This window comes from Ruegeria sp. HKCCA5426 (assembly GCF_013034585.1).
Classification (GTDB): Bacteria; Pseudomonadota; Alphaproteobacteria; order Rhodobacterales; family Rhodobacteraceae; genus Ruegeria.
Genome location: NZ_WQGH01000002.1, coordinates 397,167 through 454,837 on the forward strand (window position 1 = coordinate 397,167; position 57,671 = coordinate 454,837).

At 58.5% G+C, this 57,671-nt stretch carries 54 protein-coding genes and 1 pseudogene (1 of these 55 only partly in view); 21 read left to right on the plus strand and 34 right to left on the minus strand.

All coding sequences use genetic code 11. The features are described from left to right. The 3 genes in view from ruvB to ruvC are tightly spaced (at most 4 nt apart) and all read right to left on the minus strand, a layout consistent with a single transcriptional unit that may run on beyond the window. A protein-coding gene (gene ruvB, locus GOV87_RS04510) for a Holliday junction branch migration DNA helicase RuvB (protein ID WP_170386244.1) crosses the window boundary here: on the minus strand, positions 1-437 show its 5' portion. The gene continues 583 nt to the left of window position 1, outside the view; only the first 437 of its 1,020 coding nucleotides appear in the window; it begins with the start codon at positions 435-437; its stop codon lies off the left edge, out of view. A gap of 4 nt (positions 438-441) precedes the next feature. Beyond that, the gene (gene ruvA / locus GOV87_RS04515) at positions 442-1,113 is read right to left on the minus strand and encodes a Holliday junction branch migration protein RuvA (RefSeq protein ID WP_171210967.1); all 672 of its coding nucleotides are present in this window, start codon (positions 1,111-1,113) and stop codon (positions 442-444) included. Beyond that, positions 1,110-1,607, minus strand: coding sequence for a crossover junction endodeoxyribonuclease RuvC (gene ruvC / locus GOV87_RS04520; RefSeq protein WP_171121828.1), 498 nt, complete (start codon positions 1,605-1,607; stop codon positions 1,110-1,112). Before ruvC ends, ruvA begins: the two co-directional genes overlap by 4 nt. 334 nt (positions 1,608-1,941) lie before the next feature. On the opposite strand from ruvC, the gene GOV87_RS04525 reads away from it, so the two are divergent. Further along, on the plus strand, positions 1,942-2,154 hold the full coding sequence (locus GOV87_RS04525; RefSeq protein ID WP_171210968.1) for a DUF1127 domain-containing protein: 213 nt from the start codon (positions 1,942-1,944) through the stop codon (positions 2,152-2,154). Positions 2,155-2,264: 110 nt separating this feature from the next. Here GOV87_RS04525 and GOV87_RS04530 read toward each other — a convergent pair whose 3' ends face one another. From GOV87_RS04530 to GOV87_RS04545, 4 genes are all read right to left on the minus strand, one after another. Further along, positions 2,265-2,621, minus strand: coding sequence for a hypothetical protein (locus GOV87_RS04530; RefSeq protein WP_254447307.1), 357 nt, complete (start codon positions 2,619-2,621; stop codon positions 2,265-2,267). Positions 2,622-2,713: 92 nt separating this feature from the next. Then, a complete protein-coding gene (locus tag GOV87_RS04535; RefSeq protein WP_171125725.1) occupies positions 2,714-3,586 on the minus strand; it encodes a 50S ribosomal protein L11 methyltransferase in 873 nt (290 codons plus the stop codon). Between the two features lie 64 nt (positions 3,587-3,650). Beyond that, on the minus strand, positions 3,651-4,883 hold the full coding sequence (locus tag GOV87_RS04540) for an MFS transporter (RefSeq protein WP_171210970.1): 1,233 nt from the start codon (positions 4,881-4,883) through the stop codon (positions 3,651-3,653). A gap of 73 nt (positions 4,884-4,956) precedes the next feature. Then, positions 4,957-7,182, minus strand: coding sequence for a primosomal protein N' (locus GOV87_RS04545; protein ID WP_171211062.1), 2,226 nt, complete (start codon positions 7,180-7,182; stop codon positions 4,957-4,959). Between the two features lie 59 nt (positions 7,183-7,241). Between GOV87_RS04545 and fsa the strand changes: the two genes are divergently transcribed. The 4 genes from fsa (at position 7,242) to GOV87_RS04565 (ending at position 10,501) form a co-directional block, all read left to right on the plus strand. Further along, complete coding sequence (gene fsa / locus GOV87_RS04550; RefSeq protein ID WP_170332816.1) at positions 7,242-7,895, plus strand: fructose-6-phosphate aldolase; 654 nt, start codon at positions 7,242-7,244, stop codon at positions 7,893-7,895. Between the two features lie 197 nt (positions 7,896-8,092). After that, positions 8,093-8,800, plus strand: coding sequence for a DUF484 family protein (locus tag GOV87_RS04555; protein WP_171121823.1), 708 nt, complete (start codon positions 8,093-8,095; stop codon positions 8,798-8,800). Continuing rightward, entirely contained in the window at positions 8,797-9,717 is a 921-nt protein-coding gene (locus tag GOV87_RS04560) for a tyrosine recombinase XerC (protein WP_171125727.1), read from the plus strand. The genes GOV87_RS04555 and GOV87_RS04560 overlap by 4 nt, the downstream gene beginning before the upstream one ends. 70 nt (positions 9,718-9,787) lie before the next feature. Then, entirely contained in the window at positions 9,788-10,501 is a 714-nt protein-coding gene (locus GOV87_RS04565) for a phosphatidylcholine/phosphatidylserine synthase (RefSeq protein ID WP_171121821.1), read from the plus strand. Here the strand turns inward: GOV87_RS04565 and GOV87_RS04570 are convergent. The 7 genes from GOV87_RS04570 to GOV87_RS04600 form a co-directional block, all read right to left on the minus strand. Next, positions 10,486-10,953: a hypothetical protein gene (locus GOV87_RS04570; RefSeq protein WP_170386204.1), complete on the minus strand. Its 468-nt coding sequence runs from the start codon at positions 10,951-10,953 to the stop codon at positions 10,486-10,488. The two genes, GOV87_RS04565 and GOV87_RS04570, sit on opposite strands and share 16 nt — an antisense overlap. 75 nt (positions 10,954-11,028) lie before the next feature. Beyond that, a complete protein-coding gene (locus tag GOV87_RS04575; RefSeq protein ID WP_171210971.1) occupies positions 11,029-11,484 on the minus strand; it encodes a methylated-DNA--[protein]-cysteine S-methyltransferase in 456 nt (151 codons plus the stop codon). A gap of 117 nt (positions 11,485-11,601) precedes the next feature. Further along, positions 11,602-14,505, minus strand: a complete 2,904-nt coding sequence (gene ileS, locus GOV87_RS04580) for an isoleucine--tRNA ligase (protein ID WP_171210972.1) — start codon at positions 14,503-14,505, stop codon at positions 11,602-11,604. A gap of 238 nt (positions 14,506-14,743) precedes the next feature. Beyond that, positions 14,744-15,454: a VIT1/CCC1 transporter family protein gene (locus GOV87_RS04585; RefSeq protein WP_171210974.1), complete on the minus strand. Its 711-nt coding sequence runs from the start codon at positions 15,452-15,454 to the stop codon at positions 14,744-14,746. A gap of 54 nt (positions 15,455-15,508) precedes the next feature. Further along, complete coding sequence (locus GOV87_RS04590) at positions 15,509-16,498, minus strand: YcjF family protein (protein WP_171210975.1); 990 nt, start codon at positions 16,496-16,498, stop codon at positions 15,509-15,511. Next, positions 16,491-16,946 carry a GNAT family N-acetyltransferase gene (locus GOV87_RS04595; protein ID WP_171121816.1) on the minus strand — a complete coding sequence of 152 codons (456 nt, stop codon included), beginning with the start codon at positions 16,944-16,946 and terminating at the stop codon, positions 16,491-16,493. Before GOV87_RS04595 ends, GOV87_RS04590 begins: the two co-directional genes overlap by 8 nt. Next, complete coding sequence (locus GOV87_RS04600; protein ID WP_171210976.1) at positions 16,943-18,355, minus strand: YcjX family protein; 1,413 nt, start codon at positions 18,353-18,355, stop codon at positions 16,943-16,945. The genes GOV87_RS04595 and GOV87_RS04600 overlap by 4 nt, the downstream gene beginning before the upstream one ends. Positions 18,356-18,462: 107 nt before the next feature. Between GOV87_RS04600 and truA the strand changes: the two genes are divergently transcribed. Continuing rightward, the gene (truA, locus tag GOV87_RS04605; protein WP_171210977.1) at positions 18,463-19,227 is read left to right on the plus strand and encodes a tRNA pseudouridine(38-40) synthase TruA; all 765 of its coding nucleotides are present in this window, start codon (positions 18,463-18,465) and stop codon (positions 19,225-19,227) included. A 5-nt stretch (positions 19,228-19,232) separates the two neighbouring features. Here the strand turns inward: truA and GOV87_RS04610 are convergent, their stop codons facing one another. From GOV87_RS04610 to GOV87_RS04620, 3 genes are read right to left on the minus strand one after another with little or no spacing between them, the layout of a single operon-like run. After that, positions 19,233-20,177: a nickel/cobalt transporter gene (locus GOV87_RS04610; protein ID WP_171210978.1), complete on the minus strand. Its 945-nt coding sequence runs from the start codon at positions 20,175-20,177 to the stop codon at positions 19,233-19,235. Beyond that, complete coding sequence (locus GOV87_RS04615) at positions 20,162-20,878, minus strand: DUF1007 family protein (RefSeq protein WP_371813458.1); 717 nt, start codon at positions 20,876-20,878, stop codon at positions 20,162-20,164. The genes GOV87_RS04610 and GOV87_RS04615 overlap by 16 nt, the downstream gene beginning before the upstream one ends. Positions 20,879-20,881: 3 nt before the next feature. After that, positions 20,882-21,688, minus strand: coding sequence for a thioesterase family protein (locus GOV87_RS04620; RefSeq protein ID WP_171210979.1), 807 nt, complete (start codon positions 21,686-21,688; stop codon positions 20,882-20,884). A gap of 241 nt (positions 21,689-21,929) precedes the next feature. Between GOV87_RS04620 and GOV87_RS04625 the strand changes: the two genes are divergently transcribed. Then, positions 21,930-22,865 (plus strand): glyoxylate/hydroxypyruvate reductase A, encoded by a 936-nt coding sequence (locus tag GOV87_RS04625; protein ID WP_171210980.1) that lies wholly within the window; start codon positions 21,930-21,932, stop codon positions 22,863-22,865. Positions 22,866-22,872: 7 nt separating this feature from the next. Here GOV87_RS04625 and GOV87_RS04630 read toward each other — a convergent pair whose 3' ends face one another. Continuing rightward, entirely contained in the window at positions 22,873-23,262 is a 390-nt protein-coding gene (locus GOV87_RS04630; protein WP_254447308.1) for a hypothetical protein, read from the minus strand. 140 nt (positions 23,263-23,402) lie between these two features. Between GOV87_RS04630 and GOV87_RS04635 the strand changes: the two genes are divergently transcribed. The 3 genes from GOV87_RS04635 to GOV87_RS04645 all read left to right on the plus strand — a co-directional run bounded on the left by GOV87_RS04635 (position 23,403) and on the right by GOV87_RS04645 (position 25,690). Further along, positions 23,403-24,236, plus strand: coding sequence for a bifunctional allantoicase/(S)-ureidoglycine aminohydrolase (locus tag GOV87_RS04635; protein ID WP_171125749.1), 834 nt, complete (start codon positions 23,403-23,405; stop codon positions 24,234-24,236). An 89-nt stretch (positions 24,237-24,325) separates the two neighbouring features. Continuing rightward, positions 24,326-24,649 (plus strand): hypothetical protein, encoded by a 324-nt coding sequence (locus GOV87_RS04640; RefSeq protein ID WP_171121807.1) that lies wholly within the window; start codon positions 24,326-24,328, stop codon positions 24,647-24,649. A gap of 54 nt (positions 24,650-24,703) precedes the next feature. Further along, positions 24,704-25,690 carry a type I glyceraldehyde-3-phosphate dehydrogenase gene (locus tag GOV87_RS04645; RefSeq protein WP_171210981.1) on the plus strand — a complete coding sequence of 329 codons (987 nt, stop codon included), beginning with the start codon at positions 24,704-24,706 and terminating at the stop codon, positions 25,688-25,690. 36 nt (positions 25,691-25,726) lie between these two features. On the opposite strand, the gene GOV87_RS04650 is transcribed toward GOV87_RS04645, so the two are convergent. The 3 genes from GOV87_RS04650 to puuE form a co-directional block, all read right to left on the minus strand. After that, entirely contained in the window at positions 25,727-27,154 is a 1,428-nt protein-coding gene (locus tag GOV87_RS04650) for a nucleobase:cation symporter-2 family protein (protein ID WP_171121805.1), read from the minus strand. 62 nt (positions 27,155-27,216) lie between these two features. Beyond that, a complete protein-coding gene (locus GOV87_RS04655; RefSeq protein ID WP_171210982.1) occupies positions 27,217-27,699 on the minus strand; it encodes an ureidoglycolate lyase in 483 nt (160 codons plus the stop codon). After that, positions 27,696-29,114: an allantoinase PuuE gene (gene puuE / locus GOV87_RS04660; protein WP_171210983.1), complete on the minus strand. Its 1,419-nt coding sequence runs from the start codon at positions 29,112-29,114 to the stop codon at positions 27,696-27,698. Before puuE ends, GOV87_RS04655 begins: the two co-directional genes overlap by 4 nt. Before the next feature lie 209 nt (positions 29,115-29,323). Between puuE and uraH the strand changes: the two genes are divergently transcribed. Further along, positions 29,324-29,680: a hydroxyisourate hydrolase gene (uraH, locus tag GOV87_RS04665; protein WP_171121802.1), complete on the plus strand. Its 357-nt coding sequence runs from the start codon at positions 29,324-29,326 to the stop codon at positions 29,678-29,680. Positions 29,681-29,684: 4 nt separating this feature from the next. On the opposite strand, the gene GOV87_RS04670 is transcribed toward uraH, so the two are convergent. Next, positions 29,685-30,599 (minus strand): LysR family transcriptional regulator, encoded by a 915-nt coding sequence (locus tag GOV87_RS04670; protein WP_171210984.1) that lies wholly within the window; start codon positions 30,597-30,599, stop codon positions 29,685-29,687. A 96-nt stretch (positions 30,600-30,695) separates the two neighbouring features. On the opposite strand from GOV87_RS04670, the gene GOV87_RS04675 reads away from it, so the two are divergent. The 3 genes from GOV87_RS04675 to GOV87_RS04685 all read left to right on the plus strand — a co-directional run bounded on the left by GOV87_RS04675 (position 30,696) and on the right by GOV87_RS04685 (position 37,959). Continuing rightward, a complete protein-coding gene (locus GOV87_RS04675) occupies positions 30,696-31,919 on the plus strand; it encodes a urate hydroxylase PuuD (RefSeq protein ID WP_171210985.1) in 1,224 nt (407 codons plus the stop codon). Between the two features lie 158 nt (positions 31,920-32,077). Continuing rightward, a complete protein-coding gene (locus GOV87_RS04680) occupies positions 32,078-33,883 on the plus strand; it encodes an autotransporter assembly complex family protein (protein ID WP_171210986.1) in 1,806 nt (601 codons plus the stop codon). Further along, on the plus strand, positions 33,880-37,959 hold the full coding sequence (locus tag GOV87_RS04685; protein WP_254447309.1) for a translocation/assembly module TamB domain-containing protein: 4,080 nt from the start codon (positions 33,880-33,882) through the stop codon (positions 37,957-37,959). Before GOV87_RS04680 ends, GOV87_RS04685 begins: the two co-directional genes overlap by 4 nt. On the opposite strand, the gene GOV87_RS04690 is transcribed toward GOV87_RS04685, so the two are convergent. The 7 genes and pseudogenes from GOV87_RS04690 to ychF all read right to left on the minus strand — a co-directional run bounded on the left by GOV87_RS04690 (position 37,956) and on the right by ychF (position 46,562). Next, entirely contained in the window at positions 37,956-38,468 is a 513-nt protein-coding gene (locus GOV87_RS04690) for a thioesterase family protein (RefSeq protein WP_171121798.1), read from the minus strand. The two genes, GOV87_RS04685 and GOV87_RS04690, sit on opposite strands and share 4 nt — an antisense overlap. Continuing rightward, complete coding sequence (locus GOV87_RS04695) at positions 38,461-39,249, minus strand: cyclase family protein (RefSeq protein ID WP_171210987.1); 789 nt, start codon at positions 39,247-39,249, stop codon at positions 38,461-38,463. Before GOV87_RS04695 ends, GOV87_RS04690 begins: the two co-directional genes overlap by 8 nt. A 95-nt stretch (positions 39,250-39,344) precedes the next feature. Beyond that, positions 39,345-42,128 (minus strand): formate dehydrogenase subunit alpha, encoded by a 2,784-nt coding sequence (fdhF, locus tag GOV87_RS04700; protein ID WP_171210988.1) that lies wholly within the window; start codon positions 42,126-42,128, stop codon positions 39,345-39,347. Positions 42,129-42,142: 14 nt separating this feature from the next. Continuing rightward, positions 42,143-43,846 carry an NAD(P)H-dependent oxidoreductase subunit E gene (locus tag GOV87_RS04705; protein WP_171210989.1) on the minus strand — a complete coding sequence of 568 codons (1,704 nt, stop codon included), beginning with the start codon at positions 43,844-43,846 and terminating at the stop codon, positions 42,143-42,145. 85 nt (positions 43,847-43,931) lie between these two features. Beyond that, complete coding sequence (locus GOV87_RS04710; RefSeq protein WP_171125769.1) at positions 43,932-44,813, minus strand: LysR family transcriptional regulator; 882 nt, start codon at positions 44,811-44,813, stop codon at positions 43,932-43,934. Between the two features lie 151 nt (positions 44,814-44,964). Further along, a pseudogene (locus GOV87_RS20635) lies at positions 44,965-45,398 on the minus strand (ester cyclase). Between the two features lie 66 nt (positions 45,399-45,464). Next, a complete protein-coding gene (gene ychF / locus GOV87_RS04725) occupies positions 45,465-46,562 on the minus strand; it encodes a redox-regulated ATPase YchF (protein WP_171121792.1) in 1,098 nt (365 codons plus the stop codon). A gap of 197 nt (positions 46,563-46,759) precedes the next feature. On the opposite strand from ychF, the gene GOV87_RS04730 reads away from it, so the two are divergent. The 7 genes from GOV87_RS04730 to GOV87_RS04760 all read left to right on the plus strand — a co-directional run bounded on the left by GOV87_RS04730 (position 46,760) and on the right by GOV87_RS04760 (position 52,813). Continuing rightward, positions 46,760-47,245, plus strand: a complete 486-nt coding sequence (locus GOV87_RS04730; RefSeq protein WP_171210991.1) for an acyloxyacyl hydrolase — start codon at positions 46,760-46,762, stop codon at positions 47,243-47,245. A gap of 78 nt (positions 47,246-47,323) precedes the next feature. Beyond that, the gene (gene trpA, locus GOV87_RS04735; RefSeq protein WP_171210992.1) at positions 47,324-48,115 is read left to right on the plus strand and encodes a tryptophan synthase subunit alpha; all 792 of its coding nucleotides are present in this window, start codon (positions 47,324-47,326) and stop codon (positions 48,113-48,115) included. Between the two features lie 162 nt (positions 48,116-48,277). Then, positions 48,278-49,444, plus strand: a complete 1,167-nt coding sequence (locus GOV87_RS04740; RefSeq protein ID WP_171125777.1) for an alpha-hydroxy acid oxidase — start codon at positions 48,278-48,280, stop codon at positions 49,442-49,444. A 247-nt stretch (positions 49,445-49,691) separates the two neighbouring features. Next, the gene (locus GOV87_RS04745; protein ID WP_171121788.1) at positions 49,692-50,351 is read left to right on the plus strand and encodes a 50S ribosomal protein L25/general stress protein Ctc; all 660 of its coding nucleotides are present in this window, start codon (positions 49,692-49,694) and stop codon (positions 50,349-50,351) included. Positions 50,352-50,490: 139 nt separating this feature from the next. Continuing rightward, positions 50,491-51,183 carry an aminoacyl-tRNA hydrolase gene (gene pth, locus GOV87_RS04750; protein WP_171210993.1) on the plus strand — a complete coding sequence of 231 codons (693 nt, stop codon included), beginning with the start codon at positions 50,491-50,493 and terminating at the stop codon, positions 51,181-51,183. Between the two features lie 82 nt (positions 51,184-51,265). Next, positions 51,266-52,429: a serine hydrolase gene (locus tag GOV87_RS04755; protein WP_171210994.1), complete on the plus strand. Its 1,164-nt coding sequence runs from the start codon at positions 51,266-51,268 to the stop codon at positions 52,427-52,429. 9 nt (positions 52,430-52,438) lie between these two features. Continuing rightward, positions 52,439-52,813, plus strand: coding sequence for a DUF2237 family protein (locus GOV87_RS04760; protein ID WP_171121785.1), 375 nt, complete (start codon positions 52,439-52,441; stop codon positions 52,811-52,813). 96 nt (positions 52,814-52,909) lie between these two features. On the opposite strand, the gene trpB is transcribed toward GOV87_RS04760, so the two are convergent. The 5 genes from trpB to rpsA all read right to left on the minus strand — a co-directional run bounded on the left by trpB (position 52,910) and on the right by rpsA (position 57,488). Further along, positions 52,910-54,157 carry a tryptophan synthase subunit beta gene (trpB, locus tag GOV87_RS04765; protein WP_171121784.1) on the minus strand — a complete coding sequence of 416 codons (1,248 nt, stop codon included), beginning with the start codon at positions 54,155-54,157 and terminating at the stop codon, positions 52,910-52,912. 89 nt (positions 54,158-54,246) lie between these two features. After that, the gene (locus tag GOV87_RS04770) at positions 54,247-54,888 is read right to left on the minus strand and encodes a phosphoribosylanthranilate isomerase (protein WP_171210995.1); all 642 of its coding nucleotides are present in this window, start codon (positions 54,886-54,888) and stop codon (positions 54,247-54,249) included. Positions 54,889-54,897: 9 nt separating this feature from the next. Then, positions 54,898-55,248 (minus strand): lipopolysaccharide assembly protein LapA domain-containing protein, encoded by a 351-nt coding sequence (locus GOV87_RS04775; RefSeq protein ID WP_171122323.1) that lies wholly within the window; start codon positions 55,246-55,248, stop codon positions 54,898-54,900. 6 nt (positions 55,249-55,254) lie between these two features. Further along, positions 55,255-55,539, minus strand: a complete 285-nt coding sequence (gene ihfB / locus GOV87_RS04780; RefSeq protein WP_037310872.1) for an integration host factor subunit beta — start codon at positions 55,537-55,539, stop codon at positions 55,255-55,257. Between the two features lie 272 nt (positions 55,540-55,811). Continuing rightward, positions 55,812-57,488, minus strand: a complete 1,677-nt coding sequence (rpsA, locus tag GOV87_RS04785) for a 30S ribosomal protein S1 (protein ID WP_170462358.1) — start codon at positions 57,486-57,488, stop codon at positions 55,812-55,814. Positions 57,489-57,671: the final 183 nt, after the last annotated feature.

Sequence of the window (57,671 nt, forward strand, 5' to 3'; positions counted from 1 at the left end):
ACCGTGCGCGCCGCTGGGCCTTCGCCGATTACCAGATCCAGTTCGAAATCCTCCATCGCGGGGTACAGAACCTCTTCGACTGCCGGGTTCAGGCGGTGAATCTCGTCAATGAACAGCACATCGCGCGATTCCAGATTGGTCAGGATGGCCGCCAAATCACCCGCCTTGGCCAGCACGGGGCCAGAGGTCATGCGGAAATTCACCCCCAACTCGCGTGCCATGATCTGCGCCAGCGTCGTCTTCCCCAACCCCGGAGGGCCATGGAACAGCGTGTGGTCCATCGCCTCGCCCCGCTGCCGGGCCGACTGAATGAACACACGCAGGTTCGCGCGCGCCTCGGCCTGACCGATGAATTCATCCAACCCCTGCGGACGCAGGGCACGGTCGTTATCCTCGGGCAGAGGATCAGGGCGCAGGGTGGGATCGGCGTCTACCATTCACTCAGCCTTTCGGAGCCAGCAGTTTCAGCGCTGCACGGATCAGTTCCGCCTCGCCAGCTTCGGGCTGACTGGCTGCAGCTTCGGCCACAGCGGACGCGGCTTCGGACGGGCCGTACCCTAAGTTTGACAAAGCCGACAACGCACCGGCAGAGGCCGCGGCGTTACCCGATGCAGGTTTAACAACCCGTTTGGGCGCAGGTTCGACCGCCTCAACAACCTCAAGATCAGGGCCGTCCATCGCCTCCGTCACCGTACCGCCCATCGCCATCACACCGGGCGCTTTGTCCTTAAGGTCCAGAACGACGCGCTGCGCCGTCTTCGGGCCGACACCTTTGGCGGATTTGACTGCGCCCCAATCACCCAGCGCAATGGCCCGGCTGACGCCATCAGGCCCCAGCGCCGACAGGATAGCCAACGACACCTTGGCCCCGACCCCCTGAACCGAGCACAGCAGGCGATGCCATTCCTTCTCGACCAGCGACAGAAACCCGTAAAGCTGCATCAGGTCCTCGCGCACGACCATGTCAGTGTAGATCGACACCGCCTCGCCCACACCGGGCAGCGCCGCCATTGTTCGATCCGAGCAATAGACGATATACCCCACCCCGCGCACATCGATCAGAACGTGATCCGCCGCGCGGTAGTCCAAGCGCCCTGTCAGTTTACCGATCATGCCCGAACCTCTTTCATCCGCGCCTGTGGCGCTGCGCCGTAATATGAGTGACAGATCGCAATAGCCAGTGCATCCGCCGCATCCGCGCCTTTGGGTTCGCACCCCGGCAGTTGAAGTTTGACCATATGCAGAACTTGCTCTTTCTCGGCGTGGCCAACGCCCACCACCGTTTTCTTCACCCTGTTGGGCGCATATTCACCCACTGCAAGCCCAGCCTGCGCAAGGGTCAGCAAAGCCACCCCGCGCGCCTGACCCAGCTTAAGCGTGCCCGCACCGTCCTTGTTCACAAAGGTCTGTTCGATTGCCGCCTGTTCGGGCCGGTATTCCGCGATGACCTCGACAATCTGATTGTGCAAAGACAGCAGCCGTTCGCCCAGATCATCGCCATCTGACTTGCACAAACCATTGGCGACGTGGCTCAGGCGGCTGCCACGCGATTCGATGACGCCCCATCCCAGGGTCCTGAGCCCCGGATCAATGCCCAATATCCGCATCTTTTTGCCTCGGCCTGCTCGGGTTTTTATGCTCTTTCCCTTCGATTAGCACGAAGCGTGAACATTTTCCAAGCGAATTGACCGAAAGTCTAAAAACGACACTTGTGTTCCGGGGCCGACAAACCTGCCAGTTTGCGACGCCAAAGCGTCTGTTTTCGACACGGAAATTACCGGTTAATGGCCTTAAAATTAAGGATTTTTCATAATTCAATAGCCTTGCAAAAAACGCATAGGACACATGCAATTTCTGCGCTTGCGGAACCCGATCACCCTAACTAAATGCCGATCAGATCGAATGATCGAGACATGAAATTTAACCAGAAGGAAACAGGATATGGCTGCACTGGATACCACCCGCGTCACCACTGGCTCGTTCGGCCTTGCTGGCCGTATCGGCGCATTTTTTGCATCGGCAGTGACCGCCGTTGTCGAATGGAACGATGCCCGCGTTACTCGTAACGTGCTGAATCGTCTGACGAACCGCGAACTCGAAGACATTGGTCTTTGCCGGGGCGACATTGACGTCGTCGCGGAGGGTCGCCGGTAGGGATTAGCACAACCCTGCCACTCACTCGCCCCTTCCTCCTCCCTCGGGGGCAAAGAAAAACGCCGCGCATCTTTCAATGCGCGGCGTTTCTCGTCAAAGCGGACAAATGCTCAGTGCAGGAACTTGCCCAACTGAACAGAGAGACGTTCCGAGATGGGATCAACTTGCATCACCCAGGCACCAGCTTTTTCCACCGCTGTGCCTTCAGCCAAGCTATCGACCCGATATTGATAAGCAGACGCGCCCAAGCTGGTCAGCAGGAACGTCTTGAAGGCAAACAAGCCCACGAGACAAAGCAGCAGAACCTTTGCAGGCACGGCCGACTGCACGCGCTGAGGCCGCATCACGACAAGACCATCTTTACGCATGGTCGCGCGATAGCCGCGGCTAAGCTTGGCATGTTTTTTGCTCAGGCGATGAATGCGCTGATCAAATTCCAGTTGTTTTCCAGTCATGGCAGCCTCCAAAAACCGCCCCCAGGTTGCATCTTTTCAAGGTAGAAAGAGATTGCGCCAAAAAAGTGGCGAAAATCTAGAAAACTCCTGTAAATGGCCCGAATTTAGCCCTGTTTGCTTAAGATTAGCGTCGTCCACTCACCAAATTCCGAACGATTGGCCAGATTAAATCCGTTTTGGAGATAAACAGTAACAACGTCATCCGCCTGTTCGTTGAGGATTCCCGAAAGGATTGCATAGCCGCCGACGCGCAGATTCGCGGCGATTTCCGGCGACAGGGCGACCAACGGTCCTTTTAGAATATTCGCAAAAATCAAATCGTACGGCGCAAGGGAATTCAGATCGGGATGGTCGAAACCAGCCGCTTCGACACATTGAACCTGTCCGGCCATGCCATTTGCCTTCAGGTTGGCCTCGGCGACGTCTACGGCGACCTGATCAATATCGCTTGCGATGATTTGCCCGTCCCAAACCCGCGCGGCGGCCATGGCCAAGACTGCCGTACCACATCCGATATCCGCCACTTTGTCTGCCGAAAAACCATCGTCCAGCAGGTAGTCCAAAGCCTTGAGACAGCCCAGAGTGGTTCCGTGATGACCAGTGCCAAACGCCATTGCCGCCTCGATCAACAGCGGGATGCGGCCTTCGGGCAGCTTGTCTGCGTCGTGGCTTCCATAGACAAAGAAACGTCCGGCCTCGACGGGGGCCAATTCGCGGCGCACGTGGGCAACCCAATCGGTTTCAGGTAATTCTGACACCACGAACGGCTTGGCTTCGAACGCGGCGGCGAGCACGGCCAGTGCGGTTTCATCCGGGGTTTCGGTGAAGTAACCGCCGACTTCCCACAGGCCCGAACCGTCTTCGACCTCGAACACGCCGACGCCGGTGGGTTCTGGCACCAGACGCTCCATGGCTTCGCCCAAACCTTCGGCAGCTTTCTTTCCCGTCAGAGTGGTCAGCGCGGTGAATGTGGGCATCTTGGCCTCCTGTGTCAGTTGCCACAGCGCCTAGGGCGACAGGCCGCCAAGGTCAAGCGCCGGCTTATTCCGCCGGGGCCGGAGCGTATTTCGACAGGATCGTTTCGTTTCCGGGTTCCGGGTGGCGTGGGATCAACAATGACAACGCAAGCGAGATCATGGCCATCGCAGCCGCCAGCCCGAACACGGCACCGGGCGAGACAACCCACAACAGTCCCAGAAGCGCGGGCAGAAACACCGCCGCGATATGGTTGATCGTAAAGGCCACCGCAGCAGTGGGCGCAATGTCTGCCGGGTCTGCGATCTTTTGGAAATAGGTCTTCAACGCAAGCGCCAGAGCGAACAGAACATGGTCGATCACATAGAGGATCGCGGCCAGCACCACGCCCCACCCAAACCAGTAGATACCGCCATATGCCGCGAAAACGATGGCGAGGCCCGCATACTCAAAAATAAGCGTGCGGCGTTCGCCGAAAACCGACACCGCTTTGCCCAGCATCGGCGCGGCGGCCATGTTGATCATCAGGTTAATCAGATAAAGCCCGGTGAGTTCGTGAACTTCAAACCCGAACTTCTCAACCATCATGAAGCCTGCAAAGACAACAAATATCTGACGGCGGGCGCCCGCCATGAATTGCAGGGCATAATACAGCCAATAACGACGGCGCAGGATCAACTTCTTGGTTTGCGGAGTGGGTGCATCGAACTGCGGGTAAGCGAACAAACAGAACGCCGCCAACAATGCGGTTCCCCCCCCAGTGACCATGAAAACCATGTTGTAGGACAGCCCGAGCCGATCCCACGTCAGAACGATCAGCCCATAAACAACGGCTGTGGCCGCCGACCCCATTGCCACAAGCCAGCCCAGGATTTGCGGGGCGCGGTCCTTTGGCAGCCATTGCAGTTGCAGCGACTGGTTGACCGTTTCGTAATAATGAAACCCGATTGAGCTGAACAGCGTCACGAACAGCAACCCGCCAAGGCTGGGGAACCACGCTGTCACCGCGGTCGCAACACCCAACATGATCAATGAGATCATTGCCAGAACCTGCTCGCGGACGAAAATGATCACCGCAATCACCCCCACGGCCAGGAAGCCGGGGATTTCACGGACTGTGTGCAGCAGTCCGATATCCGCGCCGTCGAAATCGGCCACTTCGATGACGAAGTTGTTGAGCAGCGCGCTCCACCCGTTGAACGCGATGGGCATGGTCAGTGACATCATGAACAACAGGGTTATCGGGCGGCGCCAGAACGGAAGTTTCTGCGCCTCGGATAGCGGCATGGGTTTCAGCATAGGATCGCTCTACGCCCATTTTGAGCGTTTGGCGAGGGGGCAGATGCACAACCGACCTGCACGAATGCAGAAGTCAGTAAAAACTCTGGGGGTCGATGTCGACAGTCAGGCGGATATCCCCCTTTAGACGCAACGGCGCGATCCACCGGGCGATAGCATCCTGAATCGGCGCGCCCTTGGGCGCCTTGACCAGCAAGCGAATGCGATGCCGCCCCCTGATGCGCGCAATGGGGGCTGGTGCAGGGCCAAAGACCTGCGCGCCTATTGCGCGCAAAGGCGCATCGTTGCGCGCCATCGCGTTTCCGATGTCAAAGACCGGCCCAACCTCGGGGCCTGACAGCACAATGCCGGCCATGCGCCCATAGGGCGGGACACCTGCGGCCTGACGCCCAGCGGCCTCGGCCTTCCAGAACCCTTCCTCATCGCCCGACAGAATGGCGCGGATCACCGGGTGTTCGGGCTGGAACGTCTGCAACAGCGCCTGCCCTGGTTTATCCGCGCGCCCTGCACGTCCCGCCACCTGCCGCATCAGTTGGAACGTGCGCTCCGCCGCCCGCAGGTCGGCCCCATGTAATGAGAGGTCCGCATCAATCACCCCCACCAGCGTCAGCTTTGGAAAGTTGTGCCCCTTGGCCACCAGCTGCGTGCCGATGACAATATCCGCGTCGCCTTCCGCAATCTCCTCGATCTTCGCTTTCAGCGCGCGGGCCGAGCCGAACAGGTCGGAACTGAGCATGGCGATCTTGGCCTCAGGGAAGGTCGCCTCGGCCTCTTCCGCCAGACGTTCGATCCCCGGCCCGACCGGGGCCAGTTTGCCCTCAACCTGACACGAGGGGCACGTATCAGGCATTGGCTTCGTCTCACCGCATTGGTGGCACATCAGACGTTTGAGGAACCGGTGTTCGACCATCCGCGCATCGCAATGGTCACAGGCAATCTGCTCGCCACACGCACGGCACAGCGTCACCGGGGCATAGCCACGGCGGTTGATGAACAGCAACGACTGCTCGCTCCGTTCGATCCTCTGCCGCACCGCCTGCCGCAGCGACGGCGAAATCCATGTCCCCGGCTGCATCTGCTCGGCCCGCATATCGATGGGCTTCATCTCGGGCAGCACCGCCGATCCAAAGCGCGCTGTCAAATCCACCCGCTCATACTTCCCAGCCTCGGCATTGGCCCAGCTTTCCAGCGAGGGCGTCGCGCTGGCCAGAATCACCTGCGCGCCACAGATCGACGCACGAAGCACCGCCATGTCCCGCGCGCTGTAATGCACGCCATCTTCTTGTTTGTAGGACGTATCGTGTTCCTCATCGACCACCACCAGCCCCAGATCGCGGAACGGCAGGAACAAAGCCGAGCGTGCGCCAACGACCAATTGCGCCTCCCCCTGCCCAACCATCCGCCAAACACGGCGACGCTCGGTCATTGTCGCGCCCGAATGCCATTCCGCCGGGCGCGCTCCAAAACGCGCCTCAACCCGCATCAGGAATTCGGCTGTCAGAGCGATCTCGGGCAGCAGAACCAGCGCTTGTCGCCCCAAGCGCAACGCCTCAGCCACGGCTTCCAGATAGACCTCGGTCTTGCCTGAGCCGGTCACACCTTTCAGCAACGTGGTCCCATAATCCCCAGTTCGCTGCCCGGCCTGCAACCGCGTCACCGCCGCCGCCTGATCCCCGGTCAGTTGCTTGCCCGGCAGGTCAGGGTCCAAACGCGGATAGGGCAGATCACGCGGGCTGTCCTCCTCGCGCACAGCGCCTTGCTTGACCAGCCCTTTGACGACCGAGGATGTGACCCCCGCCTGCTCGGCCAGTTCCTTCAGGGTAAAAGCCAAGCCACCGTATTCCCGCAGCACCTCCAACACGCGGGACCGCGCATCGGTCATGCGGTCGGGCTCTGCACTTCCCAACCGATACACCTTGCGCATCGACGGCGGATCGCCTAGCCCCGGCGCGCGGGTTGCCAGCCGCAACATCGCGGGCATCGGCGTCAGCGTATAATCGGCCACCTTGCCCAGAAACAGCCGCATCTCTTCGCGCATCGGCGCAACCTCAAGCACCCGGATCACCGATCGCGCCTTGGCCAGATCAAAGCCCCCCTGCCCCGGTCCCCAGACCAAACCCAAAACCTTGCGCGGGCCTAGAGGCACTTCGACAAACGCTCCCAGAAAACACCCGCCCTCGGGCGCTTTGTAATCCAGCGTCCGGTCCAAGGGCTGCGTGGTCAGAACCGCCACCAGCTCACCATGGTCGAAATACTCCTGCGCGCTCACCGCATCTCCTCGGGTCGGGGGTTTCAGCATCGGTGTTATTGGGGTAAAGGCATCCGCGACCAAGGCCAACCCATCAAAGGACTGCCCTCATGAAATTCTTCGTAGACACAGCCGAGATTGACGCCATCGCCGAACTGAACGATCTGGGCATGGTGGACGGTGTGACCACCAACCCCTCGCTGATCCTGAAATCGGGCCGCGATATTCTGGAAGTCACCAAAGAGATCTGTGATCTGGTCGACGGCCCGGTATCCGCCGAAGTTGTCGCCACCGAGGCCGACGACATGATCGCAGAAGGCCGCAAGCTGGCCAAGATTGCCCCCAACATCGCCGTCAAGGTTCCCTTGACCTGGGCCGGCCTGAAAACCTGCAAAACCCTCAGCGACGAAGGCCAGATGGTCAACGTGACCCTCTGCTTTTCGGCCAATCAGGCGCTGCTGGCCGCCAAAGCAGGCGCAACCTTCATCTCGCCCTTCATTGGACGTCTGGACGATATCAACCTTGATGGCATGGACCTGATCGCGGATATCCGCCAGATCTATGACAATTACGGGTTTGAGACCGAAATCCTTGCTGCCTCGATCCGCACGGTGAACCACGTGACCGACAGCGCCCGCATCGGTGCCGACGTGATTACCGCGCCTCCGGGCGTGATCAAGAAGTTGGCGGATCACCCGCTGACCGACAAGGGCCTTGAAACATTCCTTGCTGACTGGGCTAAAACCGGTCAGAAAATCCTCTGATCCTTTGCGCGACCGCGCGGTGCCGACAGGCGCCGCGCCCGGCCCAACTGCCTTGGACCTGATCTTTGATCAGGACCCGGCAGGCGGGAGCTCTCTCCCCAAACACACGAAATCCGGTCACGTTGGCATTTTTCCCAAGGCAAATTCGCCAAGCCGTGTTATAACGCGGCAAAACATAAAAAACGACCGGACAGGACATGAGCAGTAACACCAAACTCAAGGACACTCTCCGCGAGGCGATTCTGGCCGAGCCTTACGCCGTGCTGGATGACAAGGACCTGATGCAGGCCCTCGTCGCCGCCAACGAGGAAGCGCGCGGAGACAACATCATCGACCTGCGCGGCATTGCCATGCAAAGGCTTGAGGCCCGACTGGACAGGCTTGAGGACACGCACAGGTCTGTCATCGCCGCAGCCTATGAGAATCTGGCAGGCACCAATCAGGTTCACCGCGCCATCCTGCGCCTTCTGGAGCCAGTGGATTTCGAGGATTTTCTCAAGGCGCTTGGCACCGAAGTCGCCGAGATATTGCGCGTTGATCGCATCACCTTGATTTTGGAAACCACCGTAGTCCAGCAAGACCCGGCAATCGAAAAGCTGGGGGGCGTTCTCACTGTCGTTGAACCCGGCTTTGTCGACAATTACCTAACCTTCGATCGCAGCGGCCCTGCCCGCGAAGTGGTCCTGCGTGAGATCATTCATCCCACGCACCGCATTTTTGGCGAACAAGCCGACCACCTACGCTCCGAGGCATGTCTGAGGCTGGATTTGGGCGAAGGCCGACTACCCGGCATGATCATCATGAGCGCCAAGGACCCAAACCATTTCTCGCCACAACTGGGCACCGATCTGCTGACCTTCTTCGCCGGTGTTTTTGAACGGTCCATGCGCAACTGGCTGTCATGAGCCTGATCTCTCCGGCCTGCCGCGACGCATTGCAGCACTGGCTGGAGGGTCTCGTGGCGCTCTCAGGGCGTTCAGAAAACACTCAGGCCGCCTATCGCAGCGACGTGACCGAATTCCTGTCCTTCATGACCCTGCACCATAATCAGCCTCAGGGGCTGACGGCACTGGCACGTATCAGTGTGTCGGACATGCGGGCCTGGATGGCGGATCAACGCGGTTCTGGTGTCGGCGCGCGATCTCTGGCACGAAAATTGTCGGCGGTAAAAAGCTTCTACCGTTGGCTGGCCGAGCGGGAAGGCTTCGAGCCGACCGCAGTCCTGTCAACCCGCGCGCCCAAATTCACCAAGAAACTCCCGCGCCCAGTCGCCGAAGACGCTGCGCGTGCCCTGATAGAAACGGTTGACCTGCAATCGACCAATGATTGGGTTTCGGCCCGCGACGTCGCCGTGGTGACATTGCTTTATGGCTGCGGGCTGCGGATATCCGAGGCGCTTTCACTAACCGGCGCAGATGCGCCCTTGCCGCAATCCCTGCGGATCGTCGGCAAAGGCAATAAGGAACGCATCGTCCCAGTCCTGCCCGCCGCCCGCGCCGCCGTTGATCGTTACCTGACGCTCTGCCCCCATCCGCGCGCCAAAGACAAGCCGCTGTTTCGTGGCGTGCGCGGCGGGGCACTGAACCCGCGCGCCATTCAGGCGGTCATGGCCAAGGCCCGCCAACAACTGGGCCTGCCCGCGACCGCTACCCCTCATGCGCTGCGCCACAGCTTCGCAACCCACCTGCTGTCAGCGGGCGGCGATCTCCGGGCAATACAGGAATTGCTGGGGCACGCCTCGTTATCGACCACACAGACCTACACGGCAGTTGACACCGCCCGGTTGATGGAAGTCTACGACCGCACGCATCCCAAAGCCTGACACAAATGCAATTTCAACAAATGGGGCGTTTTGCTTTGCATCTTCTCCACGCATCGTACATGACACGCGCATGACACTCAGATTCAAGGCTCTCTCCGTCCATCTGTTCACTGCGACCGGTGCCGTTTTCGCAATGTTGGCCATGTTGGCCGCCGTCGAAGAAAAATGGAGCCTGATGTATCTGTGGCTTGTGGTGTCCTTCATCGTCGATGGCATCGACGGCCCACTGGCACGTCACTACCACGTCAAGAAAAACGCCCCCGAGTTTGACGGCGTGCTGCTGGATTTGATCATCGACTACCTGACTTACGTATTCATCCCGGCCTTTGCCCTGTTCAAATCCGGTCTGATGGACGGCTGGACCGGCTGGTTCGCGATCATTGTCATAACCTTTGCCAGCGCCATGTATTTTGCAGATACGCGGATGAAGACCAAGGACAATTCGTTCTCCGGCTTCCCCGGCTGCTGGAACATGTTCGTCATCGTGATCTTCGCGCTCGAACCCAATTTCTGGGTCATCCTTCTCATGGTTTCGCTGCTGTCACTGGCCATGTTCCTGCCGCTCAAATTCGTACACCCCGTCAGGACCGAGCGCTGGCGCGGCGTGACCCTGCCAATGGCCTTTGCATGGACGTTTTTTGCCGGCTGGGCCGCATGGGTAGACTTCCACCCCGAAAGCTGGGCGCACTGGGGGCTGGTCGTAACAAGTTTATATCTGGTCTCAGCAGGCATTGCGCAGCAGGTGGTCCCGCCGCGCAGAAGTCGAGACTACAAGACTTCCTGAACCTCGAATTCAGTCCCGTTATGGGTGAACACATCGCCCTGCTGAAGCCCGGTCATTGCCAGATAAATCGGGCTTTGGGTCGAAATCCCCATATAAGTCTTGCCATCGACATCAAAACGAGTGGTTGAGACACACACCACGAAACGACGGTTGTTGAATTTGACAACAGCGCCGGGTTGCACCGTATCCGTCACGCTGAAATCGGTATTTTCGATCACATCAATCTTGGCATGATGGGCATGCACCGGCGCGTCAAAAGCCGCGGCCAAATCCGCATTCTCTCGCGATGCCGCAATATCATCCTTGTCGTGCCCTTCGCGGTCGTCCAACTGCGAATCTTTCAGAAACGCGTCATAATGCGCCTGCGCAGTCGCAAGCTCCTGCGCTTCCAGCGACATCAGGCGGTCGATAATTGCCTTCTTGCGGGCAGCCGAGTCTGATTGAGCAGTCATACCATTCGGTCCTTTGAATCTCTATCTGATACAAGTTGGGCCTCAAGCACCGGGATTGCAACAGAAATCCGTCCCTTAGATCAGCAAACCGGCGGCCCGTTCATGGCGCAGCAAAGCGACCTTGGTCTCAACTCCACCCTCACCTGAGAACCCACCAAGCCCGTTTGCCGCCAGCACACGATGACAGGGGATGATCACCGGAATCGGATTCGCACCGCAGGCTTGCCCAACCGGTTGAGGTGGTTGCCCCAACTCTTTCGCGATCTCGCCATAAGTTCTGGTCTCACCCAAGGGTATCGCAAACATCAGATCACAGACCTGCCGCTGGAACTCGGATCCCGCAATACGATAGGGCAGATCAAACCGCTCCAATCGCCCTTGATCATAAGCCTTCAGTTGCGCCGCTGCCTCCTTCAGCACTGGCGTCGCCTCGCCCGCGCTTCGCCCATTCCAAACCAGACGCGTAATCGCCCCGTCCGCCTCCTCGACCCCGAGGCATCCAAATTGAGTTTCAACAGCAATCATCGGCATAGCGAAATGCTGACAGCGTTTTGACAAAGGGCGCAACCCCAATCAGGTCGCGCCCCTTGCTTCTTCTGTTCAAAAATACTTCGGAGCGCGAGGCAGAGCCTCGCAAAATCCCGAAACTTATCCCAATGCCTCGTTACAGCGTCCGCACACGCCGTCATGCGCATGGCGCCCCACATCCGGCAGGATTTTCCAGCAGCGTTGGCATTTCTCGCCTTCAGCTTTTTCAAACACCACCGCAACACCTTCGATCTCTGGCACACGGAACGCCTCGGCCGGAGCCGGATCGCCGGTGACGGTCAGACCCGAGGTGATGCACAGATCATCCACATCGAACGTCGCCAGCAGATCACGCACCTCAGGGTCTTCAATATGCACGATCGGTGCAGCCTCAAGGCTGGACCCGATGACTTTCTCCTGACGCTGAATCTCCAGCGCGGCCGTCACAGCGCGGCGGACGCGGCGGATTTTGGCCATGCTGGATTCAAGATCAGCATCGCGCCAGTCGGCTGGCGTGTCAGGGAAGTCCACCAGGTGAACCGAGCTTTCATAGCCCGGGAACCGCTCCAGCCAGACCTCTTCCATGGTGAAGACCAGAACCGGGGCCAACCATGTAGTCAGACGGTGGAACAGGATGTCCAGCACAGTCCGGGCAGCGCGGCGGCGCAGGTTGTCGCCGTCGCAATAGAGCGCATCCTTGCGCACGTCGAAATAGAACGAGGACAGATCAACCGTGGCAAAGGTGAACACGGCGCTAAACACACCCTGGAAATCGAACGCGGCATAGCCTTTGCGCACCTGTTCATCCAGGTCGGCCAGACGGCTCAGAACCCAACGCTCCAGACGCGGCATGTCTTCGGGCGCGACCCGGTCGGCTTCGGTGAAATCCGCCAGCGATCCCAGCATAAAGCGCATCGTGTTGCGCAGACGGCGATAGCTGTCGGCGGTGCCTTTCAGGATTTCCGGCCCAATCCGTTGGTCGGCGGTATAGTCGGTCTGAGCCACCCACAGACGCAGGATATCGGCACCGTATTGCTTGATGACCTCTTCCGGCACGATGGTATTGCCCAGTGATTTAGACATCTTGTTGCCTTTGGCATCCAGCGTAAAGCCATGGGTCACCACGTTCCGGTAGGGCGCGCGGCCCTTGGTGCCGCAAGCCTGCAGCATGGACGAATGGAACCACCCGCGGTGTTGGTCGGTGCCTTCCATATAGACTTCAGCAATGCCGTCCTCGGTCCCGTCCTCACGATCGCGCAGAACGAAAGCGTGGGTCGAGCCACTATCGAACCACACGTCCAGCACGTCAAACACCTGATCATAGTCGTCGGGGTTGGCGATGCCGTCCAGCATCTGTTCCTTGAACCCGTCGGTATACCAAATATCCGCGCCATTTTCCTCGAACGCCGCTTTGATGCGCGCGTTCAGATCAGCATTGCGCAGCAGGTAATCGGCGTCGGTGGGCAGAGCGCCCTTCTTTGTGAAACACGTCAGCGGCACACCCCAGGCGCGCTGGCGGGACAGAACCCAATCCGGGCGCGCCTCGATCATCGAATACAGACGGTTGCGACCAGTCTGCGGCGTCCACTTCACCAGTTCGTCGATGGAGCGCAGGGCGCGTTCACGGATGGTATCCCCCATCTCGCCCATGCCGTCGTCCAGTTTGCGGTCGACGGATGCAAACCACTGCGGCGTGTTCCGATAGATGATCGGAGCTTTCGAGCGCCACGAATGCGGATAGCTGTGCTTGATCTTGCCCCGCGCCAGCAGCCCTCCGACCTCGACCAGCTTGTCGATGACCGCTTTGTTCGCGTCACCCTCGCCACCCTTGCGGGACAGGATGTATTTGCCGCCAAAGAACGGCAGATCGGCACGGAACGAGCCGTCATCCATTACGTTATACGTGATGACCTGCTCGAGCATGCCCAGATTGCGATAGAGCTCGAATTCTTCCATACCATGCGACGGCGCACAGTGAACGAAGCCGGTCCCTTCGGTATCGGTCACGAACTCAGCCGCACGGAAGTCACGGATGTCGTCCCATTCGCCATTGCCGCCCTCGGCACCAGCCAGCGGGTGGGTCAGTTGGACACCTTCCAGTTCATCGGTTGTCACATCGCGGACACGAGTCCACTGGTCGTCGTTCAGACGGGCGCGGCCTAGCACGTCGGCGGCCAGATTGTCGGCCAGCAGGAACTTGTCGCCCACAGCGGCCCAGCATTCCTCAGGCGCGCCGGTGACTTCGTAGAGGCCGTATGAGATGTCCTTGCCATAGACGACCGCCTTGTTCGACGGCATGGTCCAAGGGGTCGTGGTCCAGATCACGACAAACGCATCATCCAGATCGCCCGCATTCACGACCTTGAACTTCACCCAGATGGTGAAGCTTTCCTTGTCGTGATACTCGACCTCGGCCTCGGCCAAGGCAGTTTTCTCGATGGGCGACCACATCACGGGCTTGGACCCCTGATAGAGCGTGCCGTTCATCAGGAACTTCATGAACTCATCGGCGATCACGGCCTCGGCGTGATAGTCCATAGTGATATAGGGATCGGCCCAGTTGCCGGTGATGCCAAGACGCTTGAACTCGTCCCGCTGGATGTCGATCCAGCCCTCGGCGAACTTGCGGCATTCCTGACGGAAATCGACGACGTTCACCTCGTCCTTGTTCTTGCCCTTCTTGCGGTATTGTTCCTCGATCTTCCATTCGATGGGCAGGCCGTGGCAGTCCCAGCCGGGCACGTAACGCGCGTCGAACCCCATCATCTGATGGGACCGCACGATCATGTCCTTGATGGTCTTGTTCAGCGCGTGACCGATATGCAGGTGGCCGTTCGCATAGGGGGGGCCGTCGTGCAGGGTAAAGGGCGTGCGGCCCTGTTTTTCACGCAGGCGGTCGTAAACGCCGATCTTTTCCCAACGCTCCAACCATGCGGGTTCGCGCTTGGGTAGGCCCGCGCGCATGGGGAAATCGGTTTTGGGCAGGTTCAGCGTTTCTTTGTAATCAGGTGTTTCGGCGCACATTGGGGGCGTCCTTTGGATCATCTGGTCATCGTATGGATCGAAGCGGTCGGTGCGAGGTCTCAAACACCTTTGCCCGGCGTCTCAGGATATCAGAGCGCCGGGGATATAATTCGAATAATGATGGCCATCCGGTCATACATGGCCGCGCTTATAGGACGCCCGCTTCGGATGGTCCAGAGGTTCCGCCCCCTGCGGCGAATGGCGCGGGTTCCATTGCCCGTCGATACACAAGCCCCCGTTATGGGTGGAATAACGACCCCACCAGATACGCGATCAACGCGGCTGCACCACCAATCAGCAGCGTTTCCATCCCTGACCGCCACCAAGGGGCCAGCGACCATCGGCTTTTCAACGCGCCTATCGCGAAGAACACACCCATCGTCATCCAGACAGACACCGTAAAAGCATTCTCGACCGACAGCAAAAACGGCAAGAGCGGAATCATCCCCGCAACCAGAAAGGCCATGAATGTCGCAATCGCAGCCTTGAATGGGTTTGGATCAACGGTTCCGAGGCCATATTCGCCCTCGATCATTAGATTGATCCAGTTTTCGTGGTTGTCCGTGATGGCATCGGTCGCCTCGTCCAACACGCGCCCGGACAGGCCTTTCTGGGCAAGAATTTCGCGGACCTCGCGACGTTCTCCATCGGGATAAAGGTCAATATGACGTTCTTCGATGGCCCGAATACGGCGGATGTTGTCCAGTTCGGCCTTGGTACCCGAATAATTGCCTGCTGCCATTGAAAACCCGTCGGCCAGAACATTAGCCAATCCCAGAACAACAATGACAAACGGTGACAAACCCGCCCCAGCCACGCCGGCAATGATCGCAAATGTCGTGACCGAACCGTCAATACCGCCATAGACAACATCACGCAGCACACCGCGGCCCGGAGGGGCATTGATCCTCTCGGAAATTTCCTGCTGGCTGTGTCCGTGCTCGGTCATGGCTGGCTCCGGCGCTTTAATGCGGACCAGCAGACAAGAAATCTTTGCGTTAGGTCAAGTCTTGGTGAACAAGCCTGTCAAAGCCCGCTTGATCATGGCGCGCGTCGACGGTTTATGACGGTCCGAGAACGGCAAAGGACGGCAGACATCCATTGCTGCCACACCGACTCGGGCGCTCAGGGCTCCGTTCACCAACCCTTCGCCAAATCGGCGGGACAGTTTGCTAAGGACCGAGCCACCCAAAACCGGCTCTAGCAGATCGTCGCCAACCGCCACGGCGCCAGTGGCCACCAAATGCACGAATACGGCACGCGTCAGCCGCCACCCCCCCAGAAACCCGGAACGTCCGCCATAGATTTCAGCAATGCGCCGGATCATCCTAAGCGACGCTGCCAGCGCCGTCACAACGTCCGCCAAAGCCAGCGGGACCAGAGCCGTCACGGTTGCGACCTGACGCGCCGCGGCTTCGACCTCGCGGCTAGCGGCCGCATCGAGTGGGGCAAGCAATTCATCTTCGGCCAGTTCAAACAAGCCCGAGGCGTCGAATTGCTCGGCCATACGTTCGTTCAATCGGTCACGCCCCCATTTCGTATCGTCGCGGCCTTTGTAGAAATTGATCAGTTTTTGGGTAACGTCGCGGGCCTTTTTCAAGTCTTCATCGGCCAGAGCCTCGTCAGCGGCCCGGCGCAGGCCGTCAATACGAGACAACCGCCCAATCGCGGCCAACTCGCGCAGGGCAATAAGCAGCGCGACCAGAGCCAGCGCGCCAAACAGACCGGTTACGATCCATCCCAGAACAGGCGCGCGTAGCACCAGTGAAGTGACAAAATCCCACGCTGCAATGGAAACGACGGCACCAACTGCTGCCGTTGCCAGCCCCCAAAACCACCGGGACAAGACCGAGGGCTTTCTGGCCGCCAACCTGACCGCCGTTTGCATGGCCTGCCCTTGCACTGGCGCGACATCCGGCACCGGCGGCGCAGCGGACACGTCAACCGAGGGCTCTTCGGCATCGAGATCGAAAACAACGGGACCTTTAGCCATCAGCAGCCTCGCTTCGCTTCCAGACGTATTTGATGTCCGGCAGGTGTTCGTCGTTGTCCGCTCCGTCGCTTCGGGTGACTTCGGCAAACCCGTTCCGCTCATAAAATCGGCAGGCCCGGTGGTTTGACTGAAACGCGAACAGGGACAGTTCTGACCGCATGGACTTGGCGTGGTCCAGCAGGCGCTGCCCGATGCCGCGCCCGCGGGCCTTGGGTGCAAGATACAGGGAATGAACTTCGCATTGGTTCAAAGCCAGAAAACCTACGACGCTGTCATCGGTTTCCGCCACAGTCACCCAGTCCTGATCAATCATCCGGCCACAAAAGGCTATTGTCTCAGCGCGCGAGTGCAATTCCGGCATCCAGTCATGCTCAAGGGCGAAACCGTGCAGGATTTCACCGGTCGCTCCGGCGTCTGTACTGCGGGCCGGACGCAGGATCACGGTCATAGGCGGTCTCCTATCAGAAACTGCGCCGCCCGGTCCAACCTGATATGGGGTGGGCCGTCGCCCGGCCGCAATGTCAGTTGGGCAGGCTCAAACGCCATGAAACCATAATCGGCGTCCAGCCATGCGCCTGCCCCGTCGCGGGCCGGCCCCAACAGACGGGCAGGGTCTTCGGGCAACTCACCAGGATAGAAAGCCGCGTGCTTGCCATCAGGCAGAGTACCGCGCACGCAAGGAAGGTCTGCCCCCTGATGGGACCGGATTTCTTCGGTTGTCGCGCGCAGCGCCGCCAGTGACAAGGCCGCCGTTTGCGCTCCGGCAAAGTTCGCCCGGTCGCGGGCGTCGCGCGTTAAGGCCTCCATGATGGTGGTCAGGCGGGGGTGCTGCAGATGATGCAGGTGATCGGCCTTGGTCGCCGCAAAAAGGATACGCTCGACCCGTTTGCCCAAAAGCAATTGGCTCAACCACGCATTGCGGCCCGGTCGGAAGGCCGACAGGATATCCGCCATGGCACGGCGCATATCTTCGACCGCCTGCGGCCCCTTGTGAATTGCGCCCAGCGCATCGACCAACACGACCTGTCGGTCAATTCGGGAAAAATGGTCGCGAAAGAACGGCTTCACGACCTGAGATTTATAGGCCGCGTACCGGCGCGCCATCTCGTGATGCAGACTGCGCCGATGGGGTTTTCCCTCGACCGGCACGGGCGCAAAGGTCAGAACCGGAGAGCCCGACAAATCACCGGGCAACAGGAACCGCCCGGGCGTGCAGTCATAGTATCCTGCATCCCGCGCCGCGTTCAGGTAATCTGAAAACGCTTTGGCCAACGACTGCGCGGTGGATTCGTCATGATCCGCTCTGGGCTCTGCGGCCTTGGCCAACGTCAGAAACGCGTCAGCCTCGGCGCGCCCTGCTATGCGGTTCAATGTCTCGGTCGACCACTCCTCGTAAGACTTGTCCAACAGGGCCAAGTCCAAAAGCCACTCGCCCGGATAATCCACGATATCCAGATGAACCGTCCGCGGCCCTTGCAACCCCGACAGCAAACCAGCGGGACGCACTTTGAACGACAAGCGCAGTTCCGACACGGCGCGGGTGCTGTCCGGCCAATGAGGTCGCGGTCCGGTCAGGGCCGCCAGATGGTTTTCATAGTCGAACCGGGGCACCGTGTCGTCGGGCTGCGGCTGAAGATAGGCGGCGTTAATCCGCCCCTCACGCTGGGCCACAAGACCAGTCATGCGGCCACGGTCCTGCAAATTGGCGACAAGCGAGGTGATAAACACCGTTTTTCCAGATCGCGCCAGTCCTGTAACGCCCAGACGGATGACCGGCTCGAACAGGGCTTCGGACACGCTGTCGCCGACAGTTTCAAACCCGCGCACCAGACTGTCTGACAGGGAAGAGATGACCAAATTGTCGCCCCGCTGTTTTCGTTTCTTTCAAAATAGGCAGCGAGGACCCGACATACCAGCGCTTTCCCACCCTTGCCCGTTGCGTTGCAGGACGTTACCAGCAGCCCATGCCAAGATACGCACTGAAAGTCGAATACCAAGGAGAGCCGTTCGCCGGGTGGCAACGGCAGAAAGAGTTGCCTTCCGTTCAGGGGGCGATCGAACAGGCGTTGTCGCGTATCCAGCCCGGCGCGCATACGATTGCTGCAGCCGGTCGAACGGATGCCGGGGTGCACGCGCTGGGACAGGTTGCCCATTGCGACATGGCTAAGGAATGGGATCCGTTCCGCCTGTCAGAGGCGTTGAATTACCACTTGAAACCGCAGCCTGTAGCGATCGTGAAAGCCGCACATGTCGAGGATGACTGGCACGCCCGGTTTTCCGCGGTGGAGCGGCAGTACCTGTTCCGCATTCTGATGCGCCGCGCGCCCGCAACCCACGACGCGGGGCAGGTCTGGCAGATCAACCACATGCTGGATGTGGACGCCATGCAAGCTGGCGCAGACATGCTGATCGGCCGACATGACTTTACGACGTTTCGATCCTCGATCTGTCAGGCTGCCAGCCCGGTCAAAACTCTGGACGAATTGCGCGTTGAACAGGTTCAGGGTTTTTCCGGCCCCGAAATCCACTTTCACGTCCGCGCCCGGTCTTTCCTGCACAATCAGGTGCGCAGCTTTGTCGGCACGCTGGAACGTGTTGGCGCGGGCGCTTGGACGCCCGAAGATGTGCGTGCCGCGCTGCAAGCGGCTGACCGTGCGGCTTGTGGCCCGGTATGCCCTCCGCAAGGGCTCTATCTGGCGCAGGTCGGTTATCCCCAGCCAGTTTTTTGATACGGTCAGATAGCGCGCAGCAACAGCCCGCTGGCAATCACGGCAATCATCAGCCCAGCAACCAGTTCGATGGTCGGGGCCAGCACTTGTGCGAACCGCGTTGCCGAGGCCGAGGCCAGCAAACCACCGCGTAGCCCCAAAGAGGTCCAACCGACCAGAGTCGTGACCATCGCCGTTCCCAATGCCATTGCAAACGCACCCGCAATCCCCACCATCGCGATGCCCATCTGCCACGTCAGGATCAGCACAAACAACGCGCCAGTGCAGGGGCGCGCCGCGATACCCGCGATTAGAATCAACGCCTCGCGTAAGCTACCGACATTAGCAACTTCCTCGGCGGTGGGGCCGTGGCGGTGGCCACAATCCGAACAGACTTCGCCTTCATGGTGATGATGGTCGTGATGGTGGTCGCCATGGTTGTGATGATGGTGATCGTGATGGGCTGTTTGGGACTTGTGCCGCCTTGCAAAGCTCCGCAAGGCTCGGAAAACCAGCCACAGCCCGATTGCTGCAATGGCGCCATAGCTTATAGGTGCCATGACCTGTTCGGTCGTCCCCACAAGGCTTTCCCGTGACATCTGGAACACCAGAACACCCGCATAGACAAGCACGATCGCGGTTACAGCCTGTCCCAAGCTCGACAAAACGCTGATTGCCGACAAGCGCCAGAACGCAACGCGGCGCCCCAAGCCGTACCCCCCGATCAACACCTTGCCATGCCCCGGACCAATGGCATGGAAAAACCCATAGGCGAAACAAACGGTTAGCAATGTCGCAACCGCCTCGGGCTGCTCGGCTCGGGCGGCCCTTAAAGAGCGAGCGATCTGGTTCTGGAAAGCGCGCTGTTCGCCAGCCGCCCAAGCCGCAAGCTGATCGAAGCCTCCGCTGCCCCAGAACCAAAGCAGCAACCCAATGGCCAGAGCGACCGGTACAATCAGGTATTTGGACATGAAATACGGATCTCGGTCGCAAAGTTTTCGCCGACAAGCGGGATATCGTTTTCCTCAAGATCATAGTCGGCGTCCAATGTGCGCAAAAACGCCTGCATCTGGGCCAACTGCCCGTCAATATCCGGCTCGATCCGGTCAATCTGGCATGAATGCGGCCCGGAAACGGTAACGGGTCGCGTTACTTCGTATGCGGTGTAATAGGTTTCATCAAAAGCTTTGGCCGTCAGGTTCGCCGCCGGTGCCGCCGCATCCTCGACCGCCCTCAGATGAGTTGTGACGATGCGACCATCCTCAGTCGTGGCAGACGCCTCTGCCGGGCCAGACAGGGCAACTGGCTTCCCATCCGCCCAAACCAAAAGATCGCCGTTGTATCCTTCGACCCATTGCGCATCAAACCCTGCAAGAAAACCTTCTTCTGCTGGGGTCAGTATGCCGTCCGCGTCCTGATCCAGCTTCATGTCTTCAAGGATCAGAAGCGAATAGAATTCATCATAGGCCCATGTGACGCGGACATGTGTCAGGTTTCCGGTTTCATCCACGATGAACTCTAACCCCGTGTCGATAAAGACATGAGGGTGAGTCAGGGCCGGAATCGGGGCACAACAGGCCAAAAGGGTCAAAAACCAACGCATATGCGAAAGATAGGATGACCATCTGCGCCCGGCAATGCGTTTCGTAGCATGAGCGCGGTTTTCGGCCATCAATCAGGGCTGCGGGAACAGAACCAGCGTCTGCAACGCCGCACCGATCGGACCTTCGGTGTCATAAAGCACCGCCTGAGACAGGCCGATTCCAGACGACTGCCAGTGGCAAATTGAATCGGACGCCAGCCAATCTGATACCGGTTCGCGGTGAATTTGCACGGTCAGGTCCGTGTTCATAAACCCCATTTCGGTCGTGGGTGCATTCCATGATAAGCCGTTGGCGCAATCGGCCAAAGGACACAGCGCCTGAATCGGCGACTGGACCTCATCAGACAACAAGGACGGCGCGCGCATCCAAATCGCCTTGGGCCCGGGTCCAAAACTGACGCCCTTGGGATACAGAATCTCGGTGTGGTTGGCAAAGCCGCCAAGGTTGTGACGTGTCTCGCCTATCGGGAAAGGGCCGATTACCGCACCTTCAAATTGGGGCGGAGGTACAGCTACATTTGGGACAGGCCCGAGATTTCGACGAACCAGATGCATGGTCGTTGCAGTGGCACAAAGCGTATCGTCCAAATCATGCACGGTGACCCGGGTCGTTGCCATCGTCTTGGTATGGCGCGTGGTTTCCGCCGCCACGCGCAACCCCGCCAAGGGCATCGGGCGCAGCATGTCGATGGTCAAGCGGGTCAGCATCTTTTCCGGGCCGACTTCGGTTTCAGCGGCCCGCGCAACAAGACCCGTGACTGGCCCGGCATGACAATGATCTGGCGACCAGGGACCGCGCGCGGCTTCGTTGCCGACAAATGCCCCATCTGAACGAATGTGAAAAAACGACTGCTGGTTCAGATCAGGGTTGCCGCTCATGTTCTTGTCTATACCTTTTCCCCAAAAACAACTCTCAGGCCGGTCCGGTCGGCCTGACATCTGTGTATCGCATACGGCCCACTAGCCAAGCACTGAGTTTGCACAAAGTGCGAAGAAAATTTCTGCTCAAACCCCGAGACCAGTCTTTACGTTCCCGAAGAGAATGAATTAGCTGCCAGTACACTGTCCGATTGGTGGTCAGAACGTCACCACACCTGGAATAAAAACTACGGAGCGCATAATGGCCTTGCTGATCGAAACAGGACTTTCCGACTGGATGAGTGATGGCGACATAGTTCGTGAAATTAAGCGCTTGCGCCCCGGTATGGACGCCAGGACGCCAGACACCATCGGCGACCCCGCCGACATAACGATGATTGCCGTCGTCGGCTTGAACAATACACACCCAACGCAACTTCCCAATCTGAAACTGGTTCAGAAATTGGGTGCAGGGGTTGAAACGATCATCAACAATCCAAACCTGCCCGATCGCGTTCGGGTGGCGCGCCTGAAACCGGATGCCCCTGCACAAGGCATTGCCGAGTGGTTCGTGACCTACATCCTGCATCGCCAAAGAAACGTTTCTTTCTACGAAACAGCCCAGCGCAAGGCGGAGTGGCTGCCCAAGGCACCGGGCTATACACCCGAGAAAACTGTCGGGGTTCTGGGTTTGGGACATATCGGTGCACGCAGCGCCCTGATGCTGCGTGCGATTGGGTTCAACGTCATGGGCTGGAGCCGATCACCCAAACAACTTGACGGGGTGACTTGCCTGCACGGGGACGCGGCCTTGCCCGACCTATTGGGCCAATGCGACCATGTCTGCGCGATCCTGCCGTCGACCCCGCAGACCATCGGATTGTTCGACGCCGAAATGCTGGCGGCCATGAAGCCGGGCAGTCAACTGCTGAATGCTGGACGTGGGGATCTGATAGACGAAACAGCGCTAATCTCGGCTTTGGACAAGGGCACATTGGGGCACGCTGTTCTTGATGTCGCGTCCACTGAACCGCTGCCATCGCAAAGCCCTCTCTGGGCTCACCCGAACGTGATGATCACCCCGCATGTTTCGGGTTGGCATCTGGGCGAGGCCCTTGGGGATGTGGCCGAGAATTTTCAGCGTCTGACCGACGGAAAACCCCTGCTGCACGAAGTGGACCGCGCGCGGGGGTATTGATCGTTGGTCAGGGGGTCAGAATCCAGGCGCCACCAGCGTCCTGACATCTGCGAGTTCTGACCTCGCGCACCTGCTCGGTGCCTTCAGGCTGGATCAAGTGTTGGAAATGCACACAATTGTCCCGCACATCGCGCACACGAATGGTTCCTTTTGACCCCGAATCCTGACTGGTCCAATTGCGTTCCGTTCCGACCAAAGGCGCGCCATTTTCCAGCATCGAATCCGCTGTCGCGTTCACCACGTTGAAGTCTGCTGGGCTTAGCCCCATTTCAGCAATGATTCTCGACAAAGGCTTGGCGTGACTACCTGTTCCAAAACCCACCATAGCTGCAAAAACAAATGCCGTGACCGCCAGAGGTTTCATGAACACCTCGCCTTTCAAAAATGACTTCGTCATTCAGACTATACCGCCTGCAATGGGCGGCCAAGTCCCCTTGCGACCTTCAAATAAATCCGAACAAACCTATCGCGACTCTGCCGCTAGAGGCGAAAGTGCAATCCCAGCATAGTGCCCGAAACACGAGTTAGAGGCACGAAATGGCACAGCCAACATACTATGCGCCAACCGGGGGTCACCCGGGGCAGGATCAGCTTTTGACTGACCGCGCCATGTTCACCGACGCATATGCCGTGATCCCCAAGGGCACGATGCGGGATATCGTAACCAGCAATTTGCCGTTCTGGGAAAACACCCGCCTTTGGGTCCTGTCCCGCCCCCTGAGCGGATTTGCCGAGACGTTCTCTCAGTACATCATGGAGGTTCAGCCCGGCGGCGGCAGCGACCAGCCCGAGACAGACGCAAACGCACAAGGAGTTCTGTTCGTGGTCGAAGGGGCCGTGACGTTGACCTTGGACGGGGCTGTCCACGTCCTTGAAACCGGAGGATACGCTTATATTCCGGCCGGATCGGACTGGACCCTGCACAACCGTGCCGATGAAACCGCGCGTTTTCACTGGGTTCGCAAAGCCTATGAAGCGGTCCCCGGCCTGCCAGCCCCCGACCCGATCATCACGAACGAGCGCGACGTTGCGCCGATCCCCATGCCCGGAACCGACGGGCGCTGGGCGACCACCCGGTTCGCGGACCCTCAGGACTTGCGCCACGACATGCACGTCAACATCGTGACGTTCGAACCCGGCGGCGTCATCCCGTTTGCCGAAACACACGTCATGGAACATGGCCTGTATGTATTAGAAGGCAAAGCCGTCTATCGGTTGAATCAGGACTGGGTCGAGGTCGAGGCGGGCGACTATATGTGGCTGCGCGCGTTCTGCCCTCAGGCCTGTTACGCCGGTGGACCGGGCAGATTTCGCTATCTGCTTTACAAGGACGTAAACCGGCACATGCCGCTGTCGTTAACCAAGCGTTGACGGCAAATCGGCTTTTTCCCGCGCAGGGCTTCACAGAAGCGCTTGAATCTGGTGAAATAACACCTGTTTTTAGCACTGGAGATGGTTCAATGGTACTGCGCGGATCAATGCTGGCACTGGCGGCAACAGTTGGCCTGACTGCTTTTCAGGCAACCCCTGTTGTAGCCAAGGAAGAAACCAAACAGGTTTTCGTCATGAGCCGCACTTGGGCGGTGACGCAGGTATCGGATGCGCCGGTCGTGTACCGCGCGACGCGGGACAACAACAATCTGAATCCCTTTGGCCCGCCGCCGCGCCTGCGGACGCTTCAGGCCGCAACCGCGATTCAGCAGGCCACGGGATGCAGACCAATTGTTGGCAGCATGTATCAAAACATCTCTGGGCAGTTCTTCTCGCAAGTCAGCTGCAACTGACCCCGGCACCAAACGGGCATTGAGGTCAGCGCAACGCGCTGCCATAGCTTGCGCATGAAACTCGCGATTAACGGATTCGGTCGGATCGGCCGCACGATCCTGCGGCAGCTTCTGGCACAGCCGCAGGACAACGACGTTGAGCTGGTGCTGATCAACGATATCGCACCGCTTGAGACCTGCGCTTATCTGTTCAAATACGACAGCACGTTTGGCCCCTACACCGGTACGGTCGCGCAAGGTGACGCGGAACTGGTGGTAGACGGGCGCGCAATCCCGGTCACGCATAGTTCGGACTTGTCGCAGGTGGACTTGACCGGCGTTGATGTCCTGATGGACTGCACCGGTGTTGCCAGAACGTCGGATGTGGCCAGCCAGGGTCTGACTGCTGGGGCCAGCAAGGTGCTGATCTCTGGCCCGTCCCCCGCAACCGAAATCACGATTGTTCTAGGCGCGAACGAAGATCAACTGGGTGCCGCGCGGATTGTTTCAAACGCATCCTGCACGACCAACGGGCTTGCGCCCTTGGTCAAGGTTCTGGATCGAATCGGGGGCGTGGCCTCGGCGCATATGACCACCATCCACTGCTATACCAACAGCCAGCCGATGGTCGACGCGCCGCGCGGTGATCTGGCCCGTTCTCGCGCGGGAGCGTTGTCGATGGTGCCGACCACCACAAGTGCCACGCATCTGATTGATGAGGTTCTGCCCCACCTCGCAGGGCGCATTTCCGGGGCCGCTGTTCGGGTTCCGACAGCCAGTGTTTCAGCGGTTGATCTGGTTGTGACACTGGAACGAGGTATGACACTCAAGGCGTTCGATAAGGAATTGCGCGCGGCAGTGTCGTCCTCGCCAGTATTGGGCTGGACGGACGAGCCGTTAGTCTCGTCCGACCTGCGCACGCGCCCCGAGTCTCTGGTTATCGCAGGCCCCGAAACACGCCAGATCGGTGAGTGTCAGGTTCGCGTTTTCGGATGGTATGACAACGAATGGGGCTTTTCAGCCCGGATGCTGGACGTGGCGCGGTTAATGGCCCGAGGGTAAGCGGACCGCAGAACACTGCAATCCGCCTTCTTTTGGCTATTCGCCCGGCAGGCTGCCCGATCCATGCCCGGACATTCCGCCCGAGACTTCTTCGGTCGCCTCATCTGCCAGTTCGTGCGGCAGGATCAGGTTTAAAACGATAGCGATCAGTGCTGCAGGCAACAGGCCGCTTTTCATCAGTATGCCTAGCGTGTCAGGCAGGTGCTGAACCGCATTGGGCTCGAGCTGTAAGCCAAACCCGATCGACAGCGAGATCGCAAAGATCACCATGTTGCGCCGGTTCCAGTCCACATCTGACAGCATCGAAACACCGGCTGCGACGACCATCCCGAACATCACAATCACACCACCGCCCAGCACTTCGATGGGAACGGTACGGATGATCGCCCCGACCTTGGGAACAAGACCGCACAGGATCAGGAACAGCGCGCCAATCGTAACCACGTTGCGGCTCATCACACCGGTCATGGCGATCAGCCCGACATTTTGGCTGAAGGAGGTATTTGGCAAGCCACCAAACACACCAGCCAAGGCTGACCCGAAACCGTCCGCATAGGTGGCCCCGGCGATTTCCTTGTCAGTGGCTTCGCGCCCTGCCCCACCCTTGGTGACACCGGACACATCGCCCACGGTTTCAATCGCCGACACAAAGGCCATCAGGCAGAAACCGATAATCGCCGCGAACGAGAACTCGAACCCGTATTTGAACGGCACCGGCAACGCAAAGGAAGCCGCGCGATCCCAACTTGTGCCAATCGCTTCGAACGTGACCATTCCAACCATCAGGGCGTACCCATAGCCAGCAACTAGGCCAATCAAAACAGCCGAGACAGAGAGCATCCCGCGCGTGAAGAACTTTAGCGCCAGCGTGACGATGATCACGACCAGAGCCGCCGACCAGTTCAGGGCCGACCCATATTCAGGCGTCCCGATGGCCGGAACACCTCCTGCGGCGTATTGAATGCCGACCTTGACCAATGCCAGACCGATCATTGTGACCACCAGCCCGGTCACCAGAGGCGGCAGCGCAAAGCGGATTTTTCCGATCACAGTCCCCAGCAAAGCATGGAACAAACCGCCGACGATCACCCCGCCGAACAAGGCCGCTAAACCATCGACGCCTTTACCCGCGACCAGCGGAATCATGATGGGCAGAAAGGCAAAACTGGTGCCTTGCACGATGGGCAAAGCGGCACCGACCGGCCCGAGCGTTACTGTCTGCAGCAGCGTCGCGACGCCGGCAAACAGCATCGACATCTGGATCAGGTACAGCAACTCAGGAAAGTCCGGTGAGTTGGACCCAAATCCGAACCCAGCCGCCCCTGCCACGATGATCGCAGGGGTGACGTTGGATACGAACATCGCCAAGACGTGCTGGATGCCCAGCGGAACCGCCTTATGCAAAGCCGGAGTATAGTTCGGGTCCCGAAGCTGTTCGGGGGTCCCTATGGAAGTGTCAGCCATGAGTTACTGTCCTCTCTGTCAGGTTCACGGGGGTCTTGCCGCTTATCCTGCGGCTTCAACGGTCACGACACGACTTCGTAGGGTGTGTCGAACCAAAATTCCTCAAGGTTGGTGCCTGTGCCGATCCGATCAACAACCGCGAACAGGCCGGGGCCGTGCAGTGGCGTCAGAACGCCATGCCATGTGCCCCTGTGATAGTTCACCGCCTGCCCCGGAGAGGTAATGAACGCCTCCGGCTCGCCCGGCTTGCCGTTCTCGTCCAGGGCAACGATGACCAGAAAAGGCTGATGGGTCATGGGGATAAAGGCTTGGCTGCCATCCGGATGCCGCTCGACCATATCAAGCTGATATGGCAGGGCACGCGGGTTGGCGTTAAACAGGCTGATCCCTGCACGGCCATCCGAAAAATCCATCTCAGCACGGTCATGGAACCGGCCGCATTGACCCTGATTGATGATCTTGTCCGGGTCGCCTGCGACTTCGATCACATCCCCAAAAGGCGCGAACGCGGCGTGCGTCAGAGGGGTTGCCGCGATCCGCTTCATGAAGGCAGCACGTCTTGCAACCGGAACTCGGCAATACGTTCAACCTGACGACAGGCTTCGGCAAACTCCGTGTCTCGGTCCTGTTCAATCCGGCGTTGGAATGCGTCCAGAATCGAAGCTTTGTTGTTATCACGCACCGCAATGATGAAGGGAAATCCGAATTTCTGCGTATAGCGCGTGTTCAGATCCGTAAAAGCGTCGCGCTCAGCATCCGTTAGCGCGTCCAATCCGGCTGATGCCTGCTCGGACGTACTTTCCTGCGTCAATCGCTTGGCCTGCGCCAGCTTACCTGCGAGGTCCGGGTGCGCCGTCAGGACGTCCAGCCGCTCTGGTTCCGATGCGGATCGGAACATGCGAGTCAGCGCATTATGCAAGCCGCCAGCCGTGTCGTGGGCCGGACCCAGTTCCAGATCATAGGCACGTTCAGCGATCCAGGCAGAGTGTTCGAATATCCCGCCATAGGCTGTGACAAAGGCGTCCCGGTCCATCTCGGACGGTTTGGGCCGTGAGGCAGGGGGATGCTGTTCCGCCCAATGCGCGGCGATTTGCTGGCGGGTCGCGAACCAGACATCCGAATGCCCCTGCGCGTAGTCCAAGAACCGCTTCAGGGCCACGACCCGGCCCGGACGACCGATCAGACGGCAATGCAGGCCGATCGACAGCATCTTTGGCGCACCCGCCTCGCCTTCTGCATAAAGCGCATCGAAACTGTCCTTGAGATACGCATAGAACTGATCGCCCGAGTTAAACCCCTGCGGCGTGGCAAAACGCATATCATTGCAATCCAGCGTGTAGGGGACGATCAACTGGTCCCGCCCACCAGCGTTCATCCAATAAGGCAGATCGTCAGCGTATGTGTCAGCCACGTAGGAAAAGCCGCCTTCTTCGGCGACCAACCGCACAGTGTTTTCTGAACAGCGCCCGGTGTACCACCCCACCGGGCGTTCACCGACAACCTCGGTATGAAGACGGATCGCCTCGGTAATCTGGGCGCGTTCCTCACCCTCGGGCATGTCCTTATGTTCAACCCACTTGAGGCCGTGGCTTGCGATTTCCCATCCGGCGGATTTCATCGCTGCGACCTGATCCGGAGAACGGGCCAAGGCCGTTGCGACACCGTAAACGGTAATCGGCAAGCCCTTCATCAACCGGTGCAAGCGCCAGAACCCGGCTCGCGATCCGTATTCATAGATCGACTCCATGTTCCAATGGCGCTGTCCCGGCCACTGGGCGGCTCCGACGATCTCGGACAGGAATGCCTCGGACGTGGCGTCCCCGTGCAGCACGCAGTTCTCTCCGCCCTCTTCATAATTCAGCACGATCTGAACCGCCAATTTCGCCCCACCTGGCCATTTGGCGTCTGGTGGGTTGGCTCCGTATCCGATCATGTCGCGGGGGTAACGAGGGGGCTGCATGATGTCTTCCGTCTTGTCTTTGTCACATTACCTACGCTTTACCGCAGAAACGCAGCGATGATTATCAAATCAATCCGAACGCTGTTTCCATTTCTTTCGGCATTCCCAAAGTTTCGGAATTCAAACCAGACTGTGTCAAACAAAACATGTGCGCTTTATGAGATAAGCATCAGCAAACCAATGAGACGATTAGAAATTAGGAGATTCCCGTGGCAGGTTATCTGACAACCCATGTTCTGGACACCGCGCGCGGCTGCCCGGCAGAGGGGCTGAAAATTGAGCTGTTCGAAATCACGGACGGAAATCGCCGTAAGCTGGCCGAGACCAAAACCAACGAGGACGGGCGCACAAACAGCCCGATCCTGCCGCAGGACGACTTTACAACCGGTACGTATGAACTGGTTTTCTTCGCCGGTGACTATTTGCGCGCAACCGGTCAGTCCGCAGAAGAACCGCTGTTTCTAGACGAAGTTCCCATCCGGTTCGGCATGTCCGATGCCGAAGCCCACTACCACGTGCCGCTTTTGCTGTCGCCTTACGGGTACTCAACCTATCGCGGCAGTTGAGAGCTCAAACCTCTGAATTGCGGACAACGTCCCCGATCCGGGCAATCATGAAATCCATAAACAACCGCGCCTTAGGGTCCTGATGCCTGCGGTGCGTATAAAGACACGCCATCTGGACGGAAACCGGTGGCGTGTCTGTGGCGACGGGGACGAGACGCCCCGCCTTCAGGTGGTCCGTCACCTCAAAAACGGGCTTCATCGCGATACCTTGCCCTGACAAGGCCCAGTCCGTCAGAACGTCCCCATCATCACATTCAAACCGACCGGTCACCGCAAAGCGTTTGGCCCCCTCGGGTGTTTCCAGTTGCCACTGAAATTCAGCAGCACCCGGAAACCGCAAGTTCAGGCATTCGTGCTTTTCCGAAATCAGGTCCGATCCGGTTTTGGGCATGCCCCGACGTTTTATGTATTCCGGGGCAGCACACAGGACGCGCTGACAATCCGCGAACTTCCGGATGCGCAAAGTGCTGTCTTCTGGCTGACCTATGAAAAACGCTAAATCCAACCCTTCAGTCGTCAGGTCAACGGACCGGTCCGTCAGGCGCATCCGAACGTCGATCTCGGGGTATGCTGCAAGAAAATCAGGCACATGCGGGGCAAGCAGCCTGCGCCCTACACCCAGCGGTGCCGCGACGAACAACGACCCGCGCGGTGCTTCGGTCAGATGAACCACCTGCGCCTCAGCCTCGTCAACCGCGTCCAGAACCGCCACCGCGCCGGGATAAAATGCCCGCCCTTGCTCAGTCGGGCTGAGGTTGCGCGTCGTGCGCTGGAACAGGCGGACACCCAGATGATCCTCAAGCTGGGAAATCCGCGCCGAGGTGACCGCAGGGGAAATGCGCAGGTCGCGCCCTGCGGCGGACATGCTACCCAAATCATAGACCCTGACGAAGGTTCGGATATTGTCGAGATAGGACATCTTATCGTTTTTTTTGATACAGTTTGACAATATACGGGAATACCGAAGAAAACCGCGTTTGCCTAGTGTGGCGGCAACCAATCGGAGAGACCTCTCATGTTCGAATTCGCCGTGTTCTGGGACTGGATGGCATTTGCCGTGCGCTGGCTGCACGTAATCACCGCAATCGCCTGGATCGGATCATCCTTTTATTTCATCGCGCTGGACCTTGGCCTGAACCGCAATATCCCCGGACCTGCAGATGGTGAGGAATGGCAGGTCCATGGCGGTGGTTTCTACCACATTCAAAAATACCTGGTCGCGCCCGAACGGATGCCGGACCACCTGACCTGGTTCAAATGGGAAAGCTACGCGACCTGGCTCAGCGGTGCCGGATTGCTGATGATCGTCTACTGGGTCGGCGGAGAGCTGTATCTGATCGACGCGGAAAAGGCGGGGCTCGCCTTATGGCAGGGTATTGCGATTTCGGCAGCTTCCCTGACCGTCGGCTGGCTGATCTACGATTTTCTCTGCAAGTCAGGCCTGGGCGAGCGTCCAACGCTGCTGATGGTGCTTCTGTTCGTCCTGCTTGTGGCGATGGGCTGGGGGTACAATCAGATTTTCACTGGTCGGGCGATGATGCTGCATCTGGGCGCGTTCACAGCGACGATCATGACCGCCAATGTGTTTTTCATCATCATGCCGAACCAGCGCATCGTGGTGGATGACCTGAAGAACGGCCGCACTCCGGACCCGAAATACGGAAAAATCGCAAAGCTGCGCTCGACCCACAACAACTATCTGACGCTGCCTGTCGTATTCCTGATGCTGTCGAACCACTACCCGCTGGCCTTTGCGACGGAATACAATTGGATCATCGCTGCACTGGTCTTCTTGATGGGCGTCACGATCCGCCATTACTTCAATACACGCCACGCACGCGCGGGTGATCCCACATGGACATGGCTGGTCACAGCCTTGCTGTTCATCGCGATCATGTGGCTGTCCACGGCACCAATGTATAAACCGCTAGAAGAGGCAGAGGCGCAGCCCCTTACGCCGTATGAGCAGAAGTTTGCAGCCGCTGAAGGGTTTGAAGAGGCCCATGATGTCGTCTTGGGTCGATGCTCGATGTGTCACGCCCGCGAACCCGTGTGGGAGGGCATCCAATGGGCCCCTAAGGGCGTGCTGCTGGAAACCGAAGGTGACATTGCCCGAAACGCAAAACAGATATACCTGCAATCGGGTGTCAGCCACGCCATGCCCCCGGCCAATGTGACCTATATGGAACCAGAAGATCGCGAAGCTATCATCCGTTGGTTCCGCAACGTGGGATCATAAGCCCGAGACTGGTCGACCACACAAATGCGAATTCGACAGGTCCGGCCAAAAATTCTCTTCCCTGCGCGAAAATTGATGCTCTAACATGGCTTTAACGAACCGTCGCGTTGCACATGGCGGTGACCTAAAACTCGATTTGGGGCAGTTGGAGCCAAAAGATGCAGGGAAACGGGCGGCACGCCGTTTTTAGGAATTGCCTTTTTGGTGCTCTCTCGCTTGTTTTGCCCACATCTGTTGCGGCGCTTGAAACGACCCTGACCGCGCCGGGTGCGCCAAGCAAGTTGGTGGAACGGATCGAAGAAACCTCTTCGGTTGCAACGGCCGAATCGCGCGGTCTGGACACTCCGCTGGAAATTCTGTCAGCCGCATTGTCAGATTACCGGACCATCGTTCAAATTCTCTATGACGAAGGGTATTTCAGCCCGGTCGTCAGCATCAAGCTGGACGGTCAGGAAGCGGCGGAAATCAGTTCACTCAGCGTCCCGGCGCAAATCAACCGCGCGGTAATAACAGTAAACACGGGCCCCACCTTCAAGTTCGGCGAAGCCGTCGTTGTTCCATTGGCCCCTGAAACCGAGTTGCCCGAAGATTTTGCAACAGGCCAGTTGGCCACGACCGGCGCCATTCAACGCGCGGCCTCTGCCGGTGTGCAGGGTTGGCGCGACGCGGGTCACGCCAAGGCCGGGGTTGAGGACGAACAGGTCATCGCGCGGCATGCGCAGGCCAGGCTGGATGCGCGTGTCGATCTGGCACCGGGGCCACGCCTGACCTTCGGGCAAATGTTCATCAAGGGCGACTCGGACGTGCGCCACAGGTCCATCGAAAAAGTTGCCGGATTCCCGTCGGGCGAGGTTTACTCGCCCGAGCAAATTCAAAAAGTTGGAACACGCCTGCGTCGGACCGGAACGTTCAACGTGGTTTCCATCGAAGAACATGAAACCCCGAACCCAGATGGGACGCTGGATTTCGACGCCTATTTCGAAGATTTGCCGAAACGTCGCCTGACTTTCGGGTTCGAGATCGCCTCGCGCGATGGGATCGACGTGACCGCAACCTGGACGCATCGTAACGTATTCCGGCGTGCCGAAAGGCTGCGTTTCGAAGCTGCGCTGCGCAATATTGGCGGGGCCGAGGACTTGGACGGACGTATCGGCCTTCGTCTGGATCAACCCGACAGGCTGGGCCCGGACGACAACACATTCTGGAGCGCGTTGATCGAACGTCGGAACACCGACAACTACAACGTGACAATCACGTCACTGGCCTATGGTGCACGGCGCACATTCTCAGACCGCCTTTATGCCGAAGCCTCGGCCGGCTTTCAGTGGTCAAATGCCGATGACGCCTTTGGGGATGGTCGCAAGTTCCGTTACTTCATTATACCGACGCGGTCCGAGTGGGACCAACGGGACAGCAAGGTCAGCGCGACGCGCGGGTTCTATCTGGATTCTCAGATCATGCCATTCGTCGGGCTGTCTGGCACGGAAACAGGCATTCGATTCTTCTTTGACGGACGCGGCTACACCAGCCTAAACACCGAAGGACGCATCGTTCTGGCCGGTCGGGTTCAGGTCGGGTCGGTCCTTGGCCCCTCGCTGGATGGTGTGACGCCCGACTTCCTGTTTTTCTCGGGCGGGGCCGGTACCGTACGCGGGCAACCTTTTGAAAGCCTCGGCATCCCGGTTGGAAACGAAGTTGCTGGCGGTAAGTCCTTTCTTGGCCTCTCCGGCGAGGTGCGTGGGAAAATAACCGAGACGATATCGCTGGTCGGATTTTATGACTATGGTGTGGTGGACTCCTCGTCTTTTGTCACCAGCGCCGCGGCTTCTCATTCCGGTGCGGGTTTGGGGGTCAGGTATGACTTGGGCGGATTTGGCCCGCTACGTCTGGATCTAGCGGTGCCTGTTCAGGGCGACACAGGCGACGGCCTGCAGTTTTATATCGGGATCGGACAGGCATTTTGATACGGCGATATTCATATCCTGTGCTGACCGCGACACTTATCCTGACCGCGCCGCCTGTGGTCGCGCAAGAAGATGGCGGCGGCAGCATGCTGGAGAACTTTCTCCAGGACACGCTGTCGGGCGACAATCAGAACGTGACCGTGACCGGCCTTCAGGGTGCACTTAGCGCGCGCGCGACAATCGAGGAAATTACCGTCGCAGACGACGAAGGCGTCTGGTTGACCATCAAGGACGCGCAGCTTGACTGGAACCGTCTGGCGCTGATCCGCGGCCGGTTTTCGGTCAACTCGCTGACCGCGCAAGAGATCGACATTGCCCGCGCACCCGGTGCGACGACGACAGACGAACCAGCGGCAACGGTCGAAACACAACCCTTGCAACTGCCAGAACTGCCCGTCGCAATTGAAATCGGAGAAATCCGCATTGACGAAGTGTCATTGGGTGAACCTCTGATCGGGGTCGCTGCGGACCTTTCGATCAACGGAAACCTGTCTCTGGCGGACGGAACGCTTGATACATCGCTGGATGTAACCCGTCTGGACCGCGCAGGGGATGAGATCAAGCTGACGGCAGGATTTGAAAACGCCACAAGCGAGATCAATCTGGACCTGCAAGTGACCGAGGCCGCAGGCGGGTTGATTTCGACCGCCTTGAAAATCCCGGACAGCCCCCCGATTGGCCTGACCGCCAAGGGATCAGGGCCGCTTACCGATTTCACAGCCGAAATCGGGTTGAGCAGCGACAACCAACAACGCGTTTCAGGGCAAGTGCGCCTGCGTGCGGCTGATGGTGGCGCGCAACAAGGGATCGCCTTTACAACGGACCTGAGCGGCGATCTGACCCCGTTCCTGACCCCAGAAATTGATCCGTTCTTCGGGACGGACACACGCCTGTTCGTGGACGGCCAAACCAAACCCGAAGGCGCGCTTGAGGTGTCAGATCTTGAACTGACCACACAGGCGCTGAACCTAAAGGGAGAATTGGAACTGGCGGAAGGCGGCTCACTCCAACTGGCTGCCCTTCAGGGCCGCATCACACCGCCCGACGGAGAGGCGGTCGTGTTGCCGGTCGCTGGTGGTGAAACGTCCATTGAAGCTGCGCAAATTTCCGCCCTGTACGACCACAAGAACGGAAACCTCTGGGATCTGAGCCTGACTGCAAACGCATTCAAATCACCGCAGGCCAATCTGCAAAACGCGCGTATCAGCGCGCAGGGCGTGCTGGACCAAGGCGAGGCTCTGGCCGTCAGCGGGGATGTTCAGGCCAGTGTCACTGGTATCGACCTGACCGATCCGGCCCTGAATGCGGCCGTTGGTCAGCGCATCACGTTAGACGGACAATTCGATTATGGCAGCGATCAATCTCTTAACCTGTCCGGGTTCGAACTGATCGGGTCTGACTACGCACTGGCTTTGGACGCGTTGATTGACGGTCTGACAAGCGGATTGACCGTGGATGGATCAGCGACGCTAGAGGCAACCGATCTGGCGCGGTTTTCGGATATCGCCAAGCTTGACCTTAAGGGGCAGGTGTCGGCGCGGGTCGAAGGGAAAGGGTCACCGCTTGAGGGCAGTTTTGACGGGACGCTGTTTGTTGACGGCAGCGATCTGGCCACCGGACGCGACGACATTGATCCGGTGATCACAGGGGAAACTACGATCTCACTGGACGGCAAACGCGGGTCTGACGGCATCACGATCCGGTCTTTTGAACTGAACAGTGAAGCGGCTCAGGCACAGGCAAACGGTGTGGTCACAACGCCAAATGGAAACCTGACCATCGACGGGCAAGCGCAGGTCAACGCACCGGATTTGTCCGTTTTCTCGGGTCTGGCCCAGCGCGATCTTGGCGGCTCACTTCGCGCCGAAGTCGACGGCACCGGTACTGTTCAGACGTTGGAGTTTGACGGCACCGCAAGTGTGGTTGGCAGGAACCTGCAAACCGGCATGGCTGACATCGACCCGCTTTTGACCGGCCAAACCACTATTCAGTGGGACGGTGCACGCTCTGCCGATCAGATCGAGATTCGAAACGCGACAGTGAATGGCAAAGCCCTAAGCGCACAGGTACAGGCCACAGTGACCGACCCGACCGGAGAGCCATCCGGCAATGGCGAGGCGCGCATTGATGTGCCAGACCTATCCCTATTCTCGGGGATGGCGGGTCGGGACCTGACCGGTTCTGTGAACGCCAATTTCCAGGGCAGCGGCGATCTGGCGACCCGTGCCTTTGATATTCAGGGCAACCTAGACGCCGACGACATTCAAGTCGGTATCGACTTTGTCGACAAGCTTGTGAAAGGCCGCACAACCCTGACCGTGGACGCCCAAAACGGGGATCAGGGTCTGGAGGTTCGAAATTTCCGCCTGCAGGGGTCGGCCATTTCAGCCAATGCATCAGGAAAAGTCGCGCGCGAAGCCGGAGGGTTGAACTATTTTGTCCAACTGGATGACGTCGCGCGGATCACACAAACTCTGTCCGGTCCACTGACGCTGGAGGGGAACGTGGCACCCACGTCGTCCGGTTTGGAAGGAACGGCAAACTTGCGCGGTCCGGACAGTTCCTACGCCACATTGGAAGGGTCCGTGGATTCAGACGGCGCGGCGGATCTGGTTTTTGATGCAAAACTAAACCGGATTGAGCGGTTCGCCCCGGAATTCCCCGGTACGATTGCCGCGAATGGTACAGCGAAACGTGACAACGGCGTTTGGACGATCGACACAACGGCTGAAGGCCCCGCAGAAATCAGCAGCCAGGTTTCCGGCACATTTGACGAAGCATCTGGTGAGGCCGACCTGAAAGCCGCAGGTGGAGTCAATATCGGTATCGCCAACCTGTTCATTACTCCCAACAAGATCGACGGTACGGCACGGTTTGATCTGGCGTTAAAGGGGAAACCTTCTTTGGAAGCGCTGAGTGGAACGGTAACCACCTCGGGCACCTCTTTGGCAATTCCCAGTGCCGGGCAAACCATCACGGGTATCAGCGGGTCAGTGGAACTGGCCCAAAGCCGCGCGACGATTTCCATCAGCGGCGGGCCGCGCGCCGGTGGTAACTTTGTCGTGGCAGGCCCGGTAGACCTGACGCCGCCCTTCAACGCAAATATCACGACAACGCTCAACAGTCTCGTTCTGACCGACCAGCTTTTGTATGAAACAACGCTGAACGGCCAAATCGCGATGACCGGCGCTTTGGCTGGCAATAGTTCAATTGCGGGACAGATCACGTTTGAAGAAACAAATATCAATCTGGCCGCTGCATCCGGGGCGGTTGGGGCCGCGCCTATTCCCGACATTCAACATATTGGCGAAGGCTCGGCCAGCTTGATCACCCGCGAACGCGCAGGGTTGGTTGTTGACGAAGAAGCAACGCCCAGCGATTCCCGCATTTCTCTCGACATTGCGCTTTTGGCACCAAAAGCTGTCTTTGTGCGCGGGCGCGGTGTGAACGCGGAACTTGGTGGTCGTTTGTTTATTGGCGGCACAACGTCTTCGGTGGTGCCATCAGGTCAAATCGAACTGATCCGTGGTAACTTGGACATTCTGGGCCGCAGACTTGCGCTGACCAAAGGCATCGTGACCCTGCAAGGCGACCTGACCCCCTATATCGAGTTCGAGTCGTCCGCCAGCACGTCGGACGGCACGGCAACGATTGAAATCGCGGGACCACTAGATGCGCCGGAAGTAGACGTGTTTTCCGACCCCGAGCGCCCTGCGGAAGAGGCGCTGGCGATGCTTCTGTTCGGCAACCGCTTTTCCGAATTGTCGCCGTTTGTCATCGCGCAAATGGCTGCATCACTTGCCCAACTCAGCGGTGCGGGCGGGGACGCCACCAAGGGGCTGCGGGATGCGACCGGTGTAGACTCGGTGGACATCGGAGCGACCGAAGGCGGCGCGGGTCGATTGGGTGCAGGGGCTTACTTGAGTGACAATCTCTACACCGATTTCACCGTGAACACCGAAGGCGATACCGAGGTGAACCTGAATCTTGATGTAACCGACAATTTCACCGTTCGCGGAACAGTTGACGGACGCGGGGAAACAGGCGTCGGGGTATTTTTCGAACGCGACTACTAAGCCCGCCGTATCCCAATCGCCTGCCCGGCCTGAGGGGCTGCGTCCAACCCCGCGTGATCACGCACCATTCGGGCAAGCCGTTCTGCGGCCCAGTCCGGGTAAGCGACCGAACGCCCGGTCTTATGGCTGACATTCATGAACAACGCCTCTTGCGTTGCACAGACTTCACCGTCGTTTTCTGACAGCATCTGAGCAAAATAATGGCCCCTCTTGTGGTCTGCATCCAGCAGGCGAATCCGATAAAAGAAGGGTTCGTTCTCCTGTACTTCGCGCAGGAAAGTCATATGCGATTGCAAGACATAGGGCCCCTGCCCCAATGCCGCCACTTGCACTTCGCCAAGGCCCAAATGCTCGACCATCAGCTTTTCCAGCGCCAAATCGAAGGCCACACCGTAGTAGCCGACATTCATGTGGCCGTTATAGTCGATCCATTCCGGTAGCACCCGGAAACCCCGAATTTCGACCGGCGCGTCATAGGGGCCGTCATGCCCGCTTAGGGGTTCAGTCATCTGCGTCCTCCTCAAAAATCGCAACGGCCCGAACAAAGCCCGCCGACGCGCCCTTGATCTTGAAAGGAAAGCACGAGATTTCAAACCCCGTTGGCGGCAGGTCTTCGAGGTTGGCCAGCTTTTCCATGTGGCAATACCCGATCTCCATCGAGGCGCGATGCCCCTCCCAGATGATCGAAGCATCCTGCGTCTCAGCATATTCCTGCGCGGTCAGGGCAAAGGGCGCATCCCAGCTCCAGGCGTCCGTACCGGTCACGCGGACGCCGCGTTCCGTCAGGTACAGCGTCGCCTCACGGCCCATTCCGCAACCTTTCATCAAATAGTCAGGCTGACCATAACGCGTTCCCGCAGACGTATTGACGATCACGATGTCCAGCGGTTGCAGATCGTGACCTATGCGCTTCAGCTCTGCCGCGACGTCGGCGGCGGTCGCAACATAACCGTCATCGAAATGCCGGTAGTCCAGCTTCACACCTGGATTCATGCACCATTCGAGCGGCACCTCGTCTATGGTAATCGCGCGTTCGCCGTTGTTCATGGTCGAGTGGTGGTGATATGGCGCATCCAGATGGGTACCATTATGGGTCGCGATCTGAAGACGCTCAATCGCCCAACCTTCACCCCCCGGCAGATCATCTTTTTGCAAGCCCGGAAAAAAGGACATGACCTGTTCTGCGGTCTGGTCGTGGGTCAGGTATTCGATTTCGGGCAGCATAATTGGCGGGTCGGATACGATCCCGGTTTCCAGCGGAACGGACAAATCGACAAAACGGCGCGGCATGAAACCCTCCATCACCCCAAGCGGTGATAGGTTTGGCCGCATCTAACCTTCTGTCAAGGAAAGAAAAAGGCGGCCACTGGGACCGCCTTTTCTACCTATTCCGCCGCGATGGCGTCTTCGATTTTTTCAACGCGGATGGCCGAGAACTTGAACTCGGGGATTTTGCCATAAGGGTCGATGGCCGAGTTGGTCAGGATGTTCGCCGCCGCCTCGACATAGGCAAAGGGGATGAACACCATGTCCTCCGCGATTGCGCGGTCGGCACGCACCATGATCTCGATCGTCCCGCGACGCGTTGTCAGGCGGATGGTCTCGCCCGGTTCGATCCCCATCAGCCTGAGCGTGCGCGGGTTCATCGAACAGTTTGCTTCGGGTTCCACGGCGTCCAGAACCGTAGCGCGTCGCGTCATCGACCCGGTGTGCCAATGTTCCAACTGGCGACCCGTGGTGGCGATCATCGGATATTCCTCATCCGGGGCTTCATCGGGCGGGATGACGCTGGCCGGGGTGAATTTCGCCTTGCCGTCTGCACGCGGGAAGCCATCACCAAACACAATGGACTGACCCGGATCGGTTTCCGACAAGGACGGATAGGTGATCGTTTCACTCTCCAACCGGTCCCACGTGATGTTGTCGAGCGAGGCCATCGTTAGCTTCATCTCGGCAAAGACCTGAGACACATCGGTATAGTCCCAGTTCAGCCCGATGCGCTGCGCCAGTTCGACAGTGATCTTCCAATCCTCACGCGCCTCCCCCGGAGGGGTCACGGCGGGACGCACCCGCTGTACCTGACGGTTGGTATTCGACACCGTGCCGTTCTTTTCATAGAGCGCCGAGGCAGGCAGGATGATGTCAGCATAATTCGCCGTTTCGGTCAGGAAGATATCCTGCACGATCATCAAGTCCAGCTTGGCCAGCGCGTCGCGGGCGTGGTTCACATCAGGGTCGGACATGGCCGGGTTTTCGCCCATGATATACATGCCTTTGATGTTGCCGGCATAGGCTTGATCAATGATCTCGGTGACAGTCAGCCCCTTCTCGTTCGAGAAATCGTCCGAGTTCCAAACGTCGTTGAACTTGGCGCGGACGCCATCGTCAGTCACGCTCTGGTAGTCCGGCAGGAACATCGGGATCAGACCCGCGTCCGAGGCCCCCTGCACATTGTTCTGACCCCGCAGCGGGTGCAGACCAGCGCCGGGTTTACCGACATTGCCCGTCATCAGCGCGAGGCTGATCAGGCAACGCGAATTGTCGGTGCCGTGGATGTGCTGGCTGACGCCCATCCCCCAGAAGATCAGACCAGCCTTGGCCTGCGCAAAGGTGCGCGCGACACGGCGCAACTGATCCGGTTCGATGCCACAGATCGGCGACATCGCCTCGGGCGTGAAGGCGCGCAGATGCTCTTTCTCGGCCTCCCAGTTCTCGGTCCAGCGGTGGATGTATTGGCTGTCATAGAGCTCTTCCTCGACGATCACATTCATGATCGCGTTCAGCATCGAAACATCGGCCCCCGGGCGGAACTGCAGCATCTCATCTGCGAACTTCCGCATCCCAACGCCGCGCGGGTCCATCACGATCAGCTTGCCGCCCCGTTTGGTGAACTGCTTGAAATAGGTCGCGGCGACGGGGTGGTTTTCGATCGGGTTGGCCCCAATGATGATTGCCACATCCGCGTTTTCGATCTCGTTGAAGGTAGCGGTCACCGCGCCCGATCCCACGTTCTCGATCAGAGCGGCCACCGACGACGCGTGGCATAGACGGGTGCAGTGGTCAACATTGTTGTGCTTGAAGCCCTGACGGATGAACTTCTGGAATAGGTAAGCTTCTTCGTTGGTGCATTTGGCCGAGCCAAAACCCGCAACGCTGCGCGGATCTTCGTCCCGCAGAGCCACCAGTTTGGAGGCCGCAAGCTCCATCGCCTCGTCCCAGGTCGCTTCGCGGAAATGGGTCGACAGGTCCGACGGATCGACATTCAGCCCCTTCTCAGGCGCATCCTCACGCCGGATCAGCGGCGTGGTCAGGCGGTGCGGGTGGTGGATATAGTCGAAACCAAACCGGCCTTTGACACACAAACGGCCTTCGTTGGCGGGGCCGTTGATGCCCTCGACATATTTGACCTTGCCGTCGTTGACCTTCAGCGAGACCTTGCAGCCCACACCGCAGAACGGGCAGACGCTTTCTGTCTCAGAGTCGTAGTCTTTGCTGTCACCTTTCTGCTGATCGTCAAGCACGGTAGCGGGCATCAGCGCACCAGTCGGGCAAGCCTGCACGCATTCGCCGCAGGCCACACAGGTCGAATCGCCCATCGGGTCGTTCTGGTCGAACACCACCTGCGCCGTATGACCACGACCGGCCATGCCGATCACGTCATTCACCTGCACATCACGACAGGCGCGAACGCAGAGGTTGCAGTTGATGCAGGCGTCCAGATTGACGCGCATCGCAACGTGGCTGGCATCCAGCAGCGGAATCTTTTCGGCTTCTTTCGCCGGGAAACGGCTCTCGCTTACATCGTTCAGCTTGGCCATGTCCCAGAAATGGCTGGAGGCGTCGTGCGCTTCTTCGGGCTGGTCCGCGACCAGCAGTTCCATAACCATTGCGCGAGATTTCTCGGCGCGGTCGCTGTCAGTCTTCACGACCATCCCATCCGCTGCAGGACGGATGCACGAGGCGACCAGAGTGCGCTCGCCTTCCACCTCGACCATACAGGCGCGGCAGTTACCGTCGGGGCGATAGCCCGGCTGCGGCTTGTGGCACAGGTGAGGGATGGTGAACCCCTGCCCCTTGGCGGCTTCCCAGATGGTCCAGCCCTCGGGCACGGTGACATCTTCGCCGTTCAGGTTGAAGGTGACGGTCTTGGTTGGGCTTGCGTCTAGCATGGCTCTGTCTCCCCTCAGATTTCGTCGGCGAAGTGTTGCATCACAAGGCGGATCGGGTTCGAAGCAGCCTGCCCCAGACCGCAGATCGAAGCGTCACCCATCACCTGACACAGGTCTTCCAGCAGGTCCTGATCCCACTTGTCGGCCTGCATCAGCTTGACCGCCTTCTCGCAGCCCGCGCGGCAGGGCGTACACTGACCGCAGCTTTCGTCTTCGAAGAAGCGCAGCATGTTCAGCGCAGCGTCGCGGGCGGTGTCCCGATCGGAAAGGACCACCACGGCGGCGGAGCCGATAAAGGTGCCATGAGGCTGCAATGTGTCAAAGTCCAGCGGAATGTCATCCATCGCCGCAGGCAGCAGACCCGAGGATGGGCCACCCGGCTGATACGCCTTAAAGGTCTGGCCTGCTACCATACCCCCGGCAGCTTCGATCACGTCCAGAATGGTCGATCCGGCAGGCAGCAGGTAAACACCCGGCTTCGCCACACGGCCAGAGACCGAATAGCTGCGCAGCCCCCTGCGGCCATTCTTTTCGGTACTGTTGAGGCATCCCGGCCCCTCGCGGCAAACCTTTGTGACCCAGTACAAAGTCTCGACATTGTGCACCAAGGTCGGGCGGTTAAAGACCCCAACCTGCGCCACGAACGGAGGGCGGTGACGCGGCAAGCCCTTTTTACCCTCGATCGATTCAATCATCGCGGATTCTTCACCGCAGATATACGCGCCAGCGCCCCGGCGCAGGTCGATATAACCGGGCGCGACAATCCCGGCAGTTTCCAGCGCGGCGATCTCGCGGCGCAGAATCTCCAGCACCGCAGGGTATTCGTCGCGCATGTAGATAAAACAGGTCTCGGCCTCAACCGCCCAGGCCGCGATCAGCATCCCTTCGAGGAAGACATGCGGCGTACGTTCCAGATAATAACGGTCTTTGAACGTGCCGGGTTCGCCCTCGTCCCCGTTAACGGCCAGATAGCGCGGGCCTTCGTTCATGCGAACAAAGCCCCATTTCTTGCCCGACGGGAAGCCCGCACCACCCAGACCACGCAGGCCCGAGGACAGGACGTCCTCCTGCACCTTCTCCCAATCGCCGCCCTCGCGCAGCTCTTTCAGCTTGGCGTAGCCACCATTGGCCTCATACGCGCCAAAGTCCTCGTAATCAGGCAGATGTGCACAGGTGTCATTGGCGGCAATCGCGGCCTGCACCTTTTCAGGGGTCGCGTGGTCGATGTGGTTGTGACCGATCTCAAGCACAGGCGCGGTGTCGCAACGACCCATGCAGGGCGCTCGCACAACGCGCACTTCAGCGGGGTCCAGCCCGTCTTCCAAAGCCTTTTGCAACTGCTGGGCACCGGCCATCTCGCAGGACAGGGAATCACAGACGCGGATCGTCAGCGCGGGCGGAGGGGTGTCGCCTTCTTTCACCACGTCGAAATGGGCATAGAAGGTCGCGGTCTCATAGATCTCGGCCTGACCGATGCGCATTTCAACCGCCAACGCGGCTATGTGATCGGCGCTGATATGGCCGTGTTCGTCCTGAATCAAATGCAGGAATTCGATCAGCAGATCGCGGCGGCGCGGGCGGTCGCCCAGCAGGCGCGTGATCTCGGCCTGTGCCTCATCCGTGAACTGACGGCCTTTGGGCGTATGCCGCCCCTTGCCTTTACCTGACTTCCAGACGCCCTTGGGTGCGCCTGATGGCTTGGTGTCTAATGGTGCCATGATGCCCTCCGATTAAGGCCCCGTGTCTCATCAGACTAGCATATCGTCAAATCGCATATTTTAATCGCACGATAACGACAGATTATCACCGCAATGAGGCGACCACCGTCCTCAGCGCCTCGACCGTCGGCAGTTCTGGATCACGGCTGAGGGTTGCCAGACAGATCGGTTTGCTGACCACTGGATCGACCAGAGGCAGCACCTTCGTCCCCTTCAGATCACCCAAAGCCCGCACCAACACGCGGGGAACAACCGTTGCTGCCAGCCCTTCGCGCGCCATGACCATCGAGGCGGTGAAACCACTGGTTTCAGCCACCACATGCGGGTGCAGGCCCTGTTCGGCAAAAATGCGATCCAGAATGCGCCGGTTCTGCATCTGCGGCTCAAGCAGGCTCAGGGGAAACTCGGCCACCTGCGCCCATGGGATCGGGCCGGAATCCTCGGTCATATGCGCTGGGACCAGCAGTACATAGGTTTCTTCGTACAAGGGCTGTACCTGTCGCAGGTCGGTGCCAATACTGTCGCCATATGTGATGCCCGCATCCAGACTGCCTTCGTCCAGACGATGCTGAATGGCGGTCGCCGACATGGTTTCGATCCGCGACAGGATGCGCGGATGGGCCTGCTGCAAGCGTTTGACCAGACGTCCAGTAAAGGCAATCGCGGTCGGAATCACGCCCAGGATCAGCGTCCCCGTAATCTCACCCTTGGATGCCTGCACCTGCTGTTCCAGCGCTTTGGTCTCATCCAGAATACGCCGCGCGCGCTGGACAATCATTTCGCCTTCTTCCGTCAGCCCCTGAAACCGATTGGCCCGCCGAACGATCGAAACGCCCAGCCGATCCTCAAGATTGCGGATACGCATCGAGAATGCAGGTTGAGAAATCCCGCATTCCTCGGCGGCTTTGGCAAAGTGTTGATGCCGCGCCAAGGCGCTGAGGAGTTGCAGGTCGCGGATTTCTATCATTTGGGAACATCTCGGGTCACGGGCCAACCTGATATCACAGAACGATTTGCAGGAATAAGCGCAACTTTGAATATTCTTGCTGGTAACTTGACTGATTGTCCAAAACCCAGTTCCAAACGCAGTTTTCAGCCGCAAGTGACTGCGCCCAGACCTATCCGTTCAGATTGTTTTCCAACTGCTGCCTAAGAGAAACTTCATCCTGAAGCCCCCAGAACTCCGACAGCTTCCCGTCCTTGACTTTATAGATACTGATAATCTTGAACTCGACCTCGCTCCCGGTCGCAGGAACGCCCAACCAGTCGTCGGAATGAGTTCCCCTCAGCGTCTTATAGGCAACAACCTTTTCACCCTCAGCGATCAGCGCTTCACCGAGGCATGTAAATCAGGGAAGGCCCTTAAGAAGCTTGCATATCCTTGCTTCAAGCCTTCGATACCCCCGACAAAGGCACCACCACCACTTGCCGTGTGGTCGATGAAATCCTCGGCGAACACCTCGCATATGGCATCAAGCGAATGGCCGTTCTGTATGTCGTCTATGTACCTTTGAACTACGGCTTTGTTGGCTTCGACTGTTTCGTTAACCATCGGAATAGAACCAAGTTTGGAAAACTCAGATTCAGATAGCACATTTACCGAAACGATTGCACTTCTTCACGTATTGAACAGGAAATGCATCACGTCACCGTCCTTGACGATGTAGCCCTTGCCCTCTGCTCGCATCTTGCCAGCCTCTTTCGCGCCCTGCTCGCCATTGGCGGCGATGTAATCGTCATAGGCGATGGTCTCGGCACGGATGAAGCCTTTTTCAAAGTCACCATGGATTACGCCAGCGGCCTGCGGGGCGGCGGTGCCGGTGCGGATGGTCCAGGCACGGGCCTCTTTCGGGCCGACGGTGAAATAGGTTTCCAGGTGCAGCAAGTCGTAACCGGCGCGGATCAGACGATCCAGGCCCGGCTCTTCCAGCCCCATTTCCTCAAGGAACATCTGGGCTTCGTCGTCTTCCAACAGGCTGATTTCTTCTTCGATCTTGGCGCTGATGATGACGTGGGAATTGCCCTGCGCGGCGGCCATTTCAGCAACCTTGGCCGAGTATTCGTTGCCCTCGGCCGCTTCTTCCTCAGACACGTTGCAAACATAGAGCACCGGCTTGGTGGTCAGCAGTTGCAGCATCTTCCACGCCTTGGCGTCTTCGTCCGAGACCTCGACCAGACGCGCGGGTTTACCGTTTTCCAGCATCGCCTGCGCCTCGGCCAGCAGGCGATCTTGCTGTGCCGCCTCTTTGTCGTTGCCCTTCAACTTGCGCACCAGGTTGGCGCGGCGCTTTTCGATGCTTTCCAGATCAGCCAGCATCAGCTCAGTTTCGATCGTGTCAGCATCGGCCACCGGGTCCACACGGCCATCCACATGGGTCACATCGCCGTCTTCGAAACAGCGCAGCACATGGGCAATCGCGTCGGTCTCGCGGATATTGGCCAGAAACTGGTTGCCCAGCCCCTCACCTTTCGAGGCGCCTTTGACCAGACCGGCGATGTCCACGAAGGTCATTCGCGTCGGGATGATTTGTTTCGAGGACGCAATCGCCGCCAGCTTGTCCAAGCGCTCATCAGGCACGGCCACGTCGCCCACATTCGGCTCGATGGTGCAGAACGGGAAATTCGCCGCCTGCGCCGCGGCAGTCTTGGTCAGCGCGTTGAACAGGGTCGACTTGCCAACATTCGGCAGACCCACGATTCCCATTTTAAAGCCCATCTCGGCCTCCTGAAGCGATACGACGGCGTCTTCTATTCAGGTAAGGGCAAATGCGCAACCCAGCCGCTCAACTTGGTTCGAGTCCGATCTGCAACATCACGACCCTGTCAAAGTGCGTGTCTCGATCGCGACTTGATTTTGTTGACCAAACGTAATCATTGTCAGACCTATCGCGAACAGATTGACGAAGATGCATTATGAAGTTCCTTCTTATTTTCACTGTTTTCTTACTTTCAGCAGCTACAGCACACGCTCAATCAGTAATCTTCGGAGCAGGCTACGCTGATTTTTCCGATAGCAATGGCGAGGATCAGGCCATCTTTTCGCTGGAATACCAGCACAATCCGTTTCACCAGGCCACCCGGTTCAGTGCGGGCTGGGGGGCAGCACTGACGGTTGATGTCGATGGCGACACGCATATCGGTGCGGGTTTGATCGGCGTCTACTCGTTCTCGGACCGCTGGTTCGCCGAACTCAGCGTCCTGCCCGGCTATTACAACGCATCTAATGACAACAACGACTTGGGCGGCAGCTTCCAAATTCGCAGCCTTCTGGGTGTTGGCTACAATTTGGACAGCGGCAACGCTATTTCTCTGGCCGTAACGCACAAGTCCAATGCCAGCACCGAAAGCTTCAACCCCGGTGTGAATGCCCTGTTCCTGCGATATCACTACGGGTTCTAAGCCAATCTGGCCCGGCGGGATTGATTTCCGCGTAAAGTTTCTGCACATCAGGTTCAAACCTGTTTGCAAGGACTGCTGATGACCCGTATCGACGCCAAGTTTGCCGCTCTGAAGGCCGAAAACAAGAAAGCCTTTGTCGCCTACATCATGGCCGGAGACCCTGATTTCGATACTTCGCTCGAAATCGTGAAAGGGCTGCCGGGCGCAGGTGTCGATGTGATCGAACTTGGCCTGCCATTCACCGATCCCATGGCCGATGGCCCGACGATTCAGGCCGCCGGACAGCGTGCCCTGGACGGTGGTATGACCTTGCAAAGAACTCTGGATTTGGCGCGCGCCTTCCGCGAGACGGATGATACGACTCCCATCGTGTTGATGGGGTACTACAACCCGATCTACAGCCGGGGGGTCGACACGTTTTTGGCCGATGCCAAGGTTGCGGGTATAGACGGGCTGATCGTCGTAGACCTTCCCCCTGAAGAAGACGAAGAGCTCTGCCTGCCTGCGCAGGCGGCGGGTTTGAACTTTATCCGTCTTGCAACCCCGACTACCGACGACAAGCGCCTGCCCCGCGTTCTGCAAAATACATCGGGCTTTGTATACTACGTCTCGATCACGGGGATCACAGGCGCCGCCGAAGCGCAAGCAACGAATGTCGGCCCCGAGGTCGCCCGGATTAAGGCAGCAACGGACCTGCCTGTCATTGTCGGCTTTGGAATCAATACACCCGAAAAATCCCGCGCGATCGCTTCTGTGGCAGACGGCGCGGTGGTTGGGTCCGCGATCGTTAGCCAGATCGCCTCGGGCAAACCGGTTTCCGACGTACTGAGCTTTGTAAAAACGCTGGCCGACGGGGCCCATTCGGCCTGAAAACACTGACAAAACTTAAGATTAGATCAACCGCGGCTGGCCTATACCACCCGCGGTTTTTTTGCGTTCCTTCGGCGCGGCAACGGACCGCAGACATGCGACGTTGCGGCTCCCCCTAATAATTGGTAAGAAAAAAGAACCAATTCAAAAGGCCAAAGCCAAATGCCAGTCATCACAAACATAGAAGACCTTAAACGGATCTACGAACGGCGCGTCCCACGGATGTTTTTCGACTACGCCGAAAGCGGAAGCTGGACAGAACAAACGTTCCGCGAAAACAGCTCGGATTTCGAAGATATCCGCCTGCGCCAACGCGTCGCCGTGGACATGGCCGGGCGCTCGACCGCATCACAAATGATTGGTCAAGACGTTGCGATGCCGGTTGCATTGGCCCCCGTCGGATTAACCGGGATGCAACACGCCGACGGAGAGATGAAGGCTGCCAAAGCCGCCGAAGAATTCGGCGTTCCCTTCACGCTGTCCACCATGTCAATCAACTCGATCGAAGATGTGGCCGAACACACGACAAAACCATTCTGGTTCCAGCTCTATACAATGAAAGATCAGGACTACGTCGGACGCCTGATCCAGCGCGCAAAAGACGCGAACTGCTCGGCCCTTGTTATCACTCTGGACCTGCAAATTCTTGGCCAACGGCACAAGGACCTGAAAAACGGCCTGTCTGCCCCGCCAAAACTGACTGCAAAAACCGTCGCCAATCTAATGACCAAATGGGCGTGGGGCATTGAAATGCTGGGCGCGCATCGGCGGGAATTCGGCAATATCGTTGGCCACGCCGAAGGGGTGTCGGATGCTTCCTCACTCGGCGCTTGGACAGCGGAACAGTTTGACCCCAGCCTTGACTGGAAAAAAGTCGAAAAGCTGATGGAGCAATGGGGCGGCAAAGTGATCCTTAAGGGCATACTGGACGCCGAGGATGCAAAGATGGCAGCCAAGTTGGGGGCCGACGCCATCGTCGTGTCAAATCACGGTGGACGCCAGTTGGACGGGGCGCTCAGTTCAATCCGCGTTTTGCCGGAAATCATGGATGCGGTCGGTGGAGATGTCGAGGTTCACCTGGACAGCGGCATTCGCTCGGGCCAAGACGTGCTCAAAGCATTGGCTCTGGGTGCAAAGGGCACCTATATCGGCCGCGCCTTTGTCTATGGGCTGGGCGCAATGGGGCAAAAAGGCGTTACGACCGCGCTGGATGTCATTCATAAAGAGCTTGATACCACGATGGCGCTGTGCGGTGAGCGCCACGTTGGCGACTTGGGCCGCCACAACCTTTTGGTCCCCGAGGATTTCGGCGGTCGCTGGCAAGGCTGACCATCGGGTTTAGGGGGGCTCTGCCCCCGCCGCCCTTTGGGCGACTCCCCCGGGATATTGTTAGCCAGATGAAGCAGGGATCCTTCATTCATCTGGCCCCAAATATCCCGGAGCGCGAGGCAGAGCCTCGCAATAAACCTGATCCCGCAAAAAGCCCTTTCCAATTGCAGTGAATCAAGCTATGGACGCGGCTTCACGCGGGCATACAGCCTTGGAGGATGCCCGCCCTAACATTGGAGAATATATCATGGCTGGTGAGATTCCTGATCTCGTAGCTCTGGAACGGACGGGGACAGGCAAGGGCGCCGCTCGTCAAGCACGCCGCGACGGCATGGTTCCGGGCATTGTATTTGGTGGCGACAAAGAACCGCTGCCGATCAACATCCCGTTCAACGTTCTGTTCAAGCGCCTGAAAGCGGGCCGCTTTAAGTCGACCCTGTGGAACCTGAAGGTTGAAGGCCACGAAGACGTGCGCGTCATCTGCCGCGACGTACAGCGTGACGTTGTCAAAGACCTGCCGACCCATCTGGACCTGATGCGCCTGCGTCGGACCACCAAGATCGCGCTGTTCATCCCCGTTGAGTTCGTCAACGAAGAAGAAGCGCCCGGCATCAAGAAGGGCGGCGTTCTGACCGTTGTCCGTCCTGAAGTCGAACTGATGTGCACCGCTGGTGAAATTCCCGAGAAGATCACTGTTGATCTGACCGGTCTGAACATCAACGACGTTGTCACCATCTCGTCGGTTGACCTGCCTGCAGGCACCAAGCCAACCATCGACCGTGACTTCGTGATCGCCAACATCTCGGCACCGACTGGCCTGTCGGCAAGCGACGACGAAGAAGGTGAAGAGGGCGAAGTGGCACCTGATGAGGTCGAAGTCGTCGGCAAGGAAGAAGCCGAAGAATAAATCCGGACACGACGTTCCAGATTTTCCGGACGGGGCCCTTGGGTCCCGTCTTTTCTTTTGGTCTGAACGGGCTGGAAAACTGCCCCTGATCCATGCCATCTACCAATTGAAGATCGGTGCGCAAAGTAAGGACGTGGGAATGAAGCTGTTTGTCGGCTTGGGTAATCCAGGATCAAAATATGCCCGAAACCGGCATAATATTGGCTTTATGGCTGTCGACAGGATCGCGGATGATCACGGGTTCGGGCCGTGGAAATCAAAGTTCCAGGCCGAAATTGCCGAAGGGCGGCTGGGCGGTGAAAAGGTTCTTGTGATTAAACCACAGACTTTCATGAACCGTTCGGGCCAGTCCGTTGGCGAGGCGATGCGCTTTTACAAGCTCGACTCGACCGACGTGACCGTTTTCCATGATGAGCTGGACCTTGCGCCAGGCAAAGTTCGGGTCAAAGCAGGTGGAGGGCATGCTGGCCATAATGGGCTGCGCTCGATCCACGAACATATCAGCCCGGCTTATGACCGGGTGCGACTGGGGATCGGTCATCCCGGGCGCAAGGAAATGGTCTCACCTTATGTTTTGGGTGACTTCGCCAAGGCCGACAGCGACTGGTTGGATGACGTCCTGCGTGGTGTGTCCGACGGTGCTGGACATCTGGCTGACGGAGAGGGCGGCAAGTTCATGAACGCTGTCGCCTTGCGCACAGCCCCGCCACGGTCTTCAAAGTCCCCCTCTGAGCCTGCCAAGCCGACTGCGAAGCCGATTTCGCAACCAGAATCACGGCCGACACCCGACGACCGATCGGCCATGCAACGGCTGTTGGACAAATTCAAATAGACACACTGACATTGCCGCAACGTACCATTTGCGGATCCCACCCAATCGCGTTCCAATACCACCCGAATATGGGAGGAAATGGATGAGAACCTTTTTGAAATGGGTGCTGCGCATCGTTTTGATGCTAGTGCTGGCCGCGGCTGTTGTTGGCTTCTGGAAACGCGAAGAAATCCAACGCCTTATGGCCGTCAACTCCTTGTTCTCTGAGGACAAGATCGTCCACAATTTCTCTCATATGGACGAAGCCTTCCTAAAGGTGGACTTGCCACGTGGGGACGGCCCAACTTGGGAGCTGCCTTACGGGCCGGGCTTCGATTTGCCCGAAGGCACCGACGGCTGGATCGAGGACCGCACCGTAACATCTTTGCTGGTGATGCAGGATGGGCAGATCCGGTTCGAGGAATATTATTTGGACACCGGGCCGGATGATCGGCGCATTTCGTGGTCGGTCGCTAAAAGCTATCTCTCTTCCCTGTTGGGTATCCTTCTGGCCGAAGGTGCGATCGACTCGCTTGATGACCCGGTCACAAAATACGCACCGGACTTGGAAGGCTCGGCCTATGACGGTGCCACGATACGCAATGTGTTGAACATGGCCAGTGGCGTGACGTTCAACGAGGACTATCTGGATTACGATTCCGACATTAACCGGATGGGCCGGGTGCTTGCGCTGGGTGGCGAGCTGGACGACTTTGCAGCCTCGCTTCAGGACAGCTTCACCACTCCAGGCGACACTTGGCAGTATGTCTCGATTGATACGCATGTCATCGGAATGGTGATCCGTGGCGCCACCGGACGCAGCGTTGCTGAATTGCTGACGGATCGGATCTTGCAACCGCTCGGGCTGGAGCAGGATGGCTATTACGTGACGGACGGCGCTGGGGTCGCGTTCGTGTTGGGTGGGCTGAATTTCACCACCCGCGACTTTGCCCGATTTGGGCAGGTTGTTTTGCAGAATGGGTCACATAATGGTCAGCAACTTATCCCTGCCGAATGGATCGCCGAAGCGGTCGCGCCCAGCGCACCGACTGAGGCAGGGAAAATCGGATATGGCTATCAATGGTGGATTCCGGTCGGCGCGCATGAGGGAGAGTTTCTGGCTCGTGGTGTTTACGGCCAATATATCTATTTCGACCAAGCCCGCGATGTTCTGATCGTTTCAACCGGGGCAGACCGCAACTTTCGCGATGCGGGCGTGAACGAAGAAAATATCGAAATGTTCCGCAAAATAGCGCAAAGCCTGTAAGATGGCGTCATGCAGAAGCAGGACAGCATAAATGTGCTGGGGGGTGTTCTGGCCCCCTGCTCGCGCGATCCCCTGACCGGTTTTTTCCGGGACGGGGCGTGCAACACCTGCCCCGAGGATCAGGGCAGCCACACTGTTTGCGCAGTCATGACGGCCGAGTTTCTCGCGTATTCGAAATATGTTGGAAACGACCTGAGCACGCCGCGCCCCGAGTTCGACTTTGCGGGTCTCAAACCGGGCGATAGCTGGTGCCTGTGCGCCGGGCGGTTCCTCCAAGCCTATGACGAAGGCTGCGCGCCCATGGTACATCTTGAAGCAACACATCAAAGGGCGTTGGACGTTGTGCCGCTACGCGTCTTACAGGAGAAGGCGGCACTAGACTAACGAGTCAGGCAAGGATCTCCTGCCCCACCTATACGAGCTCCGGATTCAAAAACGGCGCTGCCAAAGAGCGCGCCGTTTCTTAGTCGAACTAAAAGGTTAATCTGCCGTGCGTCCTTCGGTATCCGACATATCGAAATTCAGATACTTGGCAACGGTCTGTACATCCTTGTCGCCGCGTCCGCACATGTTCATGCAGATCAGGTGATCTTTGGGTAGTTCCGGCGCAATCTTCATCACATGGGCAAGCGCGTGGCTGGGTTCAAGCGCCGGAATAATCCCTTCGGTCGCGCAGCACAGTTGGAACGCCTCCAACGCCTCTTTATCGGTGATCGAGACATAGTTGGCGCGGCCAATGTCATTCAACCACGAATGTTCCGGCCCAATACCGGGGTAATCCAATCCGGCCGAAATCGAATAGCCCTCAAGAATCTGCCCGTCATCATCCTGCAGCAGATAGGTGCGGTTACCGTGCAGCACGCCGGGGCGACCGCCGGTCAGCGACGCGCAATGTTCCATTTTTTCATTGACGCCTTTACCACCAGCCTCAACACCAATGATGTTGACGGATTTGTCGTCAAGGAACGGATAGAACAGCCCCATCGCGTTCGATCCACCGCCGATGGCGGCGATGATCGTGTCGGGCAAACGGCCCTCAGCCTTGTGCATCTGCTCCTTGGCTTCCTTGCCGATGATCGACTGGAAATCACGCACCATCGCCGGATACGGGTGCGGCCCGGCCACGGTGCCGATGCAATAGAACGTGTCTCGCACATTGGTCACCCAGTCGCGCAGCGCGTCATTCATCGCGTCTTTCAACGTACCACGGCCTGAGGTCACCGGAATCACCTCGGCCCCCAGCAGGCGCATACGGAACACGTTTGGCGCCTGACGCTGCACGTCATGGGCGCCCATATAAACCACGCATTTCAGGCCGAATTTGGCGCAGACAGTGGCTGTGGCGACGCCGTGCTGCCCTGCCCCGGTTTCGGCGATGATCCGGGTCTTGCCCATGCGCCGCGCCAGAATGATCTGACCCAGCACGTTGTTGATCTTGTGCGCGCCAGTATGGTTCAGCTCATCACGTTTCAGGTAAATCTTGGCTCCGCCCAGATGCTGCGTCAGACGTTCCGCGAAATACAGCGGCGAGGGTCGACCCACATAGTTGGCCCACAAATCGTCCATCTCGGCCCAGAAGGTCGGATCATCCTTGGCCTTCTCATATTCCTCTTCCAGCGACAGGATCAGAGGCATCAGCGTCTCGCTGACAAATCGCCCTCCGAATATGCCGAAACGTCCCTGTTCGTCGGGGCCGGACATAAAGGAATTGAAAAGATCGTTGGCCATGGCTGTCTCCATCGTCGTACCCGTTGTTCATAGGAGGTAGCTGCGGGATTTGCCATGGCAAAACGTACGTCGCGACACCCAGAGCAACGCTATTGAGCAGCCTTGATGAACGCACTGATCAAAGCAGTGTCCTTGACGCCGGGCGCACTTTCCACGCCAGAGGCCACATCGACCTGACGCGCACCCGTCATGCGGATCGCTTCTGCTACGTTGTCCGGGTTCAGACCACCTGCCAGCATCCACGGTTTGCGCCAATACTTGCGTCCGGCCAACAACCGCCAATCAAAGGCCAGCCCATTGCCGCCCGGCAAGACCGCATTCTTGGGCGGCTTGGCGTCAATCAAAAGCTGATCCGCAACGTCGCTGTATTCGTCGATTGCGGCCAAATCTTCGGCATCGGCTACCCCGATCACCTTAATCACAGGTAAACCATAGCGCGCTTTGATTTCACGCACACGGTCAACGCTTTCGGACCCGTGCAACTGCAACATATCAAACGGGGCCGCCCCGGTGATTCTGTCCAGTTCCTCGTCCGAAGCGTTCACCACCAAGGCCACTTTAGCCACACCAACCGGCACGGCCTGCATTAACGCGGCCGCTTGCGCGGGCGAGACATAGCGGGGGGACTTCGGGAAAAAATTGAACCCAAGGTACCGTGCCCCGGCCTCGGCCGCGGCGCGCACGTGATCAGGTGCGGTCAGGCCGCAGATTTTAACGGAAATATCCGGCATCAGATGGCCTCAGCTGGCTTCGTCCAGCAGCGCAAGAACTTCGTCTTTACCTTCGTTCTGCTTTTTCTTGAGCTTTTTGACCTCACGCTCAAGCTTGCGGACTTCGCTTGTCTTGGCAGTTGCATCGCGGCGGTGCTTGTGCTCACGCAGCCATTCCCACAGGAAACCAATGACAAGGCCAGCAACCACGCCGCCCAGAACCACAAGGAACAATGGCAGCGACGCACTGAAATTGAAGCCAAGCAGATCGGCAAAGGCCTGTGGCATCAGCGTCAATTCCACGGTTTCGCGGTTGGCAAGAGAAACCGAAATCAGAACGATCCCGAGGATCGCCAGAAAAGCATATCGAAGGTAGCGCATCATGGCCTAGGCTTTACCGTTCAAACGATCCCTTAGCAACTTGCCCGTCTTGAAAAATGGAACACATTTTTCTTCAACCTGAACAGTTTCACCCGTTCTGGGATTGCGGCCCACGCGGGCATCGCGCTGCTTGACCGAAAACGCACCAAATCCGCGCAGTTCAACACGATCACCACGCGCCATGGCATCCGTAACTTCTTCGAACACGGTATTCACGATACGCTCAACATCACGCTGATAGAGATGCGGATTTTCGTCGGCAATTTTCTGAATCAGTTCTGAACGGATCATGTGCGCTACCCTCCCAGGCGACCGGTTAACCATGTCTACTAATCTGGGCAGTATAGAAAGAAACCCGGATTGGGGGAATGTTGACTCTGGGCGCAAAGCCTTAATTTTGCTTAAAACTCACACGATTTTTTGCTGGTTTACAGGAAATGGGCTCGAATTGAGAGCGTGATGCGCAAACTGATCGCAAATTTTGGAACATATTGATTCGCAACAAAAACGGCCCCGCGCATATGCGCGAGGCCGTGAATTAGGTTTTGGCTGATGACCGGGGCTTAGTCGCCGGACTTCAGCGCTGCACCCAGGATGTCGCCCAGCGATGCGCCCGAGTCGGAAGAACCGTACTGTTCCACGGCCTCTTTCTCTTCTGCGATCTCGCGTGCTTTGATCGACAGGCCCAGACGGCGGGTCTTGCTGTCGACGTTGGTGACGCGGACGTCGACCTTGTCGCCAGTGTTGAAACGCTCGGGGCGCTGCTCGGCACGGTCACGCGACAGGTCCGAACGGCGGATGAAGGATTTCATGCCTTCATACTCGACCTCGATACCGCCATCTTCGATTGCGGTAACTTCAACGGTGATGACCGAGCCACGCTTCACGCCGCCCACGGCTTCGGCGAACTTGTCACCGCCCAGGGCTTTGATCGACAGAGAGATACGCTCTTTTTCGACGTCAACTTCCGAAACGACGGCAGAAACCATGTCGCCTTTGCGGTAGTTCTGGATCGCGTCTTCACCGCGCTCGTCCCAAGACAGGTCGGACAGGTGTACCATGCCGTCGATGTCGCCTTCGAGACCAATGAACAGACCGAATTCGGTGATGTTCTTGACTTCGCCTTCGACCTCGGTGCCCTCGGGGTGTGTTTCTGCAAACACTTCCCACGGGTTGCGCATGGTCTGCTTCAGGCCCAGAGACACGCGACGCTTGGCACCGTCTATTTCCAGAACCATGACGTCGACTTCCTGGCTGGTCGAAACGATCTTGCCGGGGTGGACGTTTTTCTTGGTCCAGGACATCTCGGACACGTGCACCAGACCTTCGACACCGGCTTCCAGCTCGACGAACGCGCCGTAGTCGGTGATGTTGGTGACGCGACCCTGATGAACCGAGCCCAGCGGGTATTTCGCAGCAACCAGATCCCACGGATCTTCTTGCAGCTGCTTCATGCCCAGGCTGATGCGGTGGGTCTCTTTGTTGATCTTGATGACCTGAACCTTGATGGTTTCGCCGATCGTCAGGATCTCAGACGGGTGGTTCACACGACGCCATGCCATATCGGTGACGTGCAGCAGGCCGTCGACGCCGCCCAAGTCAACGAATGCACCGTATTCGGTGATGTTCTTGACAACACCCTCGACGGTCTGACCTTCGGACAGGTTGCCGATAACTTCGGCACGCTGTTCGGCACGCGATTCTTCCAGGATTGCGCGGCGCGACACAACGATGTTGCCACGACGACGGTCCATTTTCAGAATCTGGAACGGCTGCTTCAGACCCATCAGCGGGCCAGCGTCGCGCACGGGGCGAACATCAACCTGCGAGCCGGGCAGGAACGCAACTGCGCCACCCAGATCGACGGTGAAGCCACCTTTGACGCGACCAAAGATTGCACCTTCGACGCGCTGGTCGTCGGCATATGCTTTTTCCAGACGGTCCCATGCCTCTTCACGGCGGGCCATCTCGCGCGAGATGACAGCTTCGCCACGGGCGTTTTCTGCGGCGCGCAGGTAAACTTCTACCTCGTCACCTACAGCGATTTCAGGGGCTTCGCCGGGATTTGCGAATTCTTTCAGATCAACGCGGCCTTCCATTTTGTAGCCTACGTCGATGATGGCTTGGCCGGCTTCGATAGCCAGAACCTTGCCTTTGACAACAGAACCCTCTTCGGGTGTGTCCATTTCGAAGCTTTCATTAAGGAGGGCTTCGAATTCCTCCATGGATGCGTTAGCCATGTGGCGTTGTTTTCCTTTACAGTACGTTTTTGCTGGCCGAGCGGTTGTCTCCGCCGGTCTTAGTGGATTGGTCAGACGACCTGACATATGCCGCAAAACAAAGAGGGCCGGTTGTTTCCGACCCTGCTCGTCTCATTGTTTTATGGCTCAAATCGCCTTGTCGACGCGCGCTCTATAGCGGGT

Coding starts and splice junctions, on each gene's coding strand:
- ruvA (WP_171210967.1), bottom strand. CDS start 1,113: ATGATCGGTAAACTGACAGGGCGCTTGGACTACCGCGCGGCGGATCAC.
- ruvC (WP_171121828.1), bottom strand. CDS start 1,607: ATGCGGATATTGGGCATTGATCCGGGGCTCAGGACCCTGGGATGGGGC.
- GOV87_RS04525 (WP_171210968.1), top strand. CDS start 1,942: ATGGCTGCACTGGATACCACCCGCGTCACCACTGGCTCGTTCGGCCTT.
- GOV87_RS04535 (WP_171125725.1), bottom strand. CDS start 3,586: ATGCCCACATTCACCGCGCTGACCACTCTGACGGGAAAGAAAGCTGCC.
- GOV87_RS04540 (WP_171210970.1), bottom strand. CDS start 4,883: ATGCTGAAACCCATGCCGCTATCCGAGGCGCAGAAACTTCCGTTCTGG.
- GOV87_RS04545 (WP_171211062.1), bottom strand. CDS start 7,182: ATGCTGAAACCCCCGACCCGAGGAGATGCGGTGAGCGCGCAGGAGTAT.
- fsa (WP_170332816.1), top strand. CDS start 7,242: ATGAAATTCTTCGTAGACACAGCCGAGATTGACGCCATCGCCGAACTG.
- GOV87_RS04555 (WP_171121823.1), top strand. CDS start 8,093: ATGAGCAGTAACACCAAACTCAAGGACACTCTCCGCGAGGCGATTCTG.
- GOV87_RS04560 (WP_171125727.1), top strand. CDS start 8,797: ATGAGCCTGATCTCTCCGGCCTGCCGCGACGCATTGCAGCACTGGCTG.
- GOV87_RS04565 (WP_171121821.1), top strand. CDS start 9,788: ATGACACTCAGATTCAAGGCTCTCTCCGTCCATCTGTTCACTGCGACC.
- GOV87_RS04570 (WP_170386204.1), bottom strand. CDS start 10,953: ATGACTGCTCAATCAGACTCGGCTGCCCGCAAGAAGGCAATTATCGAC.
- GOV87_RS04575 (WP_171210971.1), bottom strand. CDS start 11,484: ATGCCGATGATTGCTGTTGAAACTCAATTTGGATGCCTCGGGGTCGAG.
- ileS (WP_171210972.1), bottom strand. CDS start 14,505: ATGTGCGCCGAAACACCTGATTACAAAGAAACGCTGAACCTGCCCAAA.
- GOV87_RS04585 (WP_171210974.1), bottom strand. CDS start 15,454: ATGACCGAGCACGGACACAGCCAGCAGGAAATTTCCGAGAGGATCAAT.
- GOV87_RS04590 (WP_171210975.1), bottom strand. CDS start 16,498: ATGGCTAAAGGTCCCGTTGTTTTCGATCTCGATGCCGAAGAGCCCTCG.
- GOV87_RS04595 (WP_171121816.1), bottom strand. CDS start 16,946: ATGACCGTGATCCTGCGTCCGGCCCGCAGTACAGACGCCGGAGCGACC.
- truA (WP_171210977.1), top strand. CDS start 18,463: ATGCCAAGATACGCACTGAAAGTCGAATACCAAGGAGAGCCGTTCGCC.
- GOV87_RS04610 (WP_171210978.1), bottom strand. CDS start 20,177: ATGTCCAAATACCTGATTGTACCGGTCGCTCTGGCCATTGGGTTGCTG.
- GOV87_RS04615 (WP_371813458.1), bottom strand. CDS start 20,878: ATGGCCGAAAACCGCGCTCATGCTACGAAACGCATTGCCGGGCGCAGA.
- GOV87_RS04620 (WP_171210979.1), bottom strand. CDS start 21,688: ATGAGCGGCAACCCTGATCTGAACCAGCAGTCGTTTTTTCACATTCGT.
- GOV87_RS04625 (WP_171210980.1), top strand. CDS start 21,930: ATGGCCTTGCTGATCGAAACAGGACTTTCCGACTGGATGAGTGATGGC.
- GOV87_RS04630 (WP_254447308.1), bottom strand. CDS start 23,262: ATGACGAAGTCATTTTTGAAAGGCGAGGTGTTCATGAAACCTCTGGCG.
- GOV87_RS04635 (WP_171125749.1), top strand. CDS start 23,403: ATGGCACAGCCAACATACTATGCGCCAACCGGGGGTCACCCGGGGCAG.
- GOV87_RS04640 (WP_171121807.1), top strand. CDS start 24,326: ATGGTACTGCGCGGATCAATGCTGGCACTGGCGGCAACAGTTGGCCTG.
- GOV87_RS04645 (WP_171210981.1), top strand. CDS start 24,704: ATGAAACTCGCGATTAACGGATTCGGTCGGATCGGCCGCACGATCCTG.
- GOV87_RS04650 (WP_171121805.1), bottom strand. CDS start 27,154: ATGGCTGACACTTCCATAGGGACCCCCGAACAGCTTCGGGACCCGAAC.
- GOV87_RS04655 (WP_171210982.1), bottom strand. CDS start 27,699: ATGAAGCGGATCGCGGCAACCCCTCTGACGCACGCCGCGTTCGCGCCT.
- puuE (WP_171210983.1), bottom strand. CDS start 29,114: ATGCAGCCCCCTCGTTACCCCCGCGACATGATCGGATACGGAGCCAAC.
- GOV87_RS04670 (WP_171210984.1), bottom strand. CDS start 30,599: ATGTCCTATCTCGACAATATCCGAACCTTCGTCAGGGTCTATGATTTG.
- GOV87_RS04675 (WP_171210985.1), top strand. CDS start 30,696: ATGTTCGAATTCGCCGTGTTCTGGGACTGGATGGCATTTGCCGTGCGC.
- GOV87_RS04680 (WP_171210986.1), top strand. CDS start 32,078: ATGCAGGGAAACGGGCGGCACGCCGTTTTTAGGAATTGCCTTTTTGGT.
- GOV87_RS04690 (WP_171121798.1), bottom strand. CDS start 38,468: ATGACTGAACCCCTAAGCGGGCATGACGGCCCCTATGACGCGCCGGTC.
- GOV87_RS04695 (WP_171210987.1), bottom strand. CDS start 39,249: ATGCCGCGCCGTTTTGTCGATTTGTCCGTTCCGCTGGAAACCGGGATC.
- fdhF (WP_171210988.1), bottom strand. CDS start 42,128: ATGCTAGACGCAAGCCCAACCAAGACCGTCACCTTCAACCTGAACGGC.
- GOV87_RS04705 (WP_171210989.1), bottom strand. CDS start 43,846: ATGGCACCATTAGACACCAAGCCATCAGGCGCACCCAAGGGCGTCTGG.
- GOV87_RS04710 (WP_171125769.1), bottom strand. CDS start 44,813: ATGATAGAAATCCGCGACCTGCAACTCCTCAGCGCCTTGGCGCGGCAT.
- ychF (WP_171121792.1), bottom strand. CDS start 46,562: ATGGGCTTTAAAATGGGAATCGTGGGTCTGCCGAATGTTGGCAAGTCG.
- GOV87_RS04730 (WP_171210991.1), top strand. CDS start 46,760: ATGAAGTTCCTTCTTATTTTCACTGTTTTCTTACTTTCAGCAGCTACA.
- trpA (WP_171210992.1), top strand. CDS start 47,324: ATGACCCGTATCGACGCCAAGTTTGCCGCTCTGAAGGCCGAAAACAAG.
- GOV87_RS04740 (WP_171125777.1), top strand. CDS start 48,278: ATGCCAGTCATCACAAACATAGAAGACCTTAAACGGATCTACGAACGG.
- GOV87_RS04745 (WP_171121788.1), top strand. CDS start 49,692: ATGGCTGGTGAGATTCCTGATCTCGTAGCTCTGGAACGGACGGGGACA.
- pth (WP_171210993.1), top strand. CDS start 50,491: ATGAAGCTGTTTGTCGGCTTGGGTAATCCAGGATCAAAATATGCCCGA.
- GOV87_RS04755 (WP_171210994.1), top strand. CDS start 51,266: ATGAGAACCTTTTTGAAATGGGTGCTGCGCATCGTTTTGATGCTAGTG.
- GOV87_RS04760 (WP_171121785.1), top strand. CDS start 52,439: ATGCAGAAGCAGGACAGCATAAATGTGCTGGGGGGTGTTCTGGCCCCC.
- trpB (WP_171121784.1), bottom strand. CDS start 54,157: ATGGCCAACGATCTTTTCAATTCCTTTATGTCCGGCCCCGACGAACAG.
- GOV87_RS04770 (WP_171210995.1), bottom strand. CDS start 54,888: ATGCCGGATATTTCCGTTAAAATCTGCGGCCTGACCGCACCTGATCAC.
- GOV87_RS04775 (WP_171122323.1), bottom strand. CDS start 55,248: ATGCGCTACCTTCGATATGCTTTTCTGGCGATCCTCGGGATCGTTCTG.
- ihfB (WP_037310872.1), bottom strand. CDS start 55,539: ATGATCCGTTCAGAACTGATTCAGAAAATTGCCGACGAAAATCCGCAT.
- rpsA (WP_170462358.1), bottom strand. CDS start 57,488: ATGGCTAACGCATCCATGGAGGAATTCGAAGCCCTCCTTAATGAAAGC.